We start from the raw sequence: 54,483 nt of genomic DNA, 5'->3' as shown, positions 1-54,483 counted from the left end.
CGTCGGGCAAGGCACGTTCCTTGGCCCGCGCCCGCTGGGCCACCCTGTGCGCGAGACCATTCTGGTGCAAGGCGCCTCACCGCTTCAACTGATGCAGGCGCGCCTGACCCTCGAACCCTCGGTCGCCGCCGAGGCTGCTGCGCTCACGACCCCTGCCGAGATCGCCTATCTTTCCGATCTGGTCGACCGGGGCCGCCGTGCCGCAACCCGGGCCGACTGCGAACGGCTCGACGCCGCCTTTCACCGTGGTATCGCCGAGGTAACAGGCAATCCCATCCTGCTTGGCCTTCTCGACTATCTCGCGGGCGCGCGCCGCCACGCAGCCTGGCAGCGCGAATGGGAAGTCACCTACCGAAAACTCGGTGTCGCCGAATTCACCGAACGCCACAGCCTACAGCATGAGGAGGTGGTCGCCTGCATTCAACGGGGCGCGGCCGACGCCGCTTCGGATGCCATGCGCAGGCACCTGCAGACGATCTTCACGGCCATGCGCGGGGCCGGTCTTCCGCCCTGAGGGCGGTGCTGCTCCTCCCGAGCCCTGCGCCTTCAGAACACCGCCCCCAACCAATCGAGAAACACCCGCAGGCGGGGGGAGAGTTGCCGGCTGCGAGGGTAAAGGACAGAGACCGGCGAGGGTGACGGCGGAAAATCGGTCAGAACCTCGACCAACTCACCGGCAGCCAAGGCCACCTCGGCATGGTAGCGCGGCATCTGAACAAGACCGAAGCCAAGGCGTGCCGCGTCAATATAGCTTTCTGCGGCGTTGACCGAGAGCCGCGTGGGCAAACTCACCTCCCTGCGTCTCCCCTTCACCGTGAACTCCAGCGGCAGAAGGCCGCCCGTCGCACTGGACCGGAAACCGACCATCACATGCCCCTCCAGAGAATCGAGGCTATCGGGGGTGCCGTGGCGGTGGAAATAGCCGGGCGAAGCCAGGGTGACTTCCTCCAGCAAGGCGATGCGCCGGGCGATCATGTCGCTGTCCTGCAACTCCCCGACCCGAACGACGCAGTCGAAACCTTCGCGCACGAGATCGACGTAACGGTCGTTCTCGCTCATATAGACCTCGATCCCAGGATGGCGTTCCAGAAACTCAGGCAGGCGCGGCAGGATGAAATGCCGCGCCAGCGTGCCATGCACGTCGATCCGCAACAGGCCGGACGGTTCGGCCCCGGAAAAGGCGCTTTCCGCATCCTCGACATCGCCCAGAATCCGACGGCAGCGCCCGAGATAGGCTTCTCCGTCCAGCGTCGTGCTGACACTCCGGGTGGTGCGCTGCAGGAGCGGCACGCCGAGCCTTGCTTCCAGCTGCTTGACCGCCTCGGTCACACTTGAGCGCGGCAGGCCCAGATCGGCTGCGGCAAGGGTGAAGCTGCGCCGCTCCGCAACCCGGATGAAGACGCGCATGGCGTCCAGCCTGTCCATATTATTCGTACATCCTGAATTATGATGACAAGAAATGCCTGATTATTCGGCAGAAGTCATCGTCTATCTCTCCCCTCATCAGCGGAACACCCGTCCCAACGCACAGGAGACACCCATGAGCAATCCCTCCAAAGTAGCCCTCGTCACCGGCGGTTCGCGCGGCATCGGCGCGGCTGTGTCCGAACGCCTGGCCCGTGACGGCTTCACCGTGATCGTCAACTATGCCGGCAACGAAGACGCCGCGAACGAGACCGTCCGCCGAATCGAGGCTGCGGGCGGACGGGCCGTCGCGGCCAGGGCCGACGTGTCGGATGCCGCTGCCGTCCGCGCGATGTTCGACAAGGCCGAGGAAGCCTTCGGCGGCGTCGAGGTTCTGATCAACAACGCCGGGATCATGAAGCTCGCAACGCTGGCGGACTCGGATGACGCGCTGATCGACAGTCAGATCGGTATCAACCTCAAGGGCTCGATCAACACCATGCGCGAGGCCGCGAACCGCCTGCGCGACGGCGGGCGGATCGTGAACTTCTCGACGTCGGTGGTCGGCACGAAGTTCGAGACCTACGGTATCTACGCCGCCACCAAGTCGGCCATCGAAACCCTGACGGCCGTGCTGGCGAAGGAGCTGCGCGGCAAGTCGATCACCGTCAACGCCGTGGCGCCTGGGCCGACCGGCACCGACCTGTTCCTCAAGGGCAAACCGGCGGAGCTGATCGAGAAACTGTCGAAGGCCAACCCGCTCGAGCGCCTGGGCCAGCCCGAAGACATCGCCAACGCGGTTTCCTTCCTCGTCAGCCCGGAAGGCGGCTGGATCAACGGCCAGACCCTGCGCGCCAATGGTGGCATGGTGTAAGTGGGGATTCTGACGATGCCGAAGATCATCCTCATCACCGGAGCGTCGAGCGGCTTTGGCCGCCTGACCGCGCTGGCCCTCGCTCGTGGCGGTGACACCGTCTATGCCTCGATGCGTGACACCTCAGGGCGCAATGCGGGCAACGCAGAAGAGCTGCGCAGGATTTCCCGCGACGAGGGCATCAACCTGCGGCCCCTGGAGCTTGACGTTCAGTCTGAAAGCTCGGTCGAGGGCGCCGTCGCCACGGTCATCGCCGAGGCCGGACATATCGACGTGCTGGTTCACAACGCAGGCCACATGATGTTCGGCCCTGCCGAGGCCTTCACCGCCGAGCAGCTGGCCCAGCAATATGACGTGAACGTCCTGGGCACGCAGCGGCTGAACCGTGCCGCCCTGCCCCATATGCGCCAGCGTGGCGAGGGGCTCTTGGTCTGGGTTTCCAGCTCCAGCTCGGCTGGCGGGGTGCCGCCCTATCTGGCGCCCTATTTCGCGGCTAAGGCGGCGATGGATTCGCTCGCCACGTCCTACGCGCGTGAACTGACCCGATGGGGCATCGAGACGACCATCGTCGTCCCGGGCGCCTTCACCAAGGGGACCAACCATTTCGCTCATGCGGCCCATCCGGCGGATGAGGCGCGCCTCGCCGAATACGAGGCTGGCCCCTACGCGAACTTTGGCGAAACCGTGCAGAAAGCCTTTGGCGAGATCGTTCCCGAGGACGCCGACCCCGCGGATGTGGCGGAGCTCATCGCTGAGGTCGTCGCGAGACCGGCCGGCACGCGACCCTTCCGGCTGCATTTCGATCCGGCCGCCGACGGCGCCGATGTCGGCTTCGCCGTGCTTGACCGGCTGCGCGCCGAGATGCTGCATCGGGTCGGGCTGGGCGATCTGCTGAAGGTGGCGGTCTGGCAACGGGCTTGAAGGGTCAGACGCGGAAAGCCCGCAATTTGTTGATTTTCTCGCATCAACGGTCGACGGTGAAAACTGATGCGGCACCCGTGTGACGCATCTACTTCCCTGTTGGACTGGGCCGGCGACGCATACCGCCGGCCTTTTTTCAGGGTCTATTGCGATGCCGCGCCTCAATATGTCGGGAAGGACTTCGCGCGCAACTGAATGTCTCGACGTAGCCGCCTCGCCGATCGCCTCCTGCACCGCGAGGGCGAGTCCGTCCATGCCCTTGCGAAGGTCCACCGGCTGGGTCGCCTGGTAGACCCGCAACCGCCGTGCAACCTGGATCACCCGCATGAGCTGCGTCTCGTCGACATCCCCGCCGACGCGAAAGGTGATCCCGTCGTTGAACGGCTCGATATTGCCCGTTTCCTCGGGTGCAACTGTACCCTAATTCATCCGATTCTGTGGATTCAGAGCATTCTGAGACCATTTTTTCCCTTAATTACAATATATCCACAGGCTGCGCGGTTCAGGATTTGACGCCACTTGAGAGCCTCCAAATTGCATCGGCCCGCGCCAGAAGCGCTTGACTGCAAGTGGCAGCGCCTGCCTGGAACTCAGAGTCCGCGACGGCCTTCCTAGTCGCTTCCTCAAGCTTGGTCAGGGCCTCGTCCGGGATGCCCGCCGGAGCACCGACGCCACGGTCGGATCCCATCACGATACATAGCCCTGCTCCTTAAAGGTCGCCACATCGGGCGCCCCCTGCCAGCGGGTATCCCCCGGGCGCAGGCTCCGCCGAAGAACGCGAACGCCTTGTCGTGGGCGTCGAACACCATCTCCTGTGTCTCTTTGGGATATCGGTTCATTGTGCCCCTACCGATCCGCGAGGAGGAACTCCTCGACTTCACAGCGCAAGAATGGCGGATGCTCGAAGATGGTGGGCTCGCCACCTATGACTTGCCGGGTGAAGAGGTTGCACGGGTGTTCGCGCTGAAGCGGGAGCATAGCCGCCTGTCGGCCAACGACTGCTTCGCCCTCGTGACGACAACCTGCCAGGAGCACAGCATCCTCCTGACCGGCGACAACCTGCTGCGCAAGGTGGCCACCGCCCGCGCCGTGCGCGTTCATGGCGTGCTCTGGATCATCGACGAACTGCACGCGGCCGATGTCTGCGAGGTCGAGCTTCTCATCTCCGCGCTGCAAGTCTGGCGCGCGGATGATGCTGTCTTCCTGCCCGTGGCTGAGATCGACAAGCGGCTGCGCCGTCTCGGGGCATAGCTGCAGAGATTGCCGATCATCTCACCTTCTGGGCATTGCACTATGGAGGACAGAAGTGCGTCAAGGAATTCGGAAAGCCCATCAGCAGCATTCAGTTCGCGGTGCACCACATCCGATAGCGCCCTTGTCTCGTTACCTCACGGATTAGCCCTCGCGCTTCCATCCAAGCAAGGTTGCGCTGAACGGCAGTTCGACTGGCTCCTGTAATGGCCTCGGCCATCGGCGCAGAGACGAGTGGCCATTCTGTAAGTGTGGCGAGCAGCGCCGGAGGCGTCTTGCCCGAGAGCGGCGACATTTCGGATTCCGCTCGCGCCAACCAAACCTCAATGTCATCTAAGTGCCGCATCGCAGTCAGGCACGATGTTGCCATGCCCTCAAGCCAGCGCCCGAGACGATCGACTGGCGGGCCACTAACGCGCAGCCCCCCTGCCCCGCCCATAGCCAGAGGCGCGAAGACGGCGCCGCTTCCCTCGCAGGCCGCAATCCTGGACGCGGTGACGGCGGCCTCGATCTGGTCGCCGTGCTGTCCGAGGCCCGCCAGACTCCAGAGATGAAAGCCCATGCAAGCTCGGGTGATTGGGTGGAGCTCGGCTGCGGCTGTCATTACATCCAGCCATCCGCCCGCGCGATCTTCGAAACGCTCAGCGCTGTCTTCAATGTTCTCGGGATCGCGGCGATCCAGGAAGGCGGCCAAATCAGCCTTTGGTTCGGGACCGCCTGTCAGGCGCCGAACAGCCCATCCAACTCTTGCAAGGGCATTTGGGTCATCCTGTGCGCCCGAGAGCCGCATCGATATCCAGAGCGCCAGACGATCAGAACTTACCCCGTCCCCTGCGAACCAGCTGAGGTTCGCTGCCTCGATCAAAGCGAGGCGATGCCGCCAGCCTTCCGGGCCGCGCAGCAGCCGGTCATCCAGAGCACCCAGACGTCCAGCGACCCGTGCCAGTCGCGCAGCGTGAACGCTTTCTGCCTTTGTCCAGTCTTCGATGACAGCAGTGTCGGACGGTTCTGCCCGTGGCCCGGGAGGCAAATCATCTGGTTCTTCATCGAGTGGTCCCGGCAGAAACCAGAGATCATCTTCGTGAGCCTCTTCATCCTCCTCAATGGTGATGAGGGGGTTGTCATAATCATCATTCAAAGTAGAGGCTTGCGTCTTCATATGTGCAAAATACTGTGCTTTTGCACACTACCAAAGCATTTTTTTGGCCGCTGCCTGCGCCCTTTATATAGTCCGCGCGCGCGATTGCCGGTGGAACCTCTCAGATCGCGCTCAGCACAAGGAAACCAAGGGTTTTTGGACGAGCACGACGAGAGAGCACCTACTTGCATTCGTTTACAAACGGTCGTTTATTAGTGATACATAAAATTGCAAACGGCCAGATTTCATGCCCCTGATAGGCTATGCCCGCGTTTCCACAGAGGATCAGACCCCCCTGCCCCAGTCTGAGGCGCTGCAATCGGCGGGCTGTGCCGAGATCTTTGAAGAGCACGCCTCAGGCGGCAATCGCGCGCGGCCCGTGCTTGCACGTGTGCTGGAGCGGATTGGCAAGGGCGACACGCTGGTCGTCGTGCGGATCGACCGGCTTGCGCGGTCTTTGTCGCACTTGCTTGAGGTGATCGAAAGACTGGAGGGCAAGGGGGCGTTCTTCCGCTCGCTGCAGGACCCCATCGACACCGCCTCGCCCCAGGGCAAGTTCACGTTGCAGGTTCTGGGCGCTGCGGCTGAGTTTGAACGCGCTCTGATCCGCGAGCGTACCAAAGCCGGACTTGCCTCGGCACGCTCAAAGGGCCGCGTCGGCGGCAACCCAGGTCTTCGCGCCAAGGACCCTGAAGCGCTGCGCAAGGTGCGGTTGGCACGACAGGACGGCTACATGGAGCGCTTGAACGAAACTGCGCAGGATTGGGTGCCCCATGTGCGCCGTTTGCGCCCCGATATGGCTTGGGAAGACGTCCTGCGGATCATCAATGGCCCCCTGCCCCATGATCGGCGCTGGACGCAAAGCCGCCTGCTCCGCGCCGTGAAGGCATACGTGGCGGACGGATTCCTGCCTGCTGAAGTGCTTGGACGCGCTGGACGTCGCGAAACCGACGATCGCCTGCCTGCGATTGTCGCCGCAATCAAAGGTGCTGACCCGGAGATCACCTTGCAGGCAATCTGCGACCGACTGGAATCCATGCGTGAGCGCACCCCTCGCGGTCGCACCAGCTGGCAGCCTTCCTCAGTCAGAATGCTGCTGGAGCGTGCTGAAAAGCTGGGGCTCCTCTGAGGATCACACTTGTGTTGACCTAACCGATTGCCACTAAATCTAGAAAGTGCTTGCACGAATCTGGTTGGTCGGGCAATAGTCTCGAAAAATAACGCGCGGTCACATAAAAAACGCGCCCACGGATCGGGGCAGACATGAGCGAAGTAGAGCAGGATCTAGACATCGCCATCGGGCACTACGCGGAACTTCTCGCGTCGAACCTGCATGCTCAGCGCGCCGCACACTTCCCTCCGGATGCAAAGAAGGTGATGCGCACTTTGACCAGCGGCGAAGCTGCTGAACTCCTTGGCGTCGATCATACCTATCTTCGTAAGCTTCATCGAGAAGGAAAGATCGTTGACGTCGAGACGACAGCTGGAAGTCATCGCCGCTATACGCTCGATGATATCTGGGAAATCCGTCAAACGCTTGAAGGAAATGCAAAGAAGTCTGGAACTTACGTGCCTGGACGTCGCGACGGTGACGAGCTTCAAGTCGTTTCAGTGGTGAACTTCAAGGGCGGAAGTGGCAAAACGACGACGTCTGCTCACCTCGCTCAACGCTTGGCGCTTAAGGGGTACAGGGTTCTTGCGATCGATCTCGACCCCCAAGCATCTCTTTCGGCTCTTCACGGAATCCAGCCAGAACTCGACCTTATGGAGGGCGGAACCCTCTATGATGCCGTTCGCTATGACGATCCGGTTCCGATCGCCGAAGTGATCCGCAAGACCTACATCCGCGGCCTTGATCTTATCCCGGGCAACCTTGAACTCATGGAGTTCGAGCACGAGACGCCTGCTGCTATCCAGCGAGGCGGAGCGAAAGCGTTCTTCGCGAGAGTTCATGACGCACTCGATAGTGTTGAAGCGAACTACGACGTTGTTGTGATCGACTGCCCGCCGCAGCTTGGTTTCTTGACGATGTCAGCACTTTCCGCGTCCTCGGGTGTCCTCGTGACGGTTCACCCGCAGATGCTTGACCTCATGTCGATGTCCCAATTCCTGCGAATGACCGCGGATCTCCTGGGAGTGATCAGGGATGCAGGCGCAAATCTGCGCTTCGATTGGCTGCGCTTTTTGCCAACGCGATACAAAGTCGGCGACGCGCCACAAACCGAAGTCATCGCTTTCATTCGCGGACTGTTCGGGAGGTCGGTCCTGACCAATCACATGGTTGAATCGACCGCAATTTCTGATGCCGGCTTGACCAAGCAAACGCTCTACGAAGCTGACAAGAAGGACTTCACGCGTCAGACGTTTGATCGTGCGATCGAATCCATGAACGCAGTGAACGATGAGATCGCTGAAATCATCCAGAACACATGGGGGCGGAATGGCAAGAAAGCCTAAACTTGGCCTGCCGCTGCAGACCCTTCGCAACGCTCCTGACGCTCTTGAAGGGCGCCGACTGCGTGGCGGTGTATTTGAGATCGATCCGGCGCAGATTATTACCGAAGGACGATTGGATGACAGGCTTCAGATTGAAGTTGAGGGCCTGAAGAATTCAATCTCCAAGTACGGTCAGCGTGTGCCTGTCTTGGTCCGCCCACTGGAAGGCGATCGCTACAACCTGATCTATGGCCGCAGACGCCTGGAAGCATGTCGCGAACTCGGTATCAAAGTTCGAGCCATCGTCACGGAAGTTGATGGTGATCAAGCGCTTCGAGATCAGCTTCTCGAGAACCAAGAGCGTCGTGATCTGAGCTTTATTGAACGGGCGCTTGTTGCGACGGCGCTTCTGGACGGTGACCATTTGGAAGGGGCTGAGCGCACCAATCGAGGTGTCGCCGAAGTCCTTAACCTCCACGAAGCTGGGGTTTCACAACTCTTGAGTGTCGTTCGGACGGTCGGCGAGGAACTCATCCAGGCAATTGGTGCGGCTCCCGGGATTGGTCGCCCGAGATGGGAAGAGCTCAAAAAGGCTTTGGGTGCCTACGACGGTGATCGAGACCAACTGCAAGCCGTAGCTCATGCAGCCAAGTCCGAAAGTTCCGGCTCGGTCGATGAGGTTTCTGAGCGTGCGTTTCTCGCAGTTCTGGCAGCTGCGAAGAGCCCAGAGAAGAAAGCAAACCCGTCTAGAAAGGGCGTGCCTGCTTTGGCGATACCCGGTGTCGGAGCTGCGACGGTTAAGACCGGCCGCCAAGGCAAGCAGCTTAAACTCGATCTGACTACGGATGAACCTGATTTTATCAGCTGGTTGGAGGGCAATGCCCCAAAGCTGATTACCGAGCTTCATGAGCGCTGGAAGCGTTCAGGAGACTGAGGAAGAGCAACCAACAAGAAGGAGGCACGATACAGGCAAAAAGAAAAAGGCCCCGAGAAGCTAGCTTCACGAGACCTTTGTAAGGTTTCGCACCGGGATCAGCCCGCTACAAAATCTCAGTTTTCGCACCTCTGAATGTAGCGTTCTGGCCCCTACCCCGCAAGCGCAAAGCGATTCGCGGGCCGCAGAAATTTTGCCTTCGTGAACGTTTTCATGGAGTACACACCGATTTCGCCGTTTATGCGGCCGATCTCGCACGCCCATCTGCGCGTGATCGAGCGACCCGAGGCATCTGTTCCGGGCAGACCCGTCAACAAGTGGGAACTCCTGCGCGAGCTCTCCAAGGCGCAAGCGGCCTTTGGCGTGTCAGAACGTGATCTAACTGTTTTGCAGGGGCTCCTCAGCTTCTTTCCAGACGATGCACTTGGCGGGAACGCCGAGATGGTAGTCTTCCCCTCGAACAAGGCGATCTGTGAGCGCCTGAATGGTATGCCCTGCTCCACTATGCGTCGTCACCTCGCGCGTCTTGTCGAGGCTGGTTTGCTCCAGCGGCGTGATAGCCCCAATGGAAAGCGCTATGTCCGCAAGCACGGCGAAGAGCGCGCCGCCTTTGGCTTCGATCTTTCCCCGCTCTACTGCCAGTCCGAGGAGATAGCACGGGCCGCAGAGGCCGTACGTGAGGTTGAGGAGCGCGTCAGGCGTCTGAGAGAGGTTGTAAGCCTCATGCGGCGTGATCTCGCGGCCCTCGCGGAGTTCGGAGACGAGATGCAGCCAGGCCTAGGCATCTGGGACCAGCTTCGTGACAAGGCTATCCTCACAGCGCGCGCGCTTCGCCGTAAGCTTTCAATAGAGGACCTCGCGGCCTATCGAGCCGATCTTGAAGCTCTCCTCGATCAGGCACGCGACATCATTGATGGCTCTGAAACAGAAGAAATGAACACCAATGATGCTCGATCTGAGCGTCACCATCATAATTCAAATAAAGAATCTATAGATCTTGAACCTGCTTTAGAAAAAAGCGGGGCGGCGGCCAGCGTGCCAGATGTGGACAGGGATGAGCCCGTGGCTGACGTCGATGAACAGGACACAAGACACCTACCAAAGATCCCGCTGCACCTGGTGATCGCGGCATGTCCCTCGCTCAAGACCTTCTACCAAGGCGAAATCCGGCATTGGCACCAGCTTTTCGATGCGGCATGCCATGTGCGACCAGCCATGGGGATCAGCGCATCTGCATGGGAAGAAGCGCAGCGGTTCATGGGTCCGGAGCAAGCGTCGATCGTCGTTTCTGCCATGCTGGAACGCTTTGAGGACATCAGATCGCCTGGTGGATACTTGCGAGCTCTGACTGCCAAAGCTGTGGCCGGTGAGTTTTCCTGTGGGCCGATGGTCATGGCATTGATCGGACGACGATCTGCAGCTTAACAGCTGTTAAGGTTGAGAGACTGCGTAATGTTCCGCCACCTCGGGACTGACGACTTAACAGCTGTTAAGGTCCTGGCTCGGGAGTGTCAAAACAGGAGAGGGAAAGGTTTGTTGGTTGGAGGGGTGACGGGAAGTGAGATCGGAAGAGTGGCTTCCGGCGCCCGTCGTGGAGAAGATCTGATGGCGAAATCTGCCCAGAAAGTCACCCTGTCCCCGTCCCGGGACATTCCCTTCGACAAGCTCGTGCTGAGCCAGTCCAACGTCCGGCGCATCAAGGCCGGCGTCTCGGTCGAGGAACTGGCCGAAGACATCGCCCGCCGCGGGTTGCTGCAGAGCCTGAGCGTCCGGCCCGTTCTGGCCGAGGATGGTTCCGAGACCGGCAAGTTCGAAATCCCCGCTGGCGGTCGGCGCTTCCAAGCGCTGTCACTCCTGGTGAAGCAGAAACGCTTGGCCAAGACGACGCCCATTCCCTGCATTGTTCGGGATGCCAAGTCCACGATCCTCGCCGAAGACGACTCGCTCGCTGAGAACATGCAGCGCGCGGCCCTGCATCCGCTCGATCAGTTCCGCGCCTTCGTGGCGCTGCGAGAGAAGGGTCAGGGCGATGAAGAGATCGCTGCCGCCTTCTTCGTCACGCCACAAGTGGTCAAACAGCGCCTGAAACTCGCCGCCGTGGCCCCTGCCCTGCTCGAGCTCTATGCCGAGGACGAAATGACGCTGGAGCAGCTGATGGCCTTCACGGTCAATCCGGATCATGAGCGCCAGGTTCAGGTCTGGGATGCGATCAAGTCGTCCTGGAACAAGGAGCCTTATCAGATCAGACGCATGCTGACCGAAACCTCGGTGCGGGCCTCCGATCGTCGTGCCGTCTTTGTCGGCGTCGATGCCTATGAGGCTGCTGGCGGCACCATGTTGCATGACCTCTTCCAGGGCGATGACGGCGGCTGGCTGGAAGACCCTGCGCTGCTCGATCGTCTGGTCAGCGAGAAGCTTCAGGCTGAAGCCGAAGCCATCGCGGTCGAAGGGTGGAAATGGATCGAGGTCTCGCTCGACCTGCCCTATGGCTACAGCCACGGCTTGCGGCGGCTCAACGGCGACCCGGCGCCGATGACGGATGACGAAGGCGCCGCCCATGCCAAGCTGCTTGCCGAATACCGAGCGCTCGAAGAGGAATACGAGGGCCAGGATGAATTCCCCGAAGAGATCGACGCGCGACTTGGCGCGTTGGAAGTCGCGATGGAGAAGCTCGAGGCCCGGCCGCTGATCTTCGACGATGAGGAGATCGCACGGGCAGGGGCTTTCGTGACGCTTGACCGCTATGGCGAGCTTGCCGTTTATCGGGGCTTCGTGCGGCCCGAGGATGAGCCTCGGGAAGATGCCGACGTCCACAGCGGTGAACATGCGGCAAACGGGCAGGGCGTTGAGCTTTCAGCGGGGAGCAATGTGGATGGTATCGGCCATGGCACGGTGATCACCTCAGCCGGTCAGGCGCTTGGTGCCAACGTGCCCGACGACGAGGACGATGGTGCGTTGAAGCCCTTGCCTGAGCGGCTGATCATGGAGTTGACGGCGCACCGGACATTGGCACTGCGGGAAGCTGTCGGGCGCTCACCTGACGTCGCGTTGACACTGCTGCTCCTGAAGCTCGTCAATGACACCTTCCGGACGTCCAGTTCGGCCGGCAGCTGCCTCGAGGCCTCGGTGCGTCACGTCTATATGTCGGCGCAGGCGAGCGATCTGAAGGACAGCGTGGTAGCCAAGCTGGTTGACGATCGTCATGCGGAGTGGGAGGCCGACCTGCCGCTCGGCGACGATGCCGCTCTCTGGGATTACCTGGCTTCCCTCGATCAAGGGAGCCGGCTTTCGCTGCTCGCGCATTGCCTCAGCTTCGGGATCAACGCGCTCCATGAGAAGGTGAACCCTTATGGTGCCGGTATTTCCGCCGGCGGTTTGACCAAGCGGATGACCCAGTCCGACTTGGTCGCACAGGCGGTCGAACTCGACATGGTCGAGGCGGGTTGGCAGCCGACGGCCGATACCTACCTGAACCGCGTGCCCAAGGCCCGGATCCTCGAGGCCGTGCGTGAGGCGAAAGGGGAGGGGACGGCGCAACTCCTCGATCACTTGAAGAAGGGCGAGATGGCGAGTGAAGCCGAGCGTCTGCTGAAAGGCAGCGGCTGGTTGCCGGAGGTTCTGCGCCGTCACGATCTGGAAGCACTCGATGGCGCGGAAGGGCAGGGGGCGCCTGAGCTCGTTTCCGACGCCGAGCAAGCCGAAGATGTCGGCCTTCCCGCCTTCCTCACCGCTGACCTGCCGAGCAATGAGGCATCGATGATGGCTGCGGAGTGATCTGCGCCATCCGAGGGCGGGGAAACCCGTCCTCAATCACATAAAATACAACAATATCAATATGATGGATGCAAAATGACGCATTCAGGATGAGGAATCATGTCTGCAACCACAATTCTCGACACTGCGCCCCTGGGGGCGCTCATTCGCTATACCGACAGCAGTCCCAAGCCGCCCGCTCGGTTCACAAAGAAGCTCGCGGCCTGGGAGCGCTCGAACGGCGTCGGCCGTCTCGTCAAGAAGGAGCCGCCGCGACCCTATCCGCCGCCGCCCACATGCGATCTATCTTGTGGTCGAATCCGAGATGATCCGCCCGCTTGCCCCGCTGATCCGCCTCTTCTTTTCGGACCTGATTGCCTCGCTGCAAGCACAGGAACCCGACGATGACGAGCCCTGGCCGGTGATGATCATGCTCGACGAGTTTGACCGGCTCGGGAAAATGCCAATCGTTGCCGAGAGCATCAAGACGCTGCGTTCCTTCGGCGGCAACCTCGCCATCGTCACGCAGACCATCCCCGCGCTGGACGAGATCTATGGTGAAAACACCCGCAGGTCGCTGCAGGGCGGCGCCGGGGTAAAGCTCTACCTCACTCCGTCCGAGCAGAAGACCATCGAGGAATTGAGCCAGGCTGTCGGCAAGACTACCAAGCGTGTGGTGACCCGCTCCCGTGCTGTTGGACGCAATCCATTCGAAGGGCGCAGCGTCTCGGAGAGGACAGAAGATACCCCGCTCCTGACCGAGGATGAGGCCCGACGCATGGACCTCGACGAGGTCATCCTCGTGATCGACGCGCAGATGCCGATCCGGGCAAGAAGGGTGAAGTATTTCGAGGACCCGGTGTTGCAGGTTCTGCATGCGGGCCAGTCGGGCAGTTTTCCGTATCCGGACGAGGACGGTCTGCGGAGGGATCGGCAGATGTCCGAGACGCGGGAGACGGTGGAGAGGCTGAAGCAGGAGTTGCAGGAGGTAAGGGCGGCGAATGTCGCGCGGGAAGTTGTGCCGATAGCGCAGACCGCGTCGAAGGCTGACCCTGGCAGTTCAGCGAAGGCGCGCGGTCGCGCGGCCCGCACAGCTGCGAGGGGCGGTGGCCAAGGTCAACTGGCGCTGAATATTGAGGGATTGGGGATCACGAGCGCCGACCGGACGGCGCTGGCTTCGGCAGTTCAGACTACGAGAGCAATCATTGCGCAACATGCATGAGCGAGGGGAGATCTCGTAAGGTCTTTCTACCCCGGCGTCTTCCTAGTTGCATACGATATGCACAGGGAAGCGGGGCAAGCACATTGGATGTCTGGATTTTTGTTCCGATCCTCCAGAAGTATGCCGATATCCAGGCTCTCGGGTTCATCTGATGTGAGGCCGCTGGCGGGGACGTGACTGGAATCCAACGTTCCCCACTTCCGCAAGTCAGCCAGAATGTTCCCTCAAAATAGTCAAGCAGTTGCAGTAATTATACTATTCAGTCGCACTGGTTCTCGGCAGGTAGCCGCTTCAATTCCCGATCGTCCTCGGCGCGAACAGGATGATCGCGGCGCCGATCAGGCAAACGGTTCCGCCTGCGAGATCCCAGACATCCGGCCGGCGTCCCTCGGCGACCCAAAGCCAGGCGAGCGACGCAAGGATGTAGACCCCGCCATAGGCAGCATAGGCGCGCCCTGCGAATTCAGCCGGCGCCAGCGTCAGGAGCCAGGCGAACGCGGCCAGGCTGACCAACCCCGGCAATAGCCAGAGCGCACCGGCGCCCTGTCGCATCCAGGACCAGAACGCAAAGCAACCGGCGATTTCGGCCAGGGCAGCCCCGCCGTAGATTGCGAGCGTCGCCGGAAGGTTCATGGCGTTTCCTCGGTCTCGGGATGCCGATGGTCCGTGGCGCAAAGCGAATGATCCCCCAACACCTCGATGACCCGGCAGTCGGCGACCTTGCCGCCCGCGCATTGCACCACCATGCGTTCAAGCTCGGCCTTGAGGGCCGTCAGCCGCGCGAGGCGGCTTTCGACTTCGACAAGCTGCGCCCTCGCAATGGCATCTGCGGCTGCGCAGGATTGATCGGGGTTGTCCGAGAGGCTGAGAAGGTCGCGGATCGCCTCAAGCGTGAACCCAAGGTCGCGCGCGTGCCGGATGAAGGCAAGCCTGTCGAGTGCCTTCGCGCCATAGAGCCGCTGATTGCCGGCGCTGCGCTCGGCTTCCGGCAAAAGGCCGATCTGCTCGTAGTAGCGGATCGTGGGCACCTTGACCCCCGCCTTTGCCCCGAGCTTTCCGATCGTCAGCATCAGATTCCCCTTGAAGCTATAGTTGCTAGAGACATTAGATTTCTGATTCGATAAGTGCAATGGTGCGGACAGAGGATTGAGATGACGAACCTTGACAGAGAAGCCAGCTGCGACTGGACGGTTTCGGGCATGGACTGCGGGTCCTGTGCCAACAAGATCCGGGATGCGGTGGGTCGGCTGCCCGGCGTCAGCAATGTCGAGGTCGGTCTGATGACCGAGCGGTTGCGCATGACGCTGGATGAAGCACAGACCGGACGCGACAAGGTCGAAAGCGTCGTGAAGTCGCTTGGCTATGGAATCGCGCCGCGCGGCGCCGATGCGAAAAGGGAATTTGTCCTGCCCGGCGCAAGCGCACCCGACCACGCGGACCACGATCATGCGGGCCACAACCATGCTTCCGATCACTCTGGCGGGTCTGGCGACATCGGACACGGTAGCCCCGGCCACGTTCACGATGACCCGGCGGACCGGGGGAAACACTGGTATCAGACCGGCAAAGGCAAGCTGGTGATCTTCACGGCCGTGCTGCTCGGGCTGGCCTGGATCGCGGAACTTCTGGCCCCGGCAGTCGGGTCGTGGCCCTTTGTCGCCGCCTGTCTGATCGGTGTGGCACCGGTTGCGCGCCGCGCCTTCGCCGCGCTGCGTCTGGGTCAGCCCTTCACCATCGAAAGCCTAATGACGGTCGCGGCCATTGGCGCGCTGTTCATCGGTGCTGCCGAGGAAGCGGCGCTGGTCGTGTTCCTCTTCGCTGTGGGCGAGGTCCTGGAGGGCGTTGCAGCCGGCAAGGCCCGCGACGGGATCCGGGCGCTGGCAAACCTCGTCCCCAAGACCGCTCTTCTGGTGACCGGAGACACCACGCGGGAAGTGCCCGCAGCGAGCCTGAACGTGGGACAGACCGTTCTGGTCCGCCCCGGCGACCGCGTGCCGGCGGACGGCGAGATCGCCGAGGGCACGTCGGGGGTCGACGACAGCCCCGTCACCGGCGAGAGCGTCCCGGTGACAAAGGGGCCCGGCGACGCGGTCTTTGCCGGGTCGATCAACACCGAGGCGGCCCTGCGCGTGATGGTGACGAAAGCGGCCGAGGACAACACCATTTCCCGCATCATCCGGCTCGTCGAAGAGGCCGAGGAGGCGCGCGCGCCGACCGAACGGTTCATCGACCGGTTCAGCCGCTGGTACATGCCTGCCATCGTCGCCGTCGCCGCCCTGGTGGTGCTGGTGCCGCCGCTGGCCTTCGGCCAGCCCTGGGACACCTGGGTATATCGCGGTCTGGCGCTGCTGCTGATCGGCTGCCCCTGCGCGCTGGTGATCTCGGTTCCGGCTTCGATCGCCTCGGCCTTGTCGACCGGTGCGCGGCGCGGGCTTCTGATGAAGGGCGGCGCGGTGATCGAGGCGGCGGCATCGGTCAAGCGCATCGCCTTCGACAAGACCGGGACACTGACCCACGGTCGCCCGGTGGTGACGGACGTCGTTCCGTTCGGCACGACGACCGAGGCCGAGCTTCTCGCCGTGGCCGCGGGTGTCGAGACCGGGTCGAGCCACCCGCTCGCGGTCGCGATCCTGAACAAGGCGAAGGACGCGGGAATTCCCACGCTGCCATCAAGGGACGCCCGTGCCCTGATGGGCAAGGGCGTGACGGCCGAGGTCGACGGCGCTCCCGCCTGGGTCGCCTCGCCGCGCCATGCCAGCGAGAATGGCGGACTCGATGGGGCCGGCATTCGGATGGCGACCAGGTTCGAGGATGAGGGCAAGACTGCCGTGGCGGTGTTCCGGGATAAGTTGCCGCTCGGTCTGATTGCCATGCGCGACGAGCCACGCGCCGATGCGGCGGAAGCCGTGGCGCAGCTGAAACGGCTCGGCGTCGCCCCGGTGATCCTGACGGGTGACAACCCGCGGACAGCGGCGGCCATCGCCGGCGGGCTCGGCATGGAATTCCAGGCCGACATGATGCCCGAGGACAAGCTCAGGGCCATTCGCGAGATGAGTGCCGACGGTGGCGTGATGATGATCGGCGACGGGATCAACGATGCCCCGGCCCTGAAGCAGGCAAGCGTTGGCGTCGCGATGGGGTCGGGCACCGACGTGGCGCTGGAGACGGCCGATGCGGCGATCCTGCGCGACCGGGTCACGGACATTCCGGCCCAGATCCGTCTGGCGCGTGGCGCGATGGCGAACATCCGCCAGAATGTCACCATCGCGCTCGGGCTGAAGGCCGTGTTCCTCGTCACCTCGGTGATCGGCGTCACCGGCCTCTGGATCGCGATCCTGGCCGATACCGGGGCAACAGTTCTGGTGACGCTGAATGCCCTGCGGCTCCTGCGGTTCAACCCCGAACGCGAGGGGTAACGCCTATGACTGAGCTTCCCGGATATCTTGAATGGGTGCCCTTCGCCGCCGGGATGTGGCTGCTCTTGCGTGCGGTCCTCGCGCTCGCGGGCAAGACCGCCCGGTTCTGGCCACCCGAGCAGCGAACCGGTCGGGCCTACGGTCAGTTCATCTGGCCGTTCAGAGTCCTGTTCTGGGGCCTGCTCGGCCTATCGGCCGTTTCGGTGTCACGGGCCGCGCCAGATGTCGCGACGGCAGGCTTCTGGATCGGCGCCATCCTTCTGGTGGCGGGCTTCGGCACGGCAGTGCTCGCGACGCTCCAACTCGGCTGGACCATGGCCTTCGGCGAGCATGGGCCACTGCGCCGGGACGGTTGGTTCCGCTTCAGCCGAAATCCCATCTACGTCGCGACCTGGGCAGGGCAGATCGGCTGGGCCTTGGTGTTTCCGACCCCGCCGATCCTCGCCGCACTGGCTGTGTGGGCTGGCTTCTATGTCGCCGCGATCTTTCTCGAGGAGCGCGACCTGCTGAGATCACATGGTGCGGAATTCGAGACTTACAAAGCCCGAACGGCCCGGTTTCTGGGCATTTCGCACCACATCGAACAGACGGAATGCTGACATGATCAATTGGTTCGGTTGGGCCGCGCTCGGGCTTCTTCTTGCCTATCTCGCCTGCTTTTTCTGGGGCACCGCGCGTAGCTCACAAGCTGCGGGACGATCGGTCTGGCTGTTTGGGACGGCACGCGGAAGGGACCGCTTGGCCGCGGTCGGATTTCGCGCGGCCTTTGCGCTCTCTTTTCTCGGCCCAATCGTGTGGTTGGCCTTTCCAGGCCTTCACAAGCTTGACCCGCTCTGGACCGAGGGAGGCTTCCCGTTGATCGGACTTGCAGGGGTCGGCCTTGCCTGTGGCGGAACGCTGCTTGCGTTTGTCGCTCAGGTATCGATGGGTGCGTCCTGGCGGGTTGGTGTCCAGACGGGCGCAACCGGAGATCTGGTTTCGAGCGGACTTTTCCGCTTCAGCCGCAACCCGACATTCGTCGGGCAGGCTGCCCTGCTGGCCGGCGTCGCGCTCGCAATACCTTCGGTCCCTACAATCCTTGCGGCACTTCTGTTCCTTTGGTCGGCCACCAATCAGATCCGCAGCGAGGAAGCTGCCCTGCGCCAATCTCTTGGCCAGGAGTATGAGCGCTACGCCGCTTCCGTCCCGCGCTGGATAGGTCTTCGCCGTATGGGTGCCAAATGAACATGCGATGGGTTATGGCGCTGATCGGCTTGGCCGCGTTGACCGATCAACTGGCAAAGTCCGCAGCGCTGTCCTTGCCTTCGCATGGCGAGGTGGTGCCAGTTCTGCCCGGCTTCAAACTGACGCTCCCTCTCCAGGCCGCTCAAACTTGCGTGATCTTCCTGGCGAGGGGTTGCAGCTATAGCCGCTAGAGGACCTAGCAAATGCAAAAAGAAGAGTGCCAAAGACGATGCAATTGAGAAACCTGCAGAAAATACTCTGGGCCGCCGCCGCTTTTGCCACGCTGGCATTCGGGGCCTGGCAATTCTCTCAGGATCGCGGTCCATCTGTCGGTGAACAAGCGCCGTTTCGTCCGACCTTTGCTCTGCCGGACGCAGAAGGGCAGCTTCGGACGCAAGCGGATTTTGAAGGCAAGCACCTGCTGGTCTTCTTCGGCTTTACCAATTGTCCCGACGTCTGTCCGACGACGCTGGCCGAGGTGGCGCAGGTCATGGACGACCTCGGCGACCAGGCCGCCAATGTGCAACCCTTGTTCATCTCGGTCGATCCCGTGCGGGATCGGGCCCTCGGCCTTGCGGAGTTCACCGGCGCCTTCCACCCGGCCATTCTGGGATTGGCCGGTGACGACGCACAAACGCGGGCGGCTGCGGACAGTTTCTACATCCACTACGAGCGTCAGGATGACACGACCGCCCCGGACGGGTATTCGATGTCGCACAGCCCCGCGCTTTATCTGGTCGGACCCGACGGTGACTGGCTGCGCCAGTTCAGCTACGGCACTCCCGCCGCAGAAATCCTTGCAGACCTGAGATCGAGATTGTGACCGCGATGAAGACCCATATCCTATCCGCCCTCATTCTGATGGCATCCACTCCGGCATTTGCCTGCGAAAGCACGTCGATCGGCGCTCTCAGCGTGTTTAACCCTTGGTCGCGCGCGACCATCGGCGCGGGCCGTCCGGCGGTCTTCTATGTCGCCATTACCAACGGCGGTGCGTCCGATGACGCCCTTCTGGCCATTTCGACCCCGGCGGCCAGCATGCCGATGCTGCATGAAACCACCGTGACGGACGGTGTCGCCTCGATGCCGCATGCGATGTCGATCCCGCTGCCGGCAGGTCAGACCGTGCAGCTTGCGCCGGGCGGCTATCATGGGATGCTGATGGGCCTGACTGCGGCGCTGAAGGAGGGCGAGACTTTCCCGATCACCCTGACATTCGAGGTCGCAGGCGACGTTACGGTGAATGTCGAAGTGCTGTCCCTGCGCGCGGAGGGACCGGATTGCGGCACCGACGGGCAGTGATACTTGGCCTTGGCGGCGTGACCGGCGCACTTGCCTTCACCCTCGGCCTCGGCTGGTGGCGAAGCGGCGGCGCCGTGTCGTCGTCGGCTGGCCTTCTGCCCGTGCCGATTTCCGAAATGGAATTCGATCTGATCAGCCATCGCGGCGAGCGGATGCGGCCAGCCGACTGGATTGGCAGGCCAACGATGGTCTTCTTCGGCTTCACGTGGTGTCCAGACGTCTGTCCGACCACTTTGAGCGACATTTCAGGATGGCTGGACGATCTCGGCCCCGATGCCGACCGGCTGAACGTATCGCTCATAACCGTCGATCCCGAGCGTGACTCGCCCGAAGTTCTGGCCGACTACCTCTCGCATTTCGACCCACGCATCGTTGGTCTGACCGGAACTTTATCCGAGATCGAACGGGCAGCATCGGGGTTTCGTGCGCGGTTCGAAAAGGTGCAGCGCGATGGCGACTACACCATGGATCACACGGCGGGTGTCTTTGTTTTTCGCGCGGATGGCAGCTTCGCGAGCATCATCGATTATCACGAAGATCGCCGTTTCGCGTTGCCGAAAATACGCAGGGCGATGCAGTGACGCCCCCGCAGAGACAACGGCCAACAATCAAGTAATGGAGAAACCGCATGACCCCGAAGTTTAGAATGTCACGTAGAACCCTGATCGCCTCCGGCCTGGCCACTGTCACACTAGGAGCCACGCCGGGCTGGGCCCAGACAAGCGCAATTCATGTCGTCAAGGGAACCGGGTGCGAATGCTGCAACGCCTGGATCGCTTATCTGCGCGACGAAGGGTTCAGCGTGACCGACGAGGAACGCTACGGCACCCTCCTGATGACTTACAAATCCGAGGTCGGGGTGCCGCAGAGCATGATTTCCTGCCATACCGGCATGATCGACGGCTATGTCCTCGAAGGTCACGTGCCCGCCGCCGATATCCGACGCCTCTTGACCGAACGGCCGGACGCCATCGGACTGGCTGTGCCGGGCATGCCCTACGGCTCTCCCGGCATGGGGCGGGAAGACGAACGCGAAGCCTATGAAGTCGTGCTGATTGCTCGTGACGGTTCCGGAACGGTCTTCAGCCGCTATGAGGAATTGGGGTGAACACATCCCGCATCCATCAGTAGTGCAAGGCCAGCGCCTCGTCCTGCAGTCAGCAGGCCCCGGCACGATACTGGCCGAGGCCTCGGCCTATTCGCGGCAGTACCACTGCGATGCGGTGGCACGCGAGACAAGCACCGTCGCGATGATGTCGAAAGCGCAGTTTCTGGCGATGCTTGCGCAGGAGCCCTCTCTGGCGGTGGCTTGAGCAACAGCCCTTGCGTGCGGGGTGCAGGCGGCAAGGCTGAAGGCAGAAATCAGGACCCTGCCGCGCCTGCAGGACCGGCTGGACGCCTGGTTCGACGCCGGACACAAGCTGCCCCCAAAAGGGCAATGGCAGGAGGTTGCAGACGAACTCGGGGTGACGCGCGAGGCCTTCTACCGGGAATTGGCGCGTCGTCGGCGCGCGCACAAGTCCTTTACCGAGCCGCCTGCCTGAAGGCCAACGCGGTCGCCTGGATTTGCATGGTGGGTCAGTCCTCTCCCGCCGAGATCTGCGCCTGATAGGCGCGCTCGCGCTCTGGCCACTGCGTCTTGAGCCAGGAAAGCACCGCTCGCAGGTCTTCCTCGGAGTAGGTATCACCGAAGCCGGGCATGTTGCTTTCATAATTTCCGCCGACCACCGCCGCCGTTCCGCGTGTCATGATGTCGAGCAGAATCCTGTCGGAATGGTGCCAGGTGTGACCGGTCTCGTTATGTGGCGGCGCCGGCAATCGGCCATCCGGTCTCGGCGAGCGCCAGTCGGGTTGGCCTTCCAGATTGGCACCGTGGCAGGAAGCGCAGGCTTCGGCGTAGACGGCGGCACCGCGCGCGAGTTGCGCCGACGTTGCTGCGCTTGACTTTTCATTTGCTTGCCAGACCAGGCCTGCCGCCGCGAGTGTTGCGACGGCAGCGACGATCGTCGCGACACGCCCCCCCCTCATGCGGACTGAACGCCGAGTTCCGTCATCATGCCGGTCGCCATGTGCGCCATGTGGTGGCAATGCAGCATCCAGGGCGCGACCTCGCCGGCGTCGAAGGCGATGGTGACCGACCCCATGGCGGGAACGTGCACCGTGTCCCGCATTGCGCCAGCGAAGCGTTGGCCATTCACGCCGACAACCTGGAAGACATGCCCGTGCAGGTGCATAGGATGGGCCATCATCGACATGTTGTGGAACATCATCTCGACCCGCTCACCGCTTTTCACGGCAATCGGTGTATGGTTACCCCAGGTCTGGCCGTTGATCGTCCAGACATAGGGCATCATCGCCCCGGCGAGCATCACCATGTGCGAGCGGTCAGGGGCACGCTCGGGCAAGGGATTGGCCGCCCGCAGCGCCAGCTCCTGCGTCAGGTCGCCCGAAAAGGCCGGGTGCTCGGCATCCGACAGCAAGGCAAGGCGCGGGACAGCGGCACCCGCGGGCGCGAGGACGATCCCGGACCGCTCGCGCGCGCCCTCGCGAAGGGCGAGGATCGGGCGCGCCATGCCATCGGCGGGGAGCGTCAGTTCGATATCGAGCCGTTGCGCCATCGCGATGCCGAAGCGACGCCCGGTCAGCGGCTGCACCGGGTGGCCATCGACAGCGACGAGGCGGCCCTCGATCTCGCCCGTGTCGATCCAGTAGACGGTCATCGAGGACGCGTTCACGACGCGCAACAGAACGCGGCCGCCATTCTCGACCTGCACCACCTCGGGGTCGCCCAGCGTGCGGTCGTTGGCGACATAGGCATCGAACTCGAAGTCGTTCAGGTCCATGGACATCCCGGCCATCCCCGGCATGCCGCGCATCTGGCCCATCATGCCGGCCATGTTCTCGCCCATGCCCGGCATGGCCCCCATCGCCCCGTGGTTCATGCCCCCCATGTTGCCCATCCCTGACATCGCGCCCATCCCCGACATGGCCTGGCTGCCCTGTTGCACCGCGCCATGATCCATCGCCATGCCCCGGCTGATGGTGTCGAGCACCTCCTCACCCGGACGGAAAGAGAGGTCGTGCAGGAACATCACCACCTCTTGCCGGTCGGCGGTCATGTCCTCGGCGCTGCGCACGATCAGAGGCGCGGCAAGCAGGTCGACCTCTTGCGCCGGGACATGCGCATGCATCCAGTAGGTGCCGGGATGCGGGTCGTAGTCGAAGGATCGGCTGGCACCGGCCGCCAGCATCGGATTGGTGTTCGAGACACCGTCTTGCGCGTTGGGTGGTATCTGCCCGTGCCAGTGGACGATGGTCTCGGCGTCCAGATCGTTGGTCAGGTCCACGCGGAATCGCTGGCCGGGGTCGAGGACCAGCCCGGAGCGCCCCTGTGCATCAAGCAGGCCAAGCACGTTGGTGGCGCGGCCGCCAATGTCGAGAGTGCGGCGCGTGGCGCGCAGGGTCAGGACATCGCTCGCTGCGCGGGCGGTCGCAGGGATCAACCCGGAGGTGACAGCGAGGCCGGTTGCGGCTGCGGTGCCAGCCAGAAATTTGCGACGGGTTAGGGACATCTTTGGGTTTCCGGAAGAGGGTTGAGTTTGTGTCAGGATTTCAGAGTTTGAGCCGCCGCAGCCGGAGGGCATTGGCGATGACAGAGACGGAGGACATCGACATCGCCGCCGCCGCGATCATCGGCGAAAGGACGAGGCCGAAAACGGGATAGAGAACACCGGCCGCAATCGGGACGCCGGCGGCGTTGTAAATGAAGGCGAAGAACAGGTTCTGCTTGATGTTGCGCAGCGTGCCCTTCGCAAGCTTGCGGGCGCGCACGATGCCGGTCAGGTCCCCGCCAAGAAGCGTCAGACCCGCGCTTTCCACCGCCACATCGGCGCCCGTTCCCATGGCGATACCGACATCGGCAGCCGCCAGCGCCGGGGCGTCGTTCACGCCGTCGCCCGCCATGGCGACCTTTGCGCCCTTCGCGCGCAGGTTATCGATCAGCTCCTTCTTGCCCTCGGGCAGCACCCCGGCGCGCACTTCGTCGATGCCGAGCCTTGCGGCCACGGCTTGCGCCGTGCGCTGGTTGTCGCCCGTTGCCATGATGACTTTCAGCCCTTGCGCGTGCAGATCGCGGATCGCTGCGGCGGTGGTCTCCTTGATCGGGTCGGCGACGGCCACGATCCCGGCAAGTGTCCCGTTCACCGCGACAAACATGGCTGTCTTGCCATCGGCGCGCAGCGCATCGGCCTGCGCCTCGGCGGTATCGACCGAAATTCCAGCCATCTGCATCAAGGCCGCATTGCCAAGCGCGACGGTCTTTCCGCTGACCTTGCCCGTGACCCCCTTGCCGGTGACCGCCTGGAACTCGCTGACGGCCTCCGGCTTCACACCGCGTGAGGTCGCGCCCTCGACAATGGCCTCGGCCAGCGGATGCTCGGAACCACGTTCGAGCGAGGCCGCGAAGCGCAGGACGTTGGCCTCCGTCAGGTCCCCGAACACCTCGACATCGGTCAGTTTCGGCTTGCCTTCGGTTAGCGTGCCGGTCTTGTCGACGATCAGCGTATCGACCCGGGCCATGTGTTCCAGCGCCTCGGCATCCTTGACCAGCACGCCCGCCTGCGCCCCGCGCCCTGCCGCGGTGGTGATCGAGATCGGTGTGGCAAGCCCCAGCGCGCAGGGGCAGGCGATGATCAGCACCGAAACCGCCGCCGCGATGGCGAAGACGAAGGCCGGGTTCGGACCGAAGAACAACCAGGCGAGGAAGGCCAGCACGGCAACACCGACCACCGTCGGCACGAAGATTGCCGAGACCCTGTCCGCCAGCCCCTGAATCGGCGCGCGCGACCGGCGGGCGCCGGCAACCATGTCGACGATCTGGCTCAGCACGGTATCCGATCCGACGGCGGTGGCGCGGATCGCCAGCGTGCCGTTCTTGTTGATCGTGCCGCCTGTCACCCTGTCACCGGTCACCTTTTCGACCGGCACCGGCTCGCCCGTGATCATGCTCTCGTCGATCGCGCTATGCCCTTCGACCACCTCGGCATCGACCGGGACCGAGTCTCCCGGCCGCACACGCAGCAGATCGCCAGCTACCACGTTTTCCAGAGGCGCATCGTATTCCGACCCGTCCGGCAGGATCCGCCGCGCGGTCTTGGGCGCCAGATCCATCAGCGCCCGGATCGCGTCACCGGTCCGTTCGCGGGCACGCAGTTCGAGTACCTGCCCGACGAAGATCAAGGCGACGATGACCACCGATGCCTCGTAATAGGTGCCGACCACGCCGCCCATCCGGTACTGCTCGGGGAACACCCCCGGCAGGAAGGTCGCGAACAAGGAATAGAGATAGGCCGACCCCACGCCGAGCGAGATCAGCGTCCACATGTTGGGCGAGCGGTTGCGGAAGGAGTCGAGACCGCGCTGAAAGAACGGCAGCGCCGCCCAGAGAACGATGGGCGTCGCCAGCACGAATTCCAGCCAGACAGACGCCCGGTGCCCGATCCAGTCGCGCACCGGCAGCCCGACCAGCCCGCCCATGGTCAAGATCACCAGAGGCACGGCTGCTGCTGCGCTGATCCACAGGCGACGGGTGAAGTCGGTCAGCTCATGGCTCGGTTCGTCCGAGGGCACCATCGGCTCCAGAGCCATGCCGCAGATCGGGCATGAGCCGGGCGCGTCGCGGACAATCTCGGGGTGCATCGGGCAGGTCCATTGCGTGCCCTGTGGCGCACGCTTGCCGACTTTCGCAGCATTGCCAGACGCGTAGAACCAGGGATCGGCCTCGAACTTTGTCACGCATTTGTCCGAACAGAAATAGAAGGTTTCACCACCATGGTCACGGCTGCGGGCCTCTGGCCGGATGGTAACTGACATACCACAGACCGGATCCTTTGCTTTCGGACCCGCTGCGCTCTCGCCGTGCTGATGTCCGTCGTGATCATGGCCCGCGTGGTCGTGATGCTTGTGCGAATGCTCTGCCATGGCGCGCTCCTTGCCTCTGTTGACAAAGCAGATAGTGCTTCCAGTAACTGGAGGGTCAAGGGGCGATGAGGGCTTGACCCTCCAGTTACTGGAAGCACTATCTATTTCATGGATGTGTCGGCCCGCCCGACATGAAAGGAGTGCAAGATGAAACAGATTTTCCGCAACCCGTTGCTCGGGACGGCCGTGATCCCGGCCGCCATCGCCATTATGGCACCGAAAATCGCCTTGGCCGACCCGTCTGACGGCCAATTCTACGGCCACTATGGCATGATGGATGGCGGCGCCTGGTTCTTTGGGCCGATCATGATGGTGATCTTCTTCGCCCTACTGATCGGCGCGGTCGTGCTGATCGCACGGCTGCTTGGTGGCGGTCAATTTAATGTGAGCGGCCAACCTCAGTCCGGCAACGACCGGGCTCTGACAATCCTGCGCGAGCGCTTCGCCAAGGGCGAAATGACCGCCGAGGAATTCGCCGCCGCCAAGAAGACGCTTGAAGACTGACAGAGGAGAAGCCGACATGAACATCGGGGATGTAGCCGAGGCCAGTGGCCTTCCGGTGAAGACGATCAGGTATTACGAGGATATCGCGCTGGTTCGCCCCGCGCGCGGCGCAAACGGCTACCGTGCGTTCACCGAGACCGATGCACACAAGCTCAAGTTCCTGAGCCGCGCGCGGTCGCTCGGCTTCACCATCGAGGAATGCCGCACGCTCCTGTCGCTCTGGTCCGACCAAGCTCGCAGCAGTGCCGATGTGAAACAGATTGCCGAGCAGCATCTGGACCGGATCGCCGCCAAGATCGCCGAACTTCAGGCGATGCAGGCGACCCTCAAACATCTCGTCGGCCGTTGCCACGGCGATACCCGCCCCAACTGCCCGATCCTCGACGATCTGGCAGGACAGAACGGGGGGTGAAACATGAAGGCCCGGACAATCGCCCTCGGGGCGGCAGCCATTGCCGTAATTGCGGGTGGCGTGTGGCTGCTGGCGCCGAGGGCGCAAGAACCTCTGGCCGTGACTGCACAGGCCACCGAGGTCGTGCCAAGCCTGACCGCCGAGGAAACGGCGGGACAGGACCTCTTCAACGCCAATTGCGCGGCCTGTCACGGGCAGAACGGGACCGGCAGCGACAAGGGGCCGCCATTTCTGAACCGCATCTACGAGCCGAACCATCACGGCGACATCGCCTTCGTCATTGCCGCCCGCGAGGGGGTACGTGCCCATCACTGGCAATTCGGTAACATGCCGCCGATCCAGGGTGTCACTGATCAGGATGTGCTGAAGATCGTCGCCTATATCCGCGCCCTGCAGCGTGCCAACGGCATCCAATAAGCTATTTGCTGCCGCTCGCGAGCGGCGACCCAAGAAGAAAGTCCGAGCATGCCCCGAATGACACGCCGCCAGTTCAACCTGGCCCTTGGCGCAACCGCCGTCACTGCATCGGCATTGCCCGCAGTTGGGCGCTCCGAGACGCCCGACGCCCTGATCGCCCAACCGGGTCTCGCGCGGTTGGCCCCCGCCGACTATCCGGAAACCCGGATCTGGGGCTATGGCGGCACCGCGCCCGGCCCGGTGATCCGTGTGCCTCAGGGCGGACGGCTGGTCCGTCGGTTTGTGAACGACCTGCCGCAGCCCGCGACCGTGCACTGGCATGGTATCCGTCTGGCAAATGCGATGGATGGCGTGGAGGGGCTGACACAGGCTCCCGTCGAACCCGGCGCCGATTTTCTCTACGATTTCACCGCTCCCGACGCCGGAACCTACTGGTACCACCCGCATAGGCGTAGCTGGGAGCAGCTCGCGCGGGGCCTGTCCGGTGTGCTGATCGTCGACGAAGCGGAAGGAGCGCCGGAGGTTGATCGCGACGAGCCGCTGCTGATCTCGGACTGGCGGCTCACGCAGGACGCTCAGATCGCCGAGGGCTTCGACGATCTGCATGACCGCGCCCATGGTGGCCGTATCGGCAATTGGATCACGGTGAACGGCATGCCGGACTATCGCGGCACCGCGCACCGCAACGAGCGGCTGCGGCTGCGCGTCGTGAATGCGTCCAGTTCGCGCATCATGGTGCTGGAAGCGAGCGGCCTTGAAGGCTGGGTGGTCGCGCTCGACGGGATGCCTCTCGAGGCGGTCGAGCCATTGGGGCGGATTATCCTCGCCCCGGCCCAGCGGGCGGACCTGATCGTGGATGTAATCGCCGATCAGGGCGAAGACGCCTATCTGGCGATGCTCGATCGCGACGGCGGCTACCAGATCGCAGCTTGGTCGGTCGACGGAAGCGCACGCTCAGAGCGCTTGCCCGCGCCCGAAGCGCTCCCGGCCAACCCCGTCGCCGCACTCGGGCCGCTGGATGCCGCGCGCACCGCTGATCTTCGCATGGAGGGCGGCGCCATGGGCAGCCTGAGTGGCGCGATCATGAACGGGCAGATGACGTCAATGCGCGACATGGCCGCCGCCGGACGCGTTTGGGCCTTCAATGGAATGGCGCAGATGTCCGAAACGCCCCTGATCGAGGTGGCTCGCGGTGAGACCGTCCGGCTGGCCATCGCCAACGATACCTCCTGGCCACATGCCATGCACCTGCACGGACATCATTTCCGGCAGGTCTTGGCGGAGGGCACGATCGGCCCTCTGCGCGACACGCTTCTCATGGATCGCGGCGCGACGGCCGAAATTGCCTTCGTTGCGGACAACCCCGGTGACTGGCTGCTGCACTGCCACATGCTGGAACATGCGGCGGGCGGAATGATGACGTGGCTGCGAATAACGTAGCAGGCGCTCCGTCCTCAAAGGCACGAAAACCGATCGCGGCCGTCTTGGACGGATTCGGCTTAAGGCATCTCGGCCGGATTTAACCTTGGGTGGGTTTCCTCGCCGAGCCAGAACAGCAATCCTCCAGAGACGAACATGGAGATCGCGACGAACCAGAAGGCTGCTTCGACAGCGCCAGTGAGACTGGCGGTCAGGCCAAGGCCGAGCGCGCCGATCGCATATCCAAGGTCACGCCAGAAGCGGTAGATGCCGATGGCCGAACCGCGCCAGAAGGGCGGCGTGATGTCCGCAACCGCCGCCGACAGGTTCGGGTAGAGAAGCGCCATGCCGAAGCCCGCCACCCCGGCCGAGACCGACCACCAGAGCGTGCCCGTGCCCAGTACGACCATGGCCACTCCCGCGCCGCAGATCCACATGCCCAGAACGTTGGGCCAGAATCGGCCGACATGATCCGACAGACGTCCGGTGAAGAGCTGCGAGCCGCCCCAGACGAAACCGTAGGTGCCGACGATCCAGCCGACCTCGGTGAGGCTAGCGCCCCTGGTCACGAGGAACACCGGGAGCAGCGCCCAGACCAGCGCATCGACGAACTTTTCGACGAGTCCCGCCTGCGAGATCGCGAAGAGACGCCGGTCGCGCCAACTCATCAGCGTGAAGACCTCAGCCGTCGACGGATGCTCGGAGATACCGCGAGGATAGCGCGGCGGGGTCTTCAGCGGCGCGACTTTGTGCGCGGCGCTCTCGGCACGGGCCCAAGGCAGCGTGTCCTGCACCCAGACAACGGTCAGAACCAGTGCGACGATGACAACGGTCAACCCGAAGACCAACAGCCCGGTTCGCGCACCAAGCCACTCGGCCGCGTAGGCGGTGAGGATACCGGCCAGCGCCACGCCCACGTATCCGGAGAACTCGTTCGGGCCCATCGTCAGCCCACGCTCCTCGGCGCGGGTGAGGTCGAGTTTCGCGGTCTGCGTCATCGACCAGCAGAGTCCCTGGTTCACACCCAGGAGCACTGTCGCGGCCACGATCCAGTTCCAGTTAGGTGCGTACCAGATCATCACGGGGATCGGCAGCGCCACGACCCAACCCCAGAACAGGACGCGCTTGCGGCCGATCCGCTCGGACCAGCGACCGGCGACGAAGTTCATCACCGCCTTCACCGCGCCGAAGGCCACGACGAAGGAGGCGAGCAGCAGGAAAGAACCGCGCTCCAAGCCGAATTCGCTCTCGGCCAGCGCCGGGACCACCGTGCGCGTCATGCCGATGGCGAACCCGACCAGCATCACCTGTATCAGCTGGTGTGCGACCTGAACCGCATTCTCGCGGATACCGTGCCGGAGATCGCTTTGGTTCATTTGTCAGGGTCACTTTTCGTGTTGTTCGCGTCAAGCGCATGTCCCGATGCCGGACCGCGCAGGGGCTGGATCAGCATCCGGTCGAGCCAGAGGTCGCGACGGGTGCGGAACTGCTCAATGCCGATCTCCATCCCCTCATGTCCCTTGGCGGGCTGAGCGATGTAGGTGCCGAGCAGCCGGTCCCACCACGGCAGGTTGAAGCCGTAATTCGAGTTGGTCTCGCGCGGATCGACGGAATGGTGGACGCGGTGCATGTCAGGCGTCACGACGAACCAGCGCAGGACGCGATCCACAGGCCGCGGGAGGTCGATGTTGGCGTGGTTAAAAAGCGCGGTGGCGTTCAGGATCACCTCGAACAGCAGGACCGCGACCGCCGGCGGACCTAGTGCGGCCACCACTGCGAGCTTGATGCCCATCGACATCAGGATCTCCAAGGGGTGGAACCGCAACCCGGTCGTCGCGTCGAAGTCGAGATCGGCATGGTGCATCCGGTGCAGCCGCCAGAGCCCCGGCACCGCGTGGAACAGGACGTGCTGGAGGTAGATCGCGAGATCGAGCAGCAGCATCGAGACGACGATAGCCAGCCAGACCGGCGCCTCGATGTTGTTGAACAAACCCCAGCCGTTGTCCTCGGCCATGATCGCGAGTCCGACAGCGAGGATCGGGAAGGTCAAGCGCAGGATCGCGGTGTCGAGCACCACGAGCGCGATGTTGTTCGTCCAGCGGATCACCCGAGGGATATCCCGGCGTCGACGCGGTGCTGCCACCTCCCACAGCGCCATGATCAAAAGGACGCTCAGAAAGGCAGCAAGACGGATTGTCGGCTCGGCAAGGAGAATCGTCTCGGACATGGGCTCATATCGCAGGGCTTGTGGTAGGCAATGGAATCGCTATCATTCAAGTTATCACTTGATTGATCTATCGTTTGGAGTATGCCCGTGTCAATCAGTCCGAAACTCGCCTTGCTGGAGGAATACGCCCTCGTCGCGCGCGCCCTCTCCGCACCGGCACGGCTCATGATCCTCGAGCAACTTGCGCAGGGAGAGCGTGGCGTGGAGGCGCTCGCGGAAAAAACCGGCCTCACCCTCGCCAACTGCTCACAGCATCTGCAGCATCTGCGCCGGTCGGGACTCGTCACCAGCCGGCGCGACGGTAAGGCGGTGATCTATCGGCATTCCGATGCGAAGATTCTGGAGTTAATGGACCTTCTGCGCATCGTCGCCGAACGGAACCTGGCGCAGGTCGAGCGCATCCTTCGTGGCCTCTCGGGAGGTGATGACCCGCCCGAACCAATGAGCCGTTCCGAACTGGCCGAACGTCTGACAGATGGTTCTATCACCTTGCTCGACGTCCGACCCTCCGATGAATACGCCACGGGGCATATCCCCAACGCACTGAACGTCACAGTCGCTGAACTGGAGAAGATCCTGCCCATACTCGAGCCAGATGCCGAGATCGTCGCCTATTGCCGAGGTCCCTACTGCGTCTATGCCCATCAGGCCGTAGCTGCCCTGCGTCGAAAAGGGCTGAATGCACGTCGGCTCGACGGAGGCTTGCCCGAATGGCGCGAGGAGGGACGGGAAATCGCGGCTGGATAGCCCAATGCACGTCTGAGAGTGAGCGCGCGTTGATCCCCTAATTCTTTGCTGCGCGGGGATACTCATACTCAAATAAATTTGAACCGCTAGGGAACTCCAGACGGCGCCAAGTCAACTCGGCAAAGGCACGAAATCGCCCGAAACCCTTCGATCAAAATATTAACATTTGCTGCACACGACACCTTGCAACTCTCTAAACCTACTTCTTAATCGCTACCATCAATCACTGGGCCAATCTCTTCGCCCTCTCGGACATCCTGACTACTTGTGCGCTGGCGCTCGTCATCGCATTCCGAACAGACGCGGGGCTCTGCGCTACGCCTCGCCCAATCATTTCTCCGGTGGTCAATGCGCCGATCCGCGCCCTGCCCTGGACACCAGATGTGTTAGCCAGCCCTCGTAGCACCCCGGCGGACCCGCTGATGATCGCCGGTGCCGCCGCAACCATTAGGTTTCCCGAGATGCCGCGAACGATCAGGGGTGTTGCTGCCACAAACCCCTTGGCCAGGAAAACCATGACGAAGAACGGCACGAGCGATCCGATGTTGGTTGCCGAATTCGGATCGCCGATCTGGGCGAGAAGCGAATTCGCCATGCCGACGACGGTCGAAAACATGGCTGCGATGACGATGGGGTAGAAGGCATAGCTGACTGTCGTCGAGACCCATCTGTGGAAGAAATCTTTGGTCGCGTCGAAGAGCGACAATGCGATCATGATCGGAGCAAGGCCGAGCATGAGGGTCAGCATCATCTTGGCGAATATGAGGACGATGCCGGTCATGAAGCCAAGGAGGCTCAAAAGAATAAGCCCAATGCCGCCTAGGATCGCGCCCGTCATCCAGTTCAGGTTGCTGCCGATGGCATTCAGGTACTGGCTGAATTTTTCGATCAGGATGTCGAATTCGCCGGCAAAGTGTGTGGCTCCGGCTCCTCCGCCGCCAACCGAAGACACCAGTGCGCCAGCGACGTAGTCCAAGCCTCCAATGACTGCGTTTGCTACTGCATTGAAGTTTGCCCAATTGAAGGCGAACAGACCGATAAGGGTCAGCTTGATCAGGTACCAGAAGAAGCTGGCCCCATCCATGCTGCGGAACTGGAATGCCATGTTGATGCAGACGCCGATTAGCGAAAGCGTGACCATCAGCAGGACGATCGTACCGGTATTGCTTGCCACGGCCCCGAACTGGGACTCAGCCGCATCGACAAGGAACGCGTCTGCCGTGCCGACCATCCAGCTGACGACGCCCATTACCAGTTGCCTTGAGCTTCGCAGATTGTACGCACGGTCGGCTCGAGTTGCTTCCTTACTTCAATCCAGTCGCGGCGAAACGCTGAATGCTCGGCTTGGCTAAGGCCTGCATACCTTTCATGATATTCGCCATCGGAGCTATCCCAAGCGGGAAAGCGAGTTTCACAGCCGCAGTCGCCAGATTCAGCGATCTCCTCCCAAGCCCGAATTTCGTACAACTCCATCAAAGCTGCTGCCTTGTAAGCTTCACGCGGATTGATTTCGTCCATCCAGGTCGGGCGCGCCGGACGATCGTTGCAGATCCGGTATTGTTGCGGCGACATATCGACTGTGAGATCGTTTGAGATCGGAGGCGAAGTCTGCGCCACAAGGGGGCCCGCCAAGGCGGCAAGCATGAGTGCGAGAATTGGTTTTCGCATCTGGGGGGTCCTTTTTTACTCAGCGGCAACGGAGGGGCTCTTGTTGCCTCTGCCGTCGACCGTGTCGAGGTTCAAATCTGTGGTTTGACCCGGGAGAAAGAACTCGGTGATCCCGCGCGCGCCTTCATGGCGGCCTGCCTGAATGATCACGTCGATCGAGCCCTCAATGTAATCGATCATGTCGGCATAGGTCATCGGCACATCGGTTTTCAGGGCGGCGATGGCGAGGCGGCGAACAGCAAGTTGTGGGGTCTCGGCATGCAGCGTAGTCAGCGATCCACCGTGGCCGGTGTTGATTGCCTCGAGAAACGTCATCGCCTCGCGACCGCGGACTTCGCCCAGGACAATCCGGTCGGGTCGCATGCGAAGAGTTGAGGCCAAGAGCACATCGGCACTGCGGGCATCCGTGTCCCGGTCCGCGATCAACGTCACGGCATTGGGCTGCTCGGGGCGCAGCTCGGCCGCCTCCTCGATGGTGATGATCCGCTCTTCGGACGGAATCAGCGAAAGGATCTTGCGCGCCGCGACCGTCTTGCCGGTCGATGTACCGCCCGAAACGATCATGTTGAGCTTGTTCTCGACGCAGAAGCGCAGCGCGGCGTCGATGTCGCCGGAGGCAACCACATTGCGCAGCGCGGCGTTTCGTTCGCGCCGCAGACCTTCGAGGCTGCGCTCCTTTCCAAAGAGGAAGCCGAGCCGGATTGCCTCCAGCGGCAGGGAGGAGAAGAACCGCAACGATATTGAAAACCCGCCTTCGACTGCCGGCGGCTGGATCACCTGCGCGCGGATCGGGCGATCTCGATATAGGATCGAGACCGAGACAATGGGCTTCTTCGTGCTGAGCGTCGTCGAGGCGGCCGAGGCGATCTGGTTGCCGAGGTCCTTGATCTCGGTCTGGCTCAGCGGGCTGCCGAGACCTCGCATGAAGTGATCGCCCTGGAATTCGCCCCAGACTTGTCCGTCGGGATTGATGCAGATCTCGATCGTGTCGTCGTGCAGGACCTCGGGGCCGAAACGGTCGAGCGACGCTTCCAGATAACTTGCGGCCATGTCAGAAAATCTCGAGGTCACGATCGACCATGACCGTGATCCGTGTACCCTGATCGACGTGTATCACTGGCCGGATCGCCAGATAGTCCTGCATCACGCTTTGCGTGCTATCGCGCAGATCCGTGCCGACATCGCTCGCAACATCGGCCGCCGCCTCGCTGTCGATTTGACCCGCTGCAGCCGCAGGCAGGGCGCCGATCAAGGAGATCAGCGCGGCGGAGCCGAAGCGTTGCGCGAAACGGGTGTCGACAAACCCGGTGGTGCCAGTACGGCCAAGCTCGTCTCCACCGAAGGCGCTGATCTGCACGGTCTGATTGTCGGGCAAGATGATCCGGTCCCATGCCACCATGACGCGCGATTGGGCGAGTGCGACATCGGAGCGGTAGCGCCCGATCAGCCGCGCGCCGCGCGGGATCAGGATACGGGTTCCATCGAAAGAATGGACGTCTTCCGAGACGATGGCGCGGATCGCGCCGGGCAGTGTGCTGTCGAGAGCCGTCTCTGTCACAGCCTGAATCATGGTGCCCTGAACAACCGTGTTCGATGGGTTCGCGATCACTTCGGCACGTGTCACCTGTGCTGGTTGCGCGCCCGAACGAACAAAGGCTTCATCTGCATTCAAGCGTGCGGCTTCCAGCGTGTTCTCCCTATCCGCACCCGCGCCCATCCCGGAGAACGCGATCATAGGAGACGCGATACGCTCTGCGCGGGCCTCAGCTTCAGCAGCGCGCCGCCTTTCGAGTTCGGCCAGCCGCAATTCTTCTTCACTTGGTCCCAATGAGGTCGGCTCTGGTGGTGCAAGCCGTGCAAGTTCCAAGTCCATGCGGAGCTGATCCAATTCGCGGTCCCGCTCGGTCAGCTGCCGCTCGAGGGCACGCTGAGCCTCGGCGGATGCTTCCTGTAAGGTGGCAATTTGCGCCGTCAGGTCCGCGATAGCCTGCTCCGCCCCGCTATCCGCAGCCTCGGCCGGTCTTGCGCGCAGGTCCTCGAGTTCCGCTCTCAATGTCGCAAGACTTTCCATCAGCGCGAGTTCCGACTCGCTCGGACCTGTGTCCGCAGGCGGGGCTTGGCTGGGCTCCGGGGCAGAAATCGGCGCCAGATCTCCGAATCCGGGGCCGCTGCTCTGGAACTCCTCCGGCGCGGCGGTCGCCATTGGTGCTTCTGCCGAAGGCTGTAGGGCAGCCCACGCCAGACCACCTGCTGCGGCGATGCCGACGACTCCAAGGATCGCGGCAAGCGGTGCAGGCCGCTTGTTTGCCTTCGCTTTGCCTGTCGAACCTTCGAGAGCCGCGAGGCGCGCGGCGAGGTCTTCCGTACCTTCGGTCATGATGTGGCCTGTCCTGCGTCCTGGACGCAAACCACCTCTTCGCCAAGGCGAAGGACCCATTGTAGGTTGACGCCGGACACGCGGAGGACGCCGTCACTCAAGGCTTGGCTGTTCACCGCGCGTTCCCTGCCGTCCGAATAACGGAAGATGGCGGGCACCGGCGCATTCCGTGCGAACCGGAAATACGTAAAGGTACCATCATCCCAGATGGCCGTCGGCGTGAACTCTTCTCGGGCACTGACCGCATAGTTCGCGTTCGGCGCATCGGCCGCAACCGCCCTGGTGGGTTGCACGCGGTTTTCAGGGTAGCGGAACTGCACGACATAATGCGGCGTCTCCCGGGCTTCGACGACATGGAAGTAGTAGGAGCGACGGTTGGTGTAGACGGTGATGTTGGTGGCGACGCCAGATGCTGTCGGCTTGATGGCGAAGGCACGGCCACCCGGGACACCGTCGAATTGAAACCCGACCGTATCGCCGGAGATGATCGAGCGGATGGTTTCACCCTCACCGAATTCGACTGTTGTGACGCGGGTCAGAGTCGTGACGACACGGTAAACCTGGCCTTCAGTCCAGGTCGCGACGCGAACGCGGTTGTCATGAGAACCCGGGCGGGGCGTGGTCTCGGCCAAGGCAGTCGATCCCGCGAACGCGAGAATACTGGCGGCCAGCAGCGTAGAGATTAGAGTGCGAGTCATTCGGAACGGTCCGATCGGATGGCATATTGGGTGACGGTGAAACCGAAAGGGTTTTGCCAGACATCGTCGATCGCGCGGGTCCGCTCGGGCCGGAATTCGAACATCAACGTGGCAGTGAACGATCCATCCTGTACCCCTTGCGGGCTTGTCAGGCGCTTTCTGAGCCGCACCTGGGCGCGGTTATCGCCAATAAGGGTGATAGATGCGATCTCAACGGCCATCTCGGCCGCAGCCCCGTAACGCGTCGGCGGATAGCTGTCCTGCCCCGATGTCCACATCGCGCGCATGTTGGCCTCGGCCGATCCGGAGGACTGTGCGAGGACACGGCGGACACGAAGGTCGTTGTCGAGCTGGTTGTAGGTTTCGCGGTCGAGAATGTAGCGGTAGATTTGCGCTTCGATCACGGCAGGCCGTTCGGCGAGCGACACGGTTTCAACCGTGGCATTGGGGAGCGCCATCCCGGTCGCGGGATCGTAGGGCACAACCACGGGAAGCGGCGTTTCGACCATCAGCGCGATAGCCGCAGCCGTCAAACAGCCGAATACGCCAAAGCCCGCCCCGGAAAGGCCGATCACTCGCCAAAGCTGTTCACGGCGCAGGGCACCGTAAACAAGTTCCTCTTCCACGAGCTCGCGCGCAGTCATCACCCCTGCCCCACTCACGGCTCAAGATCCGGCAAGGTGAAGTCCATGTAGCGGCGTTCTTCAGCGACGGTGGCGGCGTCAACCACGCCTGCATTGCCAGCGCCTAGGGTTTGGATCGCTTCCAGCTCCCACATCCGGGTCATGGCGATGGCGAGTTCCGCCGTGACGCGTGTGTTATGATCCATCGAGGCTTTGAGATCCTCCATGTCCGGGATCATCTCGACCAGACGTTCCACCCGTTCGAGAGACTGTTCCGCCTCTGCGTGGCTGTTCTGCGCCGCCGCCGACATCACAGCACCTGTGGTTGCCCGCGTGGCCACGCCTTCCGCGCCCGGATTGCCGCTGGTGGCGATTTCGCGGAGTGAATCCTCGTCGAACCCGGCGCTTACCAGCGCCTGTTCCATCTGCGTGCGCATGGGTCCGGCATTGGGCCCGACGAGAGCGCTCCAATCGCCCGCCTGCATGCCTCGGATCAGGCCGGGGATGTCTTCGAAGTCGGCCTCAAGCAAGGTGTCGAGGTCCCCGCCCATGGCAAGTCCGAGGATGCTGCGCGGCCCGGTGAGCGAGGCATACATCTCGTTCAGCTGATCGAGTTGGCTTTGCAGCATGTCCAGTTGCTCCAACGCATTGTCCAGAAGATCGGTCTGGATCCCGAAATCCTGCAGCATCTGCTGAAGCTGGCGGATTTCCTGAGCAATGTTCTGAGTGTCCACCGTGGGCACACCCTGTGCCGCGACAGGTCCGGTGACATTGAGGGCAAGCGCGAGAGCGATGCTACCGGCGAAAAGGGAACGGGGCAGGCGCAGGTTCAACGCAAATCCTCCTGACTAAAATCCATGTATTGCCGCTCGGCAGCTTGCGCTGCCGCCAAGGCGATCTGTTCGGCGCTGAGTGGCTCGGTTCGGGCGGCCTTGATCCGGGTCCGGATTGCGACCAGCCGGGCCAGTTCGGCCCGGGCATAGGTGTTGAGCGCGATGGCTTCGTGGAGATCCTCGGTCTCACCAATGCGGGTGATGATGTCCTGAACCCGCAGGGCGGCGGCACGGACCGAGACCAGCGAATAGTCGCCATAGACCCCTGCGCCGTGGGCCGAGAGGCTGAAACTCGCGTTGGCGAGGAGCACAGGGTCGATGGTGCCGAGCGCGTCGATGCCGCCTACGGCCGCGAGGTAGCTGTTGTACTGCTGCGGGATCACCACGACATAATGCTGGGTTTCCGCGAAGGGTGGCACACCGCCATAATCCTGCACATTGCCCGGCCCGGCGTTATAGGCGGCGAGCGCATGGATGATGTTGCCGTCGAACATGTTCAGCATTTGTGCGAGGTATCGCGCACCGCCGGTGACCTGCAGATAGGGATCGTCGTAATAGGCCGGGTAGATCCCGAGATCGCCCGCGGTACCGGGCATGATCTGGGTAAGTCCGAAGGCCCCCACGGGTGAGCGAGCCCCAATCTGGAAACGACTTTCCTGCCAGATCAGCGCCTGCAAAAGGCAGCGCCATTGCACGAGCGAAAGACCCGCGCGGCTGACCCCGGACAGACTATGGGTGTCGCGTGCTGCGCGGATGATCAGCTCCTCGATCCCTTCCCGGGCATCGCCGAACATCCGCGCTGCCGCTGGATTGGTGTCCTCGGGCGCGTAAAGACTGGCAGCCGCGCTTTCGACGTCGTCTACCGCCCCCTGCCCCGCCTCGAGCCCCGCCACGGTTCCGGCCACGTCTCCAGCGCCAAGCGACATGGCATCCATCAGCCCTTCGAGGGAGGCGAGTTGCTGACGCTTGATCTCGGCCAGTTCCTCCTCGCGGCTTAGCCGGTCCTGCTGCAGTGTCAGGTCCCGATCGGTCTGCTCGAGGATCGCCTGCCGCTCTGCGAACAGGCGCAGATCGAAGGTTGGCACGCCCTGGGCGACCGCCGGCCCCGCCGCGGGAGCTGCCAGTGCAAAGCCGATCATCGAGAGAGGAAGCCAGTTCCGCATTGGCTCAGCTGCCCGCCCCCAAGAGGACGAAATCGCAGGCCGTGTCGCGACGCGTGACTTCCGCCCCCATGGTCGAGATCGTGGCGGTGGCGGTTCCTGCCTGCGCAGGAGTCTCGCGAAAATTGAAGCAGTTGGCTTGCGGGGGGTTATGCTGTGCACAGGCTGTCAGGGTCAGGCCGAGCCCGAGCAGCACGACGCTGCGAATGATGGTACGAATCATGTCACTCTCCAGAATTCAGGACGTTCGCGATAATCGGCGCCGACAAGTGCTTCGCCCTTCTCCATTCCTCCAAGGATGGTCACGAGCGGGCCGAGCGCGCTGAGATCGGCATCGATCACGACGGACCCACGGTCGTCGCGTACAAGTGCGAGCCGCGAGGCCGAGCCGACGCCCAGAAGTACGTCGAGCTCTTTCTCGGTCAGGCCGAGCATCGCGTAGTCAGCGGCGGACGCACGAATGTTGGGCAAGAGCACCTGGGTCGGCACCGCTTCCACGATGGTCTTGCCGGTGCGCGTGCGCTCGAGCTGGCTGGCATATTGCGTCATCATCACGACGACGGCGTTCTGCTTGCGGGCGGTCACCAGCCAGTTGCTGAGTCGCTCCGCAAAGTAGGCGTTGTCGAGGGCTTTCCATGCCTCGTCGATGACGATGATGGTGGGCTTGCGGTCCTCGATCACCCGCTCGACTCGGCGGAAGAGGTAGGACAGGACCGCCATGCGTTCCCGCTCGCTCTCGGAATCGAGGATGCCGGTGAGGTCAAAGCCCGCGACGTCTCCATCGATGCTGAAACTGTCCTCGGCATTGGCCCCGAAGATCCAGCCGTAGCGACCCTCGGCCGTCCATTCCTGCATACGCTCGAAGAGATCGCCTTCGTCGTCGGTCGAGACCAGCAGCGAGGCGAAATCCGACCAGTTCCGTAGGCCCGCATGTCCTGCGCTCGCGTTCTGGCGTACGACCTCCTGCAGTCGGTTGGTCTGAACCGGGGTCAGCGGTCGTTCGCGCCGCTCCAAGAGGCTCGCGAGCCAATCAGCAAGCCATGCCTGGCCGCGGGTGTCGATCTCTGTCTGCAGAGGATTGAGGCCCGTGGGGCGCCCCGCCCGCACGGTCGAATAGCTGCCGCCAAGCGCGCGGACGGCCATTTCCATGCCAGCGCGATAGTCGAAGACGAAGACCCGCGCACCGGCGCGGCGGGCCATGGTCATCAGGAAAGCCGCCAGTACGGATTTACCGGAGCCGGGGCGGCCCAGGATCAGCGTGTGCCCACCTGTGGGCTCGCGATCCGGCGCGCCCTGTTCGTGGAAGTTGAAGCGAAAGCCGCTGCGCTCGGGCGTCGGGAAGAGTGTGATGGGCACGCCCCACGGCACTTCCTTGCCAGTCTTGCCGAGCGGGGTGCGGTGAAAGGTGGCGAGATCGGCGAAGTTGTGGTTCGTGATCGCTGCCTTGCGGCTTCGCGCCCCGGTATTGCCGGGATGCTGCGCCATGAAATGCGCCCGCGCCCCGAAGGCCTCTGAGATCAGGTTGATGCCGGAGGTGGCGGAGATGTTGCGGATCTCGGCCGCGATATCGTCGAGGGCGGCTTGGGTCCGCGCATAAACCGCCACGGTCATGTGATGCTCGCCGAAGATCAGGCGTTTGGATTCCAGATCGTCTTGGGCGAGTTCCAGTTCCTGAGCGAGGCTGATGGCCCCGTCATTGGCGGCTTGCATCAGGCGCAGCTGCCGTTTGATCCGGCCCGCCATGATGTTGGCGTTGATCGGCACAAAGGAGTGCGTGACCACCATGTCGACGGGCAGATTCAACTCGTCGAGCATCAGGCTATCGGTCTTGGCGGGGTAGTTCTTCACCCCGAAGATCGCGCCGAGCTTGTCGCCGACCGCACCGTCGGAGAGCGCGATGGTCGTGCCGCGGAAGGTGACGCGGGTATTGGCCACATCCTCGGCGATCACGCCGAGGCGCGACCTCGGGAAGAGCGGATGCTCTTCGCCTGTATTGAGCGAGCCGAGGAAGCCCAGAAGCTCGCCTGTGCTGGCCGCGAGCAAGCGGGGTTTCAGCTCATCGAAGGACGACAGCAGAAACCCTATGACCTCATCAAGCTTGCGCAGACGCCGCGTCGTGTCCGCCGCATGTCGGGCGCGAGACGCCCCCAGACCGAAGGGCAAGCGGCTCCCTGCCTCGGGGCGCTTCAGCACGGTTAGGGTCAGCGTCTTGTCGCGCAAGCCCGCGCGACCGAGATGCGCGTGCCATCGTTTGTCGACGGCAGCCGCAAACCCTTCGCCCGGAACGGGCGGCAGGGTCACATCGACCGCTTTCGACACCTTGTGCAGGTAGAATGAGAACTCCGTCCCCACCTGCGCGACGATGCCAGCCAGCAACCCTCCGATCCGGTCGAGATGCGCGTCCTCGCTCGTCGTGCTGTTCACCCCTTCGAGCCGGATGCATTGCATCAGCTCGTTGCCGCGTGTCCGGATCGTTCGGTCGTTCACGAGGCTCACATAAGGCAGCATCATTGAGAGCCGCTTCTCGCCCTTGACCCATGCGGGTAGCGCGGTCAGCGGATCGAGCGCCTCCGCCATGTCATTGGCAAGTCCATCACGGGGCATAGCTGTCGCCTCCGTGCAGCTTGCGGTTCGTCGTGGGCGGGGTTTCCTGCAAGGTGATCACCAGGACATCGAGGAAGTTCGGATCCCAGTCCGCGGCTTTCCAGAGCGCCGGCCAGGCCAGCCCCGCGAAGACGGCCACCACCCAGCTCTGCACCCAGAGGAATAGAAGCGTAGAGCCGAAGAGCCAGACCATGGCGTACATGATCGGCAAGCCCATCAGCTTGGGTGGCCTGAGAAGGCCGATGAACACGCGGGACTGGTCAGCCATGGATGGAGCTCAGGTCGTCCAGATGGCGGCGACGATGGTGGGTGCTGCGGCGATGCCCGCGATTGCAACCACGACCCAGAGGGCCTGACGGAAGTCGAGGATGCCAAAGAGCCAGGAAAGGAACACCCCGATCAGCGCGAGCGTTCCGATCACGATCCCCAAGGGGCCGGTGATCGCATCGACGATGCCTTGCAAAAGGGTCTGCACCGGCGAGAGGTCGATGCTCTGGGCCAGTGCTGGTCCTGCCAGCACGATAAGGGCCATCGCGCCGAACGCGGTGATCGCCCGCGTGCGGAGCAAGCTTTGACGTTTCCTCGATGTCATGAAAGATCTCCTCTGAGCCGCTCAAACACGGCAGTCACACGGGCCACGTGCCCTTGGGTTTCTCGAAAAGGGGGGATGCCGCCGTGGCGTGTGACCGCCTCAGGGCCAGCGTTGTACGCCGCAAGGGCCAGAGAGCCCTCGCCGAACTGGTCGAGCATCATCAGCAGGTAGCGGGCTGATCCGTCGAGGTTTTGCGCAATGTCATGTGGGTCCACGCCGAGGTCGCGGGCGGTATCTGGCATAAGCTGGCCAAGGCCTATGGCACCGACAGGGCTGCGTGCAGCCGGATTGTATGCGCTCTCGACTTCGATATTGGCCCGGTAAAGGAGCGCCCAATCAGTGACTGAAAGCCCTGCGCGACGCAGCGCACCATGCCCGGCATACCGCAGAGCCGTGGTCTCGATCGCATGGAGGATTTCTGGGGTGGCGCGGGCGGCGGATCGAGCCGGGATCGCTGTCTCGCTCGTTGCGTCAGGAACGCGAGGTTTTGCGAAGAGAAAAAGGCGCCCGTTTGCCTCTTGAGAAGAGGAAATCAATTGGCCGTCTGGGCCAACCGAAAAGATGAAACCGTCGGCCAGGGCCGGGGGCGCGGAACAAACGCCTGTACCCAAAGCAACGACGAGCGCAGTCGCGCGGTCAGCTGCCTTTGACCGGAGGCGCGGCGTGGCGCTCGCGGCCACCTTCTTCAAGTGGGATGCTAGCGGTCGTACAGCCCATGTCGGCCAGGAAACTGACAAGGCCAACGATGGTTTTGAAGTCGCGGAGCTTGAGGACGCTTCGGCTGGTGACGAGCATCTTATCGTCACGCCCATCAGTGGCGACGGCGCGGATGACCCACGAGCCGTACCAGCTGTTATGGCGCTTCTCTGCTCTCTCCTTGCAGACCACCTCAATGAGGTAGCCCTCGGCGAGCAAGCCGCGCAGTCCGTCTTCTGTAACCACATTCGGGGCTTCTTCTATCATGGCCTTCCCTTGGGTCCTTGTTCTGCCTGGGTGCAGTATCAGGCCCACGGGGTCGCAACACCGTGAGCGATACAAAACAACATTAATGATAGCAAGACAATAATAACGTGTTGACGAAGTTCGCCTTGCTTCGATAACGGTGATAGCCGACAGAATGATAATCTTAAAGGCGGCAAAGGAGTTTTGCCCTGCGCTTGTTTGTTGCGCGCAACGCACCGCTGCTGTTCGCGCTCCTGCTTGGAAGCATGCCGGTAGTCGCGGCTGCGGATTGCGTATCTCCCGAGCGACCGTTCTTGCCTCAGTCGCATGACGACATGCGTGCCTACGCCGATCTGCTGCGTTCTGATTTCGAGGGCTACATCGCCGACATCCAGGAGTACTTCCGCTGTCTTGATGCCGAGCGCGCCCGCGCGTTTCAGGAGGCGCGCGAGGTCAGTGAAGACTATGGAAGACTGGTCGAGCTATTGGACTGAGCAACCGCATGGGCTTAACCGCCGTCGAGATCCTCGTAGTAGACGAGTGCGGGCATGTTGCGGCGCTGATGCACGATGCGCAGGATGACTGCCGCGCCATCCGCCGCATCGAGCCGCTTGTAGAAGATCACGTGTCGCTGGCAATTGACGGACCGCATCCCCGGGACAAAGAGACTCCTGTCCCGGCCCGCGTCGGGATCCCCAGTGATCCGCTCGAAGGCGGTGACCAACTGGCGGTAATAGACGAGCCATTGGTCCCTGCCCCATGTTTCGACGGTGTAGGTGCGTATCTCTTCGAGGTCGGACTTGGCCTGTCCGGAAAGCCGAATAGTCATGCGGGTCAGCGATCAAACGCATCCGGTTCGAAGGCTTGGGCATCGAACTCGGCGAAATCCCCATTCTCGGCCAGGGTGGCTGCCATCTCGAGATCGGCCTTGAGGGCATAGAACTGCCGCGCGCCATCCTTCTCCATCAGCATCCTTACGCCGGCGCGCACGACTTCGCTCAGATTGGCGTAGGCGCCGGACTCGATCTGCGCCTGCACATATTTCTGCATCGGTTCGGTCAGGTGGACGTTTGGCATCAGACTCTCCTATCCATGCTCGATCATAGCAGATACTGCCATAAACCTTCAAGCGCATGTTCGATCCCAACATAGGCCACAACACAGGATCGTTGCTCCACCCGCCCTTCCGTTCCCGGATTCCAGCCGGGGAACCAAGCCCTACAGTTTTCCGACCCTGCCCTTCCCGGGACCATGGACGCTGCGACACGCCGTTTGACGGGCTCATGCGGTCTGTTCTTCCGTGACCGCTTTCGTGGCCGCATGGAAACACCGCATTTTCCCTTTTTCGCAAATGTTTGTTTGGCATCTAACGTGAAATGAAGCCGCAAATTTGGCCGCTTCCAGGACGCCTCAAGAGCCCAAACCGTCATCAGATCTTGGAAGCTGTCTCGCGATACAAGCGAACAATTGCAGGTCATCATCAATCAAATCTCCTTGCCATCATTAATGTTGTTTCGTATCGCTGCACCATTATAGATGGATTCGGCATCATGAAGCACGTGATCCACGGCGTGGCCACGGCCACGGCAATGAGCATATCCGGACTAATGGCCTCGTCAGCACCGGCTCAGGCCTATCAGGTGGACTGTGCGATCCTCCTCTGCCTTGCGGGCGGCTGGCCTGCCTCTGCGCCCTGCGCACATGCTAGAGCGGTCTTCATTCGGCGGATCACACCATGGCCGATCGAGCCACCCTTACAAATCTGGCGGTGTCCGATGGGTGTGTCGTTAAACGATCCCAGTCCGATGTCGCCCATGGAACGCCTTTATGAGATCACGTTCCGCGATCCGCCCGAACCGCAGGAATCGACTCCGATACCCCTTGTTCGCGTCCAAGCGGATGAACAAGCCGACATCGACATCTCAGGCGACGCCTTTGACTTTGTTCGGAGCATTCGCGTGTATCACATCCAGTACCGGCAGCACGAAAACCGAGATGGTGACTGCAATCGCAACGACTCCACGCGGTTGGGGTCCTACGGAGTGCAAGGCGATTACCGATGGACAAGATCCAACGTGGGCCAAGTGCCGGCCGCATCCGGCCTGAGCATCCCGAATGGATGCGGCAGCTACTTCTACCGCTCCGTCTTCGTCGACTGGCGTGATCACGCCGGGAACTATGGTTCTGAAGAAGTTCGCTACTGACAAAATCTGCACGCGGTCTTGCCGCGCGCGTCCTCACAACCCCGCACGAAAGGCTGTGCAAAACCCCCAAAAAGGAGACGACGCCAGACCGTGAAGCCTGACGCCGTGCAAGAAAACTCCGTGAACAAGAGTTTCCTAGCGCACGGCTAAGACACCTGCAACCAGCAAAGTTGTTTTGCTGGCAAGAATGTTGTTTTCTCACGACATGGCGTCGGATCTCCAAGGAGACCTCGACCATGGAACCTACGACCGGCCTGATCCTGCGACGGATTACGCAGACAAATCTCTCTGTTGCAGCGCACAAGCTTGCCACCCTCATCCTCGACGCCATCGCCTGGAAGGATGGCTACAACGGTTTGTCGCGCGGAACGGCAGCCTTCACCCTCTCTGCCCTGGCGGAGAAGATGGGTGTCTCACGACAATATCTTTCGGTTCTTTTGAGCGAACTTGAGACGTCGGAGTTGCAGCTCGAGCGGGCGAAGCCGAATGGCAAGTTCGCGCCCTGGATCTTTCGGTTTTCCGCCTTCGACGAGGAGAGTGAAACCCACGATCTCGTGTCAGGTGAAGGTGACACATCACTATCTAGAGATAGTAATAACAAAACTATCTTCTCAGGACTGATCGACATCACAGCGAGTTCGAATGTTTTTCAGACCAGTTGGGCGGAGCTCATCAAAGCAGCGAAGGCCACGCTGCCCTGCTGGAACGTCGACACCCAGGTCATCTGGGACCGCTTCCTCACCTTCAATCGGTCCCGAGGCAACGGCAGGGTGCCGGCCGGCTTCCTGCTTGGCTTCATGCGCCGATGGCGGAATTCGCCGGGGACTCCGCCTCGTCCCGAGGTGAAACCATCGCAGAAACGGGTACCAGACCCCAAAGAGCGCGAATTGCTGAGACAGATGCAAGCCGCCCCGACTGCGAACCGCCAGTTCCATGCGTCCGACCTGTGTCGTTTGATCGGACACGCTGCCTACGAAGCGCGTGTACTCGATGTGATCCACAAGTTTGGGTGTCAGAGGTTTTCAGCAACCTTGGCGGTGCACGGAAGAGCGGTGTTGGCAGGGGAGATTGCGCGGTGAACTTTGCGTCACATGCGTGGAAATTTCAGCCGTCTCGACATCATCTTCCCAGCCTACAGTGCCCGCGAGCATTGACGAAGCAAACCTTCGCCGCGCGCCACATGAACTAACGCAATGCGGACGAAGCCGCTGTTCGTTGCGCGTGCGACATGCGACTGGTCGCATGGTAACTAAGCGCGGGCACCGGACCTTGCTAATCGGGATTCCCAAGAGACCTAGGGAGTGGGCGGACGTTACGAGCCCCGGCGGTTATTGATGTCCAAGCATCGGTAATCGCTCCGTGTTTCTCGAATGGCGCGATCATGAGGGCAAGTATGGGTTCGAGCAGGTCGATTATTGAGGGAGGGATGGAGCGAGCTCGCGGGTCTTTTCTGGTACAGTTTGGTTGCGGGGGCGTACAACCAACGATACCTGCGATTGGTCGAACGCCAGATCCCCAAGCTCGCAGCGCAATGTAACTCGTTGTCGTCGTTTGGAAAACCCGATTTTCGAACCACACACACCTCGCATTTAACTCCAGAGGTTGGTCAGCCCCCAAAGGGCACGAGGTTTGTTCCCACGGTTGACGGTGGGCTCCATTCGCTGGAATGGAATGAAGCATTCATTATGGGACAAGTGCGTCACGGCTGCGCCACGACCACGCACGCCATCCGCGCAATAATAATGTGGGATAGCCCGCCACTGATGGTGTGGATGGCCCGACCCACAGCATCGCATTGTGCCCGGATGGGTCTGGATACAGCGCCCCGAAAGGAGCCGTCCATAGAACAACGATCCTCAACATCGAGCGCCTGCTTGCTTCTGCTTAAAACCTGCCAGACGCCGCGCGACCAGTGTTGTGGACAGGCTGGCGGCACAGTTCCGGGGCACGCAGGATTAGATCGAGGACCTGGCCGCACGGATCGACGAGGTGCACGCCGGTGACGCGCTTGCACGCCGTCTGGCAACGGTGCCCGGGGTCGGCGCGATCTCGTCCAGAGCCTTCGCCGTGACGATACCAGACGTGAGCTCCTTCAGAAGCGGTCGCGATTACGCAGCCTTGCACGACGTGACGCCCCGGTCCCATTCGAGCGGCGCAAGGAAAGGCTGGGACGGATCTCGAAGGCCGGCAACTGCCACCTGTGCCGATTGCGATACCCGGGCGCCATGGCGAGGATCCCGTCCGCTGATCTGCCGCGCATCTCGGCTGATCAAGGCGGCTTAGCGAGTTGCTGGAACGTAGGGCGCGACACTTGGCGGCCACAGGCTCAGAGCCAGGTCGAAGACTCGATTGACGTTCTGCGAGATGACTGCTAGTAAGTGTTCGATCACTAACTAATTGATGCCGGATGATGCGAAAATCAGCAGACATGCGCAAGGCCGAGATCGTCGCGACCGTTCTCGAGATGGCTGACCGGATCGGCCCGGATCGGGTGACCACAGCTGCGGTTGCAGAACGGATCGGGGTGACCCAGGCGGCGCTGTTTCGGCACTTCCCATCCAAGGCAGAGCTATGGGCAGCCGTCGCCGAACAGGTCACCGACACGCTCGCGACGGCTTGGGGGGCGGCCCTCGAAGATGTGTCGGATCCGCTGGAGCGGGTGCGGGCGTTGGTGGCGGCGCAGCTTGCGGTGATTGCGCGCACGCCGGCGATCCCGATGCTTCTGTTCTCGCGCGAATTGACGATCGAGAACGAGGTGCTGCGCGGCGCCTTCCAGGAACGCCTCGGCGCATTTCACGAAATGCTTGCGGCGGACCTCGCTGCGGCTCAGGCGCAAGGACGGATCCCGGCCGAACTCGTGCCGCGTGATATCGCCCATCTGCTGAGCTCGCTTGTCCAGGGTGCCGCGATCAGATGGGCCCTCGGGGAGCGCAAGACATCCATGGAAGAAACGGGGCTGGCGCTGCTCGATGTGCAGTTGCGCCTGCTGCAACGGCAGGAAGGATCGCGGAGAGATGCGTAGGAGTTGGTTTGTCCTCGGTGTCGCTGCAATAGCGCTGGCGGGGGGGCTCTGGGGGATGCGCCAAAGACCGCTGCCGGTGCAGGTGCTCGCGCCGCAGACGGACCTCACGCTTCGGATTTATGGTCTTGGAAATGTCGAGGCGCGTGTGCTGAGCGCCGTTGGTTTCGAGCTCGGTGGCGCGGTGCAGAGCTTGTCCGCCGATGCGGGGGATCGTGTTGCGGCCGGGCAGGAACTGGCCGTGCTGCATTCCGAGGAGCAACAGGCTCGCGTTCTCCAGGCCGGGGCCGGGGTGGCCGCCGCGCGCGCGGCGCTCGCCAAGGCGGAGGCTGCTCTGCCCCGGGCTCAGGCGGTTCTGTCGCAGCGAGAAGCGGCCAATGCGCGCCAGCAGGAACTGGCGCGCGCCGACCGGGCCTCGAAGCAAAACGCTGAGGAGGCACAGCGTGATCTCGATGTCGCGCGCGCCGATCTCGCGGTGGCGGAGGCCGAGCTGATGGTGCTGCGCGCGCAACTGGCCGAGGCAGACGCCAACTTGCGCTCGGCCCACACGCTTCTCGATCAGCACGCCCTCACCGCACCCTATGACGCCCTGATCATTGCGCGCAAGGCCGAGGCCGGCACCGTGGTCAAGGCGGGGGACACGATCTTCAGCCTGATTGATCCGCAAACGATCTGGATCCAAGCCTATATCGACGAAGAGCGCGCGGGGCAGCTTGCGCTGGGGCAACGGGGAAGCATCCGTCTTCGCTCGCGCCCGCAGCAGGCGTTTCACGGGGAAATAGCGCGTATCGGATTGGAGAGTGACCGCGTCAACGAGGAGCGCAAGGTGTGGCTCACCTGTTCCGACTGCCCCGCCGAAATGTATCTTGGCGAACAGGCTGAGGTCTTGGTCGCCATCGGTCATCGAGATCGGGCCCTGATGGTGCCAGAGGTCGATATCGCGGGTTTCGATGGCGCCTCGGGAACGATCTGGATCACGCAAGATGGTGCGCTCGCACGGGCAAAGGTGCAGTTCGGGGCGCGTGACGATTTGGGGCGCGCGGAGGTGACAGGCGGTCTGCCGGACGGCGCGAAGGTCATCTCTCCGGTTCCGAAGGGCGCGGTCGAGGGCCGCAAGGTCCGCATCGAGGCCGGCGCATGACGCTCGCGCTCAAGGACATCCGGCACAGCCTGTTTCGTTTTGTCCTGACCTGCTTTGGGCTGGGGCTGTTGATGACCGTCGTGCTGGCGATGATCGGGATCTATAACGGTCTGGTGTCGGATGCGCTTGCGGCGGTGAAGGCCCCGCGCGCAGATCTCTGGATCGTCGAGGCGAACACTCAGGGGCCCTTTGCCGAGGCCTCTGCGTTGCCCGCCTCGACTCGTGATGCGGTTGCGCGCCTTCCGGGGATCGCCGAGGCAGGCGCGATCACCTATCAGACGATCGAGGCCCGGCACGGGGCGCAGACGCTCCGGCTATATGTCATCGGTTACGAGCGCGGCCATCCCGGAGGCCCTCCAACTCTCGTCGACGGGCGGGGCCTAGGGCGCAGTCATTACGAATTGGTCGCCGATCGCAAGTCGGGGCTTACGGTCGGAGATACGATCCGTCTGGGACGCAACCGGTTCAGCGTCGTGGGGCTGACGGAAAATGCGATGAATTCCGGCGGCGATCCCGCGGTCTTCATGACCTTGTCCGATGCGATGGCCCTGCAAAGCGAGCTCGATCCCGCCGCCGAGAGGGTCCGGGCCGCGCGCGGGGCGGCTGCGCCTGATACCAGCACAGTGGCCGCGGTCATCGCGCGGATCGAGCCGGATGCCGATGTCACGCGGGTTGCGGCAACGATCCGGCAATGGAAACATTTGGGCGCTCTGACCCAGGCGCAGCAAGAAGAGCTGTTGCTCGCGTCGGTCGTGGATCGCGCGCGCCGCCAGATCGGGCTGTTTCTGGGGATATTGCTCAGCGTCTCGGCCGTGGTGATCGCGCTGATCATCTATACGATGACGATGGAGAAGCTGAAACAGATCGCGACGCTCAAGCTGATCGGCGCGCCGGATCGCACGATCCTCGGTCTGATCGTGCAGCAAGCCTTGATCCTGGGCGCCTCGGGGTGGGCGATCGGGCTGTCGCTGATCCTGCTGGTGAAAGACAATTTTCCGCGTCGGGTGGTTCTGGAGCCAACCAACGCTTTGGTGCTTTTCGGGATCATCATCTTCGTTTGCATCCTGGCATCCGGATTGGGAATCCGCGCCGCGCTCAAGGTCGATCCGGCGACCGCGCTCGGAGGCTGAGATGGCGATCGGTGATCTTCTCGTCGAGGTGTCGGGTGTGGCCAAGCATTACGGCGAGGGCGAAGCCCGCGTCGATGCCCTGCGCGCGGTCGATTTGCAGATCCGTGCGGGCGAGGTGGTGGCGATGCTCGGCCCCTCGGGCTCGGGCAAGACCACGCTGCTCAATATCATCGGCTGCATCGTCGATCCCTCGGCCGGCCGGCTTGTGCTCGATGGCGAGACAGTGTTCGACGGCCGGTGGCTGCGCGGCAACCTGCGGCGCCTGCGTCTGGACAAGATCGGCTTCATCTTTCAGGCGCACAACCTGCTTCCGTTCCTCACCGCCGAGGAGAATGTCGCGCTGGTGCTCGATCTGGCGGGATCGACGCCGGCTGCGTCGAAAGCCCGCGCGCGCGACTTGCTGGAGTATCTCGAGGTGGGGCATCGGGCGCGGGTCAAGCCTGCCCATCTGTCGGGCGGCGAAGCGCAGCGCGTTGCGATTGCGCGCGCATTGGCGAACCGGCCGCGGATCATTCTTGCCGACGAGCCGACGGCGGCCCTCGATTCCGTAAGGGCGCAACTCGTGATGGATTTGCTGCGCAAGCTCGCCGTCGAGCAGGAGGCCTGCATTCTCACCGTGACCCATGACGAGAAAATCTTCGACCGCTTCGATCGGCTGATCCATCTGCGCGATGGGCGCCTGAGCACGGAGTAAGGCACGCGGCAGCCAACCCGGGAGGCTTGGGGCGCGGTGAAACGCGTGGTCCAGGCAACACGCCAGGATGCGCCCCCCGATTCCCAGCGTCATGTTCTGCGCGGATAGCGAATGGCTGGCTCGCAAACACGGGCCGTCGCGACGTAGGCAACGGAGGAAGGTCCACATCGCCTTGGACACGAAAACCGGCAACATACGCGCAGTCGACTCCACCTCGAGCCGTCACGGAGGCAGCCCTTTCCTGCTCGCGGTGCTAGAGTAAATTCCCGAGATGCGGCGATCGCCACCCTCATCGCGGACGGCGCCCATGACACGCGACGATGCCATGGTGCGATCATGGACCGAGACTCTCATGCCGATCCGCCGGAACGGGCGCAGCTGGAAAGAGGGTTGCCCCACAGCCTCAGCCTAGAACGAGATCTTGCACGCGACGCGACGCCTTGGAAGAGCGCCCTGGAATCGATGGACTGACTATCGCGTCCGAAATCGGGGCGAAGCTCCGATGAATCGCCTGAAGCTCTTTGGCGAGCGAATCCGGTAGCGCCTGTCGCTCAGTGATGAACCGCTTCCCGGCCCTTGGCCGCGCCAAGATTGAGGCTATTGTCTGAAGGGAGACGGGAAAGGGAACCGCCAGCCCGAACGTTGATTGGCACAACAACGGCCCGTCTCGCATTCACCAAATTGGTATTGAAAATGCCGATTGATCGAAGATAGCATGAGACTCAAGTTCAAACTCGTGAGAATCCCATGCCCTCCGCCGCATCTTCCCAAACCAGGGCGGCCCCGCTCACCGTTCGCCGCTGGGCGCCCAAAACCCGCATGATACGCGGCTGCTGGAATATCCCCCCGGACGCCCTCGCCGTCACGCCCGACCTCGTGCTTGCCCCTCCTCGCCGGCTGGAGGGCGGACGGCGATCGCCTCGGCTATGGCGGAGGGCTCCTTCGACCGGACGCTTGCGGCTCCCAGGCCGAGACCTTTCGATGTCGGGGGTGAGCTTCAGGCGGCGCGAATTACCGCGATCCATCCACCATCCCATGATATCCGCCTCGACCTGATCTTGACCGAGGCCGAAGCACAGACGGAACGAGACCTGACATGACGACAAGCTCGGAACAGATGCGGACCTGGAACGGTCCAGCCCTCCTGACCTTTGGGTTTCGCCCCTTCTTTCTCGGGGCCGGGCTATGGGCTGCGAGTGCGATGACGCTGTGGCTCCTGATGCTCTCAGGTGCGGCGGAGCTACCGATACGCTTCGATCCCGTGACTTGGTATGCGCACGAATTCCTGTTCGGGTATCTTGGGGCTGTGATCGCAGGATTTCTGCTTACGGCAGTCCCCAATTGGACAGGGCGTCTTCCTGTCGTCGGCTGGCCGCTCGGCATTCTGTTTCTCCTTTGGGTGATTGGTCGCATTGCGATTGCTGTCGCGATCTACCTTCCGGTTTGGATCGTGGCTCTGGCAGATCTTGCCATGCCCGTTGCATTGGTCGGCGTCCTGATGCGCGAGATAGTCACGGGCAAGAACTGGCGCAACCTGATCGTCCTGGGAATGCTCATCGCCTTTACGCTCGCGAATGCGACGTTCCATTGGCAAGCCGCAACAGGCGCCTTCGCCGCTGGCGATCTCGGGCTCAGGGCTGGGCTCGGAGCCGGGATCATGATGATCGCCGTCATCGGGGGGCGTATCATTCCCTCGTTTACCCGAAACTGGCTGGTCAAGCGACGCGAGACCCGGCTCCCAACCCCGCCGATGCAGCGGTTTGACCGGGCTGCCCTGCTCATTCTTCTGGTCGCCCTGCTGTTCTGGGTGGTTTCCCCCGAAAGCCTTATCTCAGGTACGATCCTGATTGCGGCCGGCGTCGCACATGCGATACGCTTGGTCCGGTGGGCCGGGAGGCTCACCTTGTCCGAGCCGCTGGTCTGGGTCTTGCACGCCGGCTATGCCTTCCTCCCACTCGGAGCCTTGGCTATTGGTTTTTCCACCTTCTGGCCGGGCCTTCTGACGCAAGCCGCGGCCCAGCATGTCTGGATGGCCGGCGCAATCGGGCTGATGACGCTGGCGGTGATGACCCGCGCGACATTGGGGCATACAGGCCAGACCCTGACCGCGGGAACCGGAACGCGGACGATTTATCTCGGCCTGATCGGTGCCGTCCTGGCGCGACTGATAGCCGGTCTTGCGCCCGGAGCTGCCGGGGCGCTCTACGCGATTTCGGGCCTCTGTTGGATCGCGGCCTTCAGCGGTTTCGCGATCCTCTACGGGCCGCTGCTCGTTCGTCCCAGGATGACGACATGACGCTGTGGAATGATCGGAGCTTGCGCGCGCTGTTGTGGCGCCCTGCGTCAGCCTGCCCTTGCCGATAGGTCCGCCACTTCGGCCGATCCCGGGGCGCGTCTCGGGCTGACCGGTTCTGGATTGTCCTGTTCGGCGTTGTCGATTGCCGTCGTGATCTGGCGGATCGTGGCGGCTGGGCGGGCCGCTGTCATTTGGATCTTTCTATGAATCCGGATCGTCGATCAATGGGTTGGGCTTTGCAAATCGCTCGAGATCCTGTTGATCGCTGATGTTGACTCGATTGCCCTGGACAGCGACGCCATAGGCCTGCAACCCCCTGAAGGCGCGGCTCAGGTTCTCGGGGGTCATTCCGAGGTAGGACGCCAAACGGCGTTTCTCGAACTCCAGGTCGAACTGGGGACCAGCCCCCACACGCGCCTGCAGCCGAAGAAGATAGTTCGCAAGTCGCTCCTGAGAGGTCCGTAATTTCAGCTCCTTCTTGGTCTTCACGGCGGAACGGTAGCACTGCGCCAGCTCCGCCACGATGGCGCGCGCGAAGAAGTTGTCGACGTCAAATATGTTGCGCACGTCCTGACTGGGGATAAGAACAATCCGGCTTTTTTCCAAGGTTCGGGCCGACATCAGGTAGGGCGCGCTCTTGATCGACGCCGCGAGGATGAACGTCGACACCGGCCGAGCGGTCGCCATGCTGGTTTCCCTGCCGTTCCAGACCGAGAAGAGATCGACGGACCCAGACAGGACGACATGCAGAAAATCGCTTGGTTCTCCCTCGGTTATCAGTTCGATCTGCGGAGGAAAGTTCTGAACGTAGGCGCCGCGCATCAGCGCGCTGAAGTGCGCGTCATCCATGCCCGAAAAGAGGTCCAGCCTCCGGACATCGGGAGAATCTGATTCTGGTATGCCCAATCGCACGGCCTCCCTC

The 54,483-nt window shown here is 62.6% G+C and carries 57 protein-coding genes and 2 pseudogenes (1 of these 59 only partly in view); 33 read left to right on the top strand and 26 right to left on the bottom strand.

Translation table 11 applies throughout. From position 1 onward, the window contains the following. Positions 1–514 carry the 3' portion of a FadR/GntR family transcriptional regulator gene (locus AC2ISB_RS18600; RefSeq protein WP_486577371.1) on the top strand. The gene continues 182 nt to the left of window position 1, outside the view, so 514 of the gene's 696 nt are visible here — the last part of the coding sequence; its start codon lies beyond the left edge, outside the window; its stop codon occupies positions 512–514. A gap of 32 nt (positions 515–546) precedes the next feature. Here AC2ISB_RS18600 and AC2ISB_RS18595 read toward each other — a convergent pair whose 3' ends face one another. Continuing rightward, positions 547–1,425 carry a LysR family transcriptional regulator gene (locus AC2ISB_RS18595; protein WP_486577370.1) on the bottom strand — a complete coding sequence of 293 codons (879 nt, stop codon included), beginning with the start codon at positions 1,423–1,425 and terminating at the stop codon, positions 547–549. 115 nt (positions 1,426–1,540) lie between these two features. Here AC2ISB_RS18595 and AC2ISB_RS18590 point away from each other — a divergent pair, with 115 nt between their 5' ends. The 3 genes from AC2ISB_RS18590 (at position 1,541) to AC2ISB_RS18580 (ending at position 4,450) form a co-directional block, all read left to right on the top strand. Next, positions 1,541–2,278 (top strand): SDR family oxidoreductase, encoded by a 738-nt coding sequence (locus tag AC2ISB_RS18590; protein ID WP_486577369.1) that lies wholly within the window; start codon positions 1,541–1,543, stop codon positions 2,276–2,278. Between the two features lie 15 nt (positions 2,279–2,293). Beyond that, entirely contained in the window at positions 2,294–3,199 is a 906-nt protein-coding gene (locus AC2ISB_RS18585) for an SDR family oxidoreductase (RefSeq protein WP_486577368.1), read from the top strand. Between the two features lie 897 nt (positions 3,200–4,096). Continuing rightward, positions 4,097–4,450 (top strand): PIN domain-containing protein, encoded by a 354-nt coding sequence (locus AC2ISB_RS18580; protein ID WP_486577367.1) that lies wholly within the window; start codon positions 4,097–4,099, stop codon positions 4,448–4,450. A gap of 91 nt (positions 4,451–4,541) precedes the next feature. On the opposite strand, the gene AC2ISB_RS18575 is transcribed toward AC2ISB_RS18580, so the two are convergent. Further along, on the bottom strand, positions 4,542–5,609 hold the full coding sequence (locus AC2ISB_RS18575) for a hypothetical protein (RefSeq protein ID WP_486577366.1): 1,068 nt from the start codon (positions 5,607–5,609) through the stop codon (positions 4,542–4,544). Between the two features lie 226 nt (positions 5,610–5,835). Here AC2ISB_RS18575 and AC2ISB_RS18570 point away from each other — a divergent pair, with 226 nt between their 5' ends. The 6 genes and pseudogenes from AC2ISB_RS18570 to AC2ISB_RS18545 all read left to right on the top strand — a co-directional run. Next, complete coding sequence (locus tag AC2ISB_RS18570; RefSeq protein WP_071974352.1) at positions 5,836–6,717, top strand: recombinase family protein; 882 nt, start codon at positions 5,836–5,838, stop codon at positions 6,715–6,717. A 134-nt stretch (positions 6,718–6,851) separates the two neighbouring features. After that, the gene (gene repA / locus AC2ISB_RS18565; protein ID WP_043754416.1) at positions 6,852–8,045 is read left to right on the top strand and encodes a plasmid partitioning protein RepA; all 1,194 of its coding nucleotides are present in this window, start codon (positions 6,852–6,854) and stop codon (positions 8,043–8,045) included. Beyond that, complete coding sequence (repB, locus tag AC2ISB_RS18560) at positions 8,029–8,958, top strand: plasmid partitioning protein RepB (RefSeq protein WP_486577365.1); 930 nt, start codon at positions 8,029–8,031, stop codon at positions 8,956–8,958. The genes repA and repB overlap by 17 nt, the downstream gene beginning before the upstream one ends. Positions 8,959–9,171: 213 nt before the next feature. After that, complete coding sequence (gene repC / locus AC2ISB_RS18555; protein WP_486577364.1) at positions 9,172–10,383, top strand: plasmid replication protein RepC; 1,212 nt, start codon at positions 9,172–9,174, stop codon at positions 10,381–10,383. 180 nt (positions 10,384–10,563) lie between these two features. Further along, on the top strand, positions 10,564–12,732 hold the full coding sequence (locus tag AC2ISB_RS18550) for a ParB/RepB/Spo0J family partition protein (RefSeq protein WP_486577363.1): 2,169 nt from the start codon (positions 10,564–10,566) through the stop codon (positions 12,730–12,732). Positions 12,733–12,973: 241 nt separating this feature from the next. Next, positions 12,974–13,933: pseudogene (locus AC2ISB_RS18545) on the top strand (type IV secretory system conjugative DNA transfer family protein); the annotation flags it as partial. Positions 13,934–14,224: 291 nt separating this feature from the next. Here the strand turns inward: AC2ISB_RS18545 and AC2ISB_RS18540 are convergent. Next, on the bottom strand, positions 14,225–14,566 hold the full coding sequence (locus AC2ISB_RS18540; RefSeq protein WP_486577362.1) for a YnfA family protein: 342 nt from the start codon (positions 14,564–14,566) through the stop codon (positions 14,225–14,227). After that, positions 14,563–15,003: a MerR family transcriptional regulator gene (locus AC2ISB_RS18535; protein ID WP_486577429.1), complete on the bottom strand. Its 441-nt coding sequence runs from the start codon at positions 15,001–15,003 to the stop codon at positions 14,563–14,565. Before AC2ISB_RS18535 ends, AC2ISB_RS18540 begins: the two co-directional genes overlap by 4 nt. A gap of 81 nt (positions 15,004–15,084) precedes the next feature. Between AC2ISB_RS18535 and AC2ISB_RS18530 the strand changes: the two genes are divergently transcribed. The 8 genes from AC2ISB_RS18530 (at position 15,085) to AC2ISB_RS18495 (ending at position 21,188) form a co-directional block, all read left to right on the top strand. Further along, positions 15,085–17,349, top strand: coding sequence for a heavy metal translocating P-type ATPase (locus tag AC2ISB_RS18530; RefSeq protein WP_486577428.1), 2,265 nt, complete (start codon positions 15,085–15,087; stop codon positions 17,347–17,349). A gap of 5 nt (positions 17,350–17,354) precedes the next feature. Continuing rightward, positions 17,355–17,948, top strand: a complete 594-nt coding sequence (locus AC2ISB_RS18525; protein ID WP_486577426.1) for a methyltransferase family protein — start codon at positions 17,355–17,357, stop codon at positions 17,946–17,948. Position 17,949: 1 nt separating this feature from the next. Next, the gene (locus tag AC2ISB_RS18520; RefSeq protein ID WP_486577425.1) at positions 17,950–18,573 is read left to right on the top strand and encodes a methyltransferase family protein; all 624 of its coding nucleotides are present in this window, start codon (positions 17,950–17,952) and stop codon (positions 18,571–18,573) included. Between the two features lie 229 nt (positions 18,574–18,802). After that, entirely contained in the window at positions 18,803–19,396 is a 594-nt protein-coding gene (locus tag AC2ISB_RS18515; RefSeq protein ID WP_486577424.1) for an SCO family protein, read from the top strand. Positions 19,397–19,401: 5 nt separating this feature from the next. Further along, positions 19,402–19,875 carry a copper chaperone PCu(A)C gene (locus tag AC2ISB_RS18510; RefSeq protein ID WP_486577423.1) on the top strand — a complete coding sequence of 158 codons (474 nt, stop codon included), beginning with the start codon at positions 19,402–19,404 and terminating at the stop codon, positions 19,873–19,875. Beyond that, the gene (locus tag AC2ISB_RS18505; RefSeq protein ID WP_486577422.1) at positions 19,854–20,456 is read left to right on the top strand and encodes an SCO family protein; all 603 of its coding nucleotides are present in this window, start codon (positions 19,854–19,856) and stop codon (positions 20,454–20,456) included. Before AC2ISB_RS18510 ends, AC2ISB_RS18505 begins: the two co-directional genes overlap by 22 nt. A gap of 47 nt (positions 20,457–20,503) precedes the next feature. Beyond that, on the top strand, positions 20,504–20,983 hold the full coding sequence (locus AC2ISB_RS18500) for a DUF411 domain-containing protein (protein ID WP_486577421.1): 480 nt from the start codon (positions 20,504–20,506) through the stop codon (positions 20,981–20,983). Further along, a complete protein-coding gene (locus AC2ISB_RS18495) occupies positions 20,967–21,188 on the top strand; it encodes a cyclic nucleotide-binding domain-containing protein (RefSeq protein ID WP_486577419.1) in 222 nt (73 codons plus the stop codon). Before AC2ISB_RS18500 ends, AC2ISB_RS18495 begins: the two co-directional genes overlap by 17 nt. A 265-nt stretch (positions 21,189–21,453) precedes the next feature. On the opposite strand, the gene AC2ISB_RS18490 is transcribed toward AC2ISB_RS18495, so the two are convergent. The 3 genes from AC2ISB_RS18490 to AC2ISB_RS18480 are packed head-to-tail and all read right to left on the bottom strand — an operon-like array spanning position 21,454 to position 25,854. Further along, positions 21,454–21,903: a c-type cytochrome gene (locus AC2ISB_RS18490; protein WP_486577418.1), complete on the bottom strand. Its 450-nt coding sequence runs from the start codon at positions 21,901–21,903 to the stop codon at positions 21,454–21,456. Then, positions 21,900–23,447, bottom strand: coding sequence for a multicopper oxidase family protein (locus AC2ISB_RS18485; RefSeq protein ID WP_486577417.1), 1,548 nt, complete (start codon positions 23,445–23,447; stop codon positions 21,900–21,902). The genes AC2ISB_RS18490 and AC2ISB_RS18485 overlap by 4 nt, the downstream gene beginning before the upstream one ends. Before the next feature lie 40 nt (positions 23,448–23,487). Then, the gene (locus tag AC2ISB_RS18480; protein WP_486577416.1) at positions 23,488–25,854 is read right to left on the bottom strand and encodes a heavy metal translocating P-type ATPase; all 2,367 of its coding nucleotides are present in this window, start codon (positions 25,852–25,854) and stop codon (positions 23,488–23,490) included. Positions 25,855–26,001: 147 nt separating this feature from the next. Here AC2ISB_RS18480 and AC2ISB_RS18475 point away from each other — a divergent pair, with 147 nt between their 5' ends. The 4 genes from AC2ISB_RS18475 to AC2ISB_RS18460 are packed head-to-tail and all read left to right on the top strand — an operon-like array spanning position 26,002 to position 28,627. Continuing rightward, the gene (locus AC2ISB_RS18475) at positions 26,002–26,358 is read left to right on the top strand and encodes an SHOCT domain-containing protein (protein ID WP_486577415.1); all 357 of its coding nucleotides are present in this window, start codon (positions 26,002–26,004) and stop codon (positions 26,356–26,358) included. A gap of 16 nt (positions 26,359–26,374) precedes the next feature. Then, positions 26,375–26,770: a Cu(I)-responsive transcriptional regulator gene (gene cueR / locus AC2ISB_RS18470; RefSeq protein ID WP_374292985.1), complete on the top strand. Its 396-nt coding sequence runs from the start codon at positions 26,375–26,377 to the stop codon at positions 26,768–26,770. A 3-nt stretch (positions 26,771–26,773) separates the two neighbouring features. Then, a complete protein-coding gene (locus AC2ISB_RS18465; protein ID WP_486577414.1) occupies positions 26,774–27,187 on the top strand; it encodes a c-type cytochrome in 414 nt (137 codons plus the stop codon). A gap of 48 nt (positions 27,188–27,235) precedes the next feature. Then, positions 27,236–28,627: a multicopper oxidase family protein gene (locus AC2ISB_RS18460; protein ID WP_486577413.1), complete on the top strand. Its 1,392-nt coding sequence runs from the start codon at positions 27,236–27,238 to the stop codon at positions 28,625–28,627. 59 nt (positions 28,628–28,686) lie between these two features. Here AC2ISB_RS18460 and AC2ISB_RS18455 read toward each other — a convergent pair whose 3' ends face one another. After that, positions 28,687–29,982 (bottom strand): MFS transporter, encoded by a 1,296-nt coding sequence (locus AC2ISB_RS18455; RefSeq protein WP_486577412.1) that lies wholly within the window; start codon positions 29,980–29,982, stop codon positions 28,687–28,689. Next, the gene (locus tag AC2ISB_RS18450; RefSeq protein WP_486577411.1) at positions 29,979–30,833 is read right to left on the bottom strand and encodes a sterol desaturase family protein; all 855 of its coding nucleotides are present in this window, start codon (positions 30,831–30,833) and stop codon (positions 29,979–29,981) included. Before AC2ISB_RS18450 ends, AC2ISB_RS18455 begins: the two co-directional genes overlap by 4 nt. Positions 30,834–30,914: 81 nt before the next feature. Here AC2ISB_RS18450 and AC2ISB_RS18445 point away from each other — a divergent pair, with 81 nt between their 5' ends. Next, positions 30,915–31,580 (top strand): ArsR/SmtB family transcription factor, encoded by a 666-nt coding sequence (locus AC2ISB_RS18445; protein WP_486577410.1) that lies wholly within the window; start codon positions 30,915–30,917, stop codon positions 31,578–31,580. 223 nt (positions 31,581–31,803) lie between these two features. Here AC2ISB_RS18445 and AC2ISB_RS18440 read toward each other — a convergent pair whose 3' ends face one another. The 14 genes from AC2ISB_RS18440 to AC2ISB_RS18375 are packed head-to-tail and all read right to left on the bottom strand — an operon-like array spanning position 31,804 to position 43,098. After that, complete coding sequence (locus AC2ISB_RS18440; RefSeq protein WP_486577409.1) at positions 31,804–32,829, bottom strand: TrbL/VirB6 family protein; 1,026 nt, start codon at positions 32,827–32,829, stop codon at positions 31,804–31,806. Beyond that, positions 32,829–33,248, bottom strand: coding sequence for a hypothetical protein (locus tag AC2ISB_RS18435; protein ID WP_486577408.1), 420 nt, complete (start codon positions 33,246–33,248; stop codon positions 32,829–32,831). Before AC2ISB_RS18435 ends, AC2ISB_RS18440 begins: the two co-directional genes overlap by 1 nt. 15 nt (positions 33,249–33,263) lie before the next feature. Beyond that, on the bottom strand, positions 33,264–34,298 hold the full coding sequence (locus tag AC2ISB_RS18430) for an ATPase, T2SS/T4P/T4SS family (protein ID WP_486577407.1): 1,035 nt from the start codon (positions 34,296–34,298) through the stop codon (positions 33,264–33,266). Position 34,299: 1 nt separating this feature from the next. Next, positions 34,300–35,625 (bottom strand): TraB/TrbI/VirB10 family type IV secretion system protein, encoded by a 1,326-nt coding sequence (locus AC2ISB_RS18425; protein ID WP_394445521.1) that lies wholly within the window; start codon positions 35,623–35,625, stop codon positions 34,300–34,302. Continuing rightward, positions 35,622–36,323: a TrbG/VirB9 family P-type conjugative transfer protein gene (locus tag AC2ISB_RS18420; protein ID WP_486577405.1), complete on the bottom strand. Its 702-nt coding sequence runs from the start codon at positions 36,321–36,323 to the stop codon at positions 35,622–35,624. The genes AC2ISB_RS18425 and AC2ISB_RS18420 overlap by 4 nt, the downstream gene beginning before the upstream one ends. After that, positions 36,320–36,967 carry a VirB8 family type IV secretion system protein gene (locus AC2ISB_RS18415; RefSeq protein ID WP_486577404.1) on the bottom strand — a complete coding sequence of 216 codons (648 nt, stop codon included), beginning with the start codon at positions 36,965–36,967 and terminating at the stop codon, positions 36,320–36,322. Before AC2ISB_RS18415 ends, AC2ISB_RS18420 begins: the two co-directional genes overlap by 4 nt. Before the next feature lie 14 nt (positions 36,968–36,981). Next, positions 36,982–37,779 carry a type IV secretion system protein gene (locus AC2ISB_RS18410; protein WP_486577403.1) on the bottom strand — a complete coding sequence of 266 codons (798 nt, stop codon included), beginning with the start codon at positions 37,777–37,779 and terminating at the stop codon, positions 36,982–36,984. Continuing rightward, a complete protein-coding gene (locus AC2ISB_RS18405; RefSeq protein ID WP_486577402.1) occupies positions 37,776–38,942 on the bottom strand; it encodes a lytic transglycosylase domain-containing protein in 1,167 nt (388 codons plus the stop codon). The genes AC2ISB_RS18410 and AC2ISB_RS18405 overlap by 4 nt, the downstream gene beginning before the upstream one ends. 4 nt (positions 38,943–38,946) lie before the next feature. Next, complete coding sequence (locus AC2ISB_RS18400) at positions 38,947–39,162, bottom strand: hypothetical protein (RefSeq protein ID WP_486577401.1); 216 nt, start codon at positions 39,160–39,162, stop codon at positions 38,947–38,949. Continuing rightward, complete coding sequence (locus AC2ISB_RS18395) at positions 39,159–41,543, bottom strand: VirB4 family type IV secretion/conjugal transfer ATPase (protein WP_486577400.1); 2,385 nt, start codon at positions 41,541–41,543, stop codon at positions 39,159–39,161. The genes AC2ISB_RS18400 and AC2ISB_RS18395 overlap by 4 nt, the downstream gene beginning before the upstream one ends. Beyond that, positions 41,533–41,811 (bottom strand): VirB3 family type IV secretion system protein, encoded by a 279-nt coding sequence (locus AC2ISB_RS18390; RefSeq protein WP_009574151.1) that lies wholly within the window; start codon positions 41,809–41,811, stop codon positions 41,533–41,535. Before AC2ISB_RS18390 ends, AC2ISB_RS18395 begins: the two co-directional genes overlap by 11 nt. Positions 41,812–41,820: 9 nt before the next feature. Further along, positions 41,821–42,135 (bottom strand): TrbC/VirB2 family protein, encoded by a 315-nt coding sequence (locus tag AC2ISB_RS18385; RefSeq protein ID WP_486577399.1) that lies wholly within the window; start codon positions 42,133–42,135, stop codon positions 41,821–41,823. Beyond that, a complete protein-coding gene (locus AC2ISB_RS18380) occupies positions 42,132–42,815 on the bottom strand; it encodes a lytic transglycosylase domain-containing protein (protein WP_437172073.1) in 684 nt (227 codons plus the stop codon). The genes AC2ISB_RS18385 and AC2ISB_RS18380 overlap by 4 nt, the downstream gene beginning before the upstream one ends. After that, positions 42,772–43,098 (bottom strand): hypothetical protein, encoded by a 327-nt coding sequence (locus AC2ISB_RS18375; protein WP_010138156.1) that lies wholly within the window; start codon positions 43,096–43,098, stop codon positions 42,772–42,774. The genes AC2ISB_RS18380 and AC2ISB_RS18375 overlap by 44 nt, the downstream gene beginning before the upstream one ends. A 245-nt stretch (positions 43,099–43,343) precedes the next feature. Here AC2ISB_RS18375 and AC2ISB_RS18370 point away from each other — a divergent pair, with 245 nt between their 5' ends. Further along, positions 43,344–43,571, top strand: coding sequence for a hypothetical protein (locus AC2ISB_RS18370; protein ID WP_486577430.1), 228 nt, complete (start codon positions 43,344–43,346; stop codon positions 43,569–43,571). 14 nt (positions 43,572–43,585) lie between these two features. Here the strand turns inward: AC2ISB_RS18370 and AC2ISB_RS18365 are convergent, their stop codons facing one another. Both AC2ISB_RS18365 and AC2ISB_RS18360 read right to left on the bottom strand, forming a co-directional pair. Then, entirely contained in the window at positions 43,586–43,906 is a 321-nt protein-coding gene (locus AC2ISB_RS18365; RefSeq protein WP_017468227.1) for a type II toxin-antitoxin system RelE/ParE family toxin, read from the bottom strand. 5 nt (positions 43,907–43,911) lie between these two features. Beyond that, positions 43,912–44,154, bottom strand: a complete 243-nt coding sequence (locus tag AC2ISB_RS18360; protein ID WP_008336111.1) for a type II toxin-antitoxin system ParD family antitoxin — start codon at positions 44,152–44,154, stop codon at positions 43,912–43,914. A gap of 473 nt (positions 44,155–44,627) precedes the next feature. Between AC2ISB_RS18360 and AC2ISB_RS18355 the strand changes: the two genes are divergently transcribed. The 9 genes and pseudogenes from AC2ISB_RS18355 to AC2ISB_RS18315 all read left to right on the top strand — a co-directional run bounded on the left by AC2ISB_RS18355 (position 44,628) and on the right by AC2ISB_RS18315 (position 53,561). Next, positions 44,628–45,281, top strand: coding sequence for a hypothetical protein (locus AC2ISB_RS18355; protein WP_486577398.1), 654 nt, complete (start codon positions 44,628–44,630; stop codon positions 45,279–45,281). Positions 45,282–45,517: 236 nt separating this feature from the next. Next, positions 45,518–46,360, top strand: coding sequence for a hypothetical protein (locus AC2ISB_RS18350; protein WP_486577397.1), 843 nt, complete (start codon positions 45,518–45,520; stop codon positions 46,358–46,360). Positions 46,361–47,270: 910 nt separating this feature from the next. Continuing rightward, positions 47,271–47,564 carry a transposase gene (locus tag AC2ISB_RS18345; protein ID WP_486577396.1) on the top strand — a complete coding sequence of 98 codons (294 nt, stop codon included), beginning with the start codon at positions 47,271–47,273 and terminating at the stop codon, positions 47,562–47,564. 145 nt (positions 47,565–47,709) lie between these two features. Beyond that, positions 47,710–48,303, top strand: coding sequence for a TetR/AcrR family transcriptional regulator (locus tag AC2ISB_RS18340; protein ID WP_068768052.1), 594 nt, complete (start codon positions 47,710–47,712; stop codon positions 48,301–48,303). Positions 48,304–48,379: 76 nt separating this feature from the next. Further along, a complete protein-coding gene (locus AC2ISB_RS18335; protein WP_232230937.1) occupies positions 48,380–49,441 on the top strand; it encodes an efflux RND transporter periplasmic adaptor subunit in 1,062 nt (353 codons plus the stop codon). After that, positions 49,438–50,571, top strand: a complete 1,134-nt coding sequence (locus AC2ISB_RS18330) for an ABC transporter permease (RefSeq protein WP_486577395.1) — start codon at positions 49,438–49,440, stop codon at positions 50,569–50,571. The genes AC2ISB_RS18335 and AC2ISB_RS18330 overlap by 4 nt, the downstream gene beginning before the upstream one ends. Before the next feature lies 1 nt (position 50,572). After that, positions 50,573–51,265, top strand: a complete 693-nt coding sequence (locus tag AC2ISB_RS18325) for an ABC transporter ATP-binding protein (protein ID WP_068768049.1) — start codon at positions 50,573–50,575, stop codon at positions 51,263–51,265. 88 nt (positions 51,266–51,353) lie between these two features. After that, positions 51,354–51,873: pseudogene (locus tag AC2ISB_RS18320) on the top strand (transposase); the annotation flags it as partial. A 488-nt stretch (positions 51,874–52,361) separates the two neighbouring features. Continuing rightward, complete coding sequence (locus AC2ISB_RS18315; RefSeq protein WP_486577394.1) at positions 52,362–53,561, top strand: NnrS family protein; 1,200 nt, start codon at positions 52,362–52,364, stop codon at positions 53,559–53,561. A 201-nt stretch (positions 53,562–53,762) separates the two neighbouring features. Here AC2ISB_RS18315 and AC2ISB_RS18310 read toward each other — a convergent pair whose 3' ends face one another. Next, positions 53,763–54,461 (bottom strand): helix-turn-helix domain-containing protein, encoded by a 699-nt coding sequence (locus tag AC2ISB_RS18310; RefSeq protein WP_486577431.1) that lies wholly within the window; start codon positions 54,459–54,461, stop codon positions 53,763–53,765. Positions 54,462–54,483: the final 22 nt, after the last annotated feature.

Source organism: Thioclava sp. NS-SX20 (assembly GCF_057380695.1).
This window is presented reverse-complemented; position numbering and strand designations above follow the sequence as displayed.

What these genes read in the sequence shown, in the direction of transcription:
- AC2ISB_RS18595 (WP_486577370.1), bottom strand. Translation starts at nt 1,425, where the DNA reads ATGGACAGGCTGGACGCCATGCGCGTCTTCATCCGGGTTGCGGAGCGG.
- AC2ISB_RS18590 (WP_486577369.1), top strand. Translation starts at nt 1,541, where the DNA reads ATGAGCAATCCCTCCAAAGTAGCCCTCGTCACCGGCGGTTCGCGCGGC.
- AC2ISB_RS18585 (WP_486577368.1), top strand. Translation starts at nt 2,294, where the DNA reads ATGCCGAAGATCATCCTCATCACCGGAGCGTCGAGCGGCTTTGGCCGC.
- AC2ISB_RS18580 (WP_486577367.1), top strand. Translation starts at nt 4,097, where the DNA reads ATGCTCGAAGATGGTGGGCTCGCCACCTATGACTTGCCGGGTGAAGAG.
- AC2ISB_RS18575 (WP_486577366.1), bottom strand. Translation starts at nt 5,609, where the DNA reads ATGAAGACGCAAGCCTCTACTTTGAATGATGATTATGACAACCCCCTC.
- AC2ISB_RS18570 (WP_071974352.1), top strand. Translation starts at nt 5,836, where the DNA reads ATGCCCCTGATAGGCTATGCCCGCGTTTCCACAGAGGATCAGACCCCC.
- repA (WP_043754416.1), top strand. Translation starts at nt 6,852, where the DNA reads ATGAGCGAAGTAGAGCAGGATCTAGACATCGCCATCGGGCACTACGCG.
- repB (WP_486577365.1), top strand. Translation starts at nt 8,029, where the DNA reads ATGGCAAGAAAGCCTAAACTTGGCCTGCCGCTGCAGACCCTTCGCAAC.
- repC (WP_486577364.1), top strand. Translation starts at nt 9,172, where the DNA reads ATGGAGTACACACCGATTTCGCCGTTTATGCGGCCGATCTCGCACGCC.
- AC2ISB_RS18550 (WP_486577363.1), top strand. Translation starts at nt 10,564, where the DNA reads ATGGCGAAATCTGCCCAGAAAGTCACCCTGTCCCCGTCCCGGGACATT.
- AC2ISB_RS18540 (WP_486577362.1), bottom strand. Translation starts at nt 14,566, where the DNA reads ATGAACCTTCCGGCGACGCTCGCAATCTACGGCGGGGCTGCCCTGGCC.
- AC2ISB_RS18535 (WP_486577429.1), bottom strand. Translation starts at nt 15,003, where the DNA reads ATGCTGACGATCGGAAAGCTCGGGGCAAAGGCGGGGGTCAAGGTGCCC.
- AC2ISB_RS18530 (WP_486577428.1), top strand. Translation starts at nt 15,085, where the DNA reads ATGACGAACCTTGACAGAGAAGCCAGCTGCGACTGGACGGTTTCGGGC.
- AC2ISB_RS18525 (WP_486577426.1), top strand. Translation starts at nt 17,355, where the DNA reads ATGACTGAGCTTCCCGGATATCTTGAATGGGTGCCCTTCGCCGCCGGG.
- AC2ISB_RS18520 (WP_486577425.1), top strand. Translation starts at nt 17,950, where the DNA reads ATGATCAATTGGTTCGGTTGGGCCGCGCTCGGGCTTCTTCTTGCCTAT.
- AC2ISB_RS18515 (WP_486577424.1), top strand. Translation starts at nt 18,803, where the DNA reads ATGCAATTGAGAAACCTGCAGAAAATACTCTGGGCCGCCGCCGCTTTT.
- AC2ISB_RS18510 (WP_486577423.1), top strand. Translation starts at nt 19,402, where the DNA reads ATGAAGACCCATATCCTATCCGCCCTCATTCTGATGGCATCCACTCCG.
- AC2ISB_RS18500 (WP_486577421.1), top strand. Translation starts at nt 20,504, where the DNA reads ATGACCCCGAAGTTTAGAATGTCACGTAGAACCCTGATCGCCTCCGGC.
- AC2ISB_RS18495 (WP_486577419.1), top strand. Translation starts at nt 20,967, where the DNA reads ATGAGGAATTGGGGTGAACACATCCCGCATCCATCAGTAGTGCAAGGC.
- AC2ISB_RS18490 (WP_486577418.1), bottom strand. Translation starts at nt 21,903, where the DNA reads ATGAGGGGGGGGCGTGTCGCGACGATCGTCGCTGCCGTCGCAACACTC.
- AC2ISB_RS18485 (WP_486577417.1), bottom strand. Translation starts at nt 23,447, where the DNA reads ATGTCCCTAACCCGTCGCAAATTTCTGGCTGGCACCGCAGCCGCAACC.
- AC2ISB_RS18480 (WP_486577416.1), bottom strand. Translation starts at nt 25,854, where the DNA reads ATGGCAGAGCATTCGCACAAGCATCACGACCACGCGGGCCATGATCAC.
- AC2ISB_RS18475 (WP_486577415.1), top strand. Translation starts at nt 26,002, where the DNA reads ATGAAACAGATTTTCCGCAACCCGTTGCTCGGGACGGCCGTGATCCCG.
- cueR (WP_374292985.1), top strand. Translation starts at nt 26,375, where the DNA reads ATGAACATCGGGGATGTAGCCGAGGCCAGTGGCCTTCCGGTGAAGACG.
- AC2ISB_RS18465 (WP_486577414.1), top strand. Translation starts at nt 26,774, where the DNA reads ATGAAGGCCCGGACAATCGCCCTCGGGGCGGCAGCCATTGCCGTAATT.
- AC2ISB_RS18460 (WP_486577413.1), top strand. Translation starts at nt 27,236, where the DNA reads ATGCCCCGAATGACACGCCGCCAGTTCAACCTGGCCCTTGGCGCAACC.
- AC2ISB_RS18455 (WP_486577412.1), bottom strand. Translation starts at nt 29,982, where the DNA reads ATGAACCAAAGCGATCTCCGGCACGGTATCCGCGAGAATGCGGTTCAG.
- AC2ISB_RS18450 (WP_486577411.1), bottom strand. Translation starts at nt 30,833, where the DNA reads ATGTCCGAGACGATTCTCCTTGCCGAGCCGACAATCCGTCTTGCTGCC.
- AC2ISB_RS18445 (WP_486577410.1), top strand. Translation starts at nt 30,915, where the DNA reads ATGCCCGTGTCAATCAGTCCGAAACTCGCCTTGCTGGAGGAATACGCC.
- AC2ISB_RS18440 (WP_486577409.1), bottom strand. Translation starts at nt 32,829, where the DNA reads ATGGGCGTCGTCAGCTGGATGGTCGGCACGGCAGACGCGTTCCTTGTC.
- AC2ISB_RS18435 (WP_486577408.1), bottom strand. Translation starts at nt 33,248, where the DNA reads ATGCGAAAACCAATTCTCGCACTCATGCTTGCCGCCTTGGCGGGCCCC.
- AC2ISB_RS18430 (WP_486577407.1), bottom strand. Translation starts at nt 34,298, where the DNA reads ATGGCCGCAAGTTATCTGGAAGCGTCGCTCGACCGTTTCGGCCCCGAG.
- AC2ISB_RS18425 (WP_394445521.1), bottom strand. Translation starts at nt 35,625, where the DNA reads ATGACCGAAGGTACGGAAGACCTCGCCGCGCGCCTCGCGGCTCTCGAA.
- AC2ISB_RS18420 (WP_486577405.1), bottom strand. Translation starts at nt 36,323, where the DNA reads ATGACTCGCACTCTAATCTCTACGCTGCTGGCCGCCAGTATTCTCGCG.
- AC2ISB_RS18415 (WP_486577404.1), bottom strand. Translation starts at nt 36,967, where the DNA reads ATGACTGCGCGCGAGCTCGTGGAAGAGGAACTTGTTTACGGTGCCCTG.
- AC2ISB_RS18405 (WP_486577402.1), bottom strand. Translation starts at nt 38,942, where the DNA reads ATGCGGAACTGGCTTCCTCTCTCGATGATCGGCTTTGCACTGGCAGCT.
- AC2ISB_RS18400 (WP_486577401.1), bottom strand. Translation starts at nt 39,162, where the DNA reads ATGATTCGTACCATCATTCGCAGCGTCGTGCTGCTCGGGCTCGGCCTG.
- AC2ISB_RS18395 (WP_486577400.1), bottom strand. Translation starts at nt 41,543, where the DNA reads ATGCCCCGTGATGGACTTGCCAATGACATGGCGGAGGCGCTCGATCCG.
- AC2ISB_RS18390 (WP_009574151.1), bottom strand. Translation starts at nt 41,811, where the DNA reads ATGGCTGACCAGTCCCGCGTGTTCATCGGCCTTCTCAGGCCACCCAAG.
- AC2ISB_RS18385 (WP_486577399.1), bottom strand. Translation starts at nt 42,135, where the DNA reads ATGACATCGAGGAAACGTCAAAGCTTGCTCCGCACGCGGGCGATCACC.
- AC2ISB_RS18375 (WP_010138156.1), bottom strand. Translation starts at nt 43,098, where the DNA reads ATGATAGAAGAAGCCCCGAATGTGGTTACAGAAGACGGACTGCGCGGC.
- AC2ISB_RS18370 (WP_486577430.1), top strand. Translation starts at nt 43,344, where the DNA reads ATGCCGGTAGTCGCGGCTGCGGATTGCGTATCTCCCGAGCGACCGTTC.
- AC2ISB_RS18365 (WP_017468227.1), bottom strand. Translation starts at nt 43,906, where the DNA reads ATGACTATTCGGCTTTCCGGACAGGCCAAGTCCGACCTCGAAGAGATA.
- AC2ISB_RS18360 (WP_008336111.1), bottom strand. Translation starts at nt 44,154, where the DNA reads ATGCCAAACGTCCACCTGACCGAACCGATGCAGAAATATGTGCAGGCG.
- AC2ISB_RS18355 (WP_486577398.1), top strand. Translation starts at nt 44,628, where the DNA reads ATGAAGCACGTGATCCACGGCGTGGCCACGGCCACGGCAATGAGCATA.
- AC2ISB_RS18350 (WP_486577397.1), top strand. Translation starts at nt 45,518, where the DNA reads ATGGAACCTACGACCGGCCTGATCCTGCGACGGATTACGCAGACAAAT.
- AC2ISB_RS18340 (WP_068768052.1), top strand. Translation starts at nt 47,710, where the DNA reads ATGCGCAAGGCCGAGATCGTCGCGACCGTTCTCGAGATGGCTGACCGG.
- AC2ISB_RS18330 (WP_486577395.1), top strand. Translation starts at nt 49,438, where the DNA reads ATGACGCTCGCGCTCAAGGACATCCGGCACAGCCTGTTTCGTTTTGTC.
- AC2ISB_RS18325 (WP_068768049.1), top strand. Translation starts at nt 50,573, where the DNA reads ATGGCGATCGGTGATCTTCTCGTCGAGGTGTCGGGTGTGGCCAAGCAT.
- AC2ISB_RS18315 (WP_486577394.1), top strand. Translation starts at nt 52,362, where the DNA reads ATGACGACAAGCTCGGAACAGATGCGGACCTGGAACGGTCCAGCCCTC.